The following is a 56,726-nucleotide window of genomic DNA, read 5'->3' as shown; positions in this document are numbered from 1 at the left end:
GGTGCCGTTGGAACGTGGTCCGCTGATCACTATGCCTTCTTCGTTGCGCTCCACCGCCTCGGCGAAGATCGTGTCGAATGTATCCGCTTCGAACACCGCCACGGTCAGGATGCATACGGCGAGATTCAACGGCTCCAGGGCCATACCCAGGCACCACACTCTCAACGAGCCGTCGGCCAAGGCAGCGTTGAGCAAGCTGTAAGGGGGCTGGTCATAATCCACTTCTGTGCCTGAGTCCCCTCGGGCCTCTGGTGCACCAAGTAATTCCTCGTTGTATTCGCGCATGACAGTGCGCCATAGGTCCAGGTCCTGGCGGTGCGCAAGAGGCGAGAACGACGCTGGCTGAACCATGCCGGCGGGGAGGGGTCCGTAAGTGCCCTCTCCCGTCGCAACATGTCCGGCTTCTCGATAGAGGAGAAAGAAGGTGCCCTGGCCATCGGGTGTACGACGTAAAGTCAGTGTGCCAACAGCGGGGAGCACGACACGTCCCTCAAGCAACAACGGATCGTCGGCCAGGAGTCTGCGCATGGGGACCGCTCGCCAAGGCGGCCTCCTTCTTGGTACGCGCCTCGTGGCCACGGCCAGTTCGTGAGCGACAGCCTCGTTCTGATCGACAAGGTCGAAGTACTGGCCATTGCTGAAGACCAGACGAGGCCCTCCCGGATCAGCCCAGTTGGCACGCGTAAGGCGAAAGGACGGGCGGTCTTCGAAGAGAGTAGGACGCGCCAGAGCCCCCATGGCCGAGGAATACCGCTCGTAACGGCGCGCCTTCGACTCCTTCGGCAAGCAGCGCCGTGCCGCCTGTAGCAACGCTGGGTTGACGGGGGGGCAGCACGTCCTGCCACTCCAGCATCACCGCCGACAAAGGAATCGGAGCCGGAGGGCGCATAGCTTCCTCCCACAGCAGGGAGCTACCACCGATCCGCTCCAACGAGGGGCGAGCAAGAACCTGCATGTCAGCGGCTGTCTCACACAACTGGCCAAACCGTTGGCGGAGATCTGTCCGTTCCCTGACGAAGGTGGCTCGGGACTGTTCGACGGCAGCGTGGTCCAGTGCACGCCACGCGTAGTACAACCCGCCAATAGCTGTCAGTGCGCCCAACAGCCCCAGCAGCAACTGCGCATCCACGTGCACCCCCGGCAAACGGCACATCCGGATAGAGCCATACCCTCGAGGCCAGACCGACACTCCAGGCCCTGCACATCACCGGCAGCGCTATAAACCGGCAGTCAGCGCGCCGAACCTGACGACAGGGTCAGATTTGAGAGATCCGCCCACGGTAAAGAGAGGACGTCAACATGGCTTGATGACCCATGTCAAGCCGTGTTCACAGACTTTCCCGCAACGAAGCGAAGCCCGTACACGGGGACTTTGCGGTGTCTGTCCAAGTCCGACAGGGCACGCGGCGTACGGGCGCATACGGGTGTTCGACTGGATCAGTACCAGCGGACTTGGCCAGCCGCCCCCTGCCCTGTACGGGCGGCGTGGCGGAGAACGCGCAGCGGGCCGTCAAGAAGCTCGTCCGCATCGTGGGCGGGATCGTCACCCAGCCCGGTCATCCACGTATGGATCCGCTCGATCGAGTCACGACGTGTGGCTCCGGTCAGGGTGAGAGTCTCCTCGGCCGCAGGCAGTTGAGTGCGGACTTGGTCGGCGTCGAGAAGGAACTCCCCGAACCAGCCAGGCAGTTGCAGCGTCGCGTCGGGACCCAGGGCGTAGGCGAGAGCGGAGAAGGGGCTTGCCTTGCGCGCCGTGGCCACGAACAAACTCTCTCCGATTTCGGTTGGGAACTGGTCCATGACAGCCTCGCGCATCGTCTCCATGCTGTCGGAGTCGTCGTGGCAGGTGTCGAAGAACGTGCTCAGCCGGAGTGCGTCCTCGTCGGCGCTCCAATCGCCGGGAGAGCTCGTCGACGTAGTGAACATGGACGCCTGCGCCTTGCGACGCCACCAAGCCAGCTCCCCAAGCTCGTCACGGTCCACCGCTGCCGGCGACGAGTTCTGAACCGATGCGCTCAGCAAATTCCGTACCTCTTGGTCAGGAACGGCGCCGACGATCCACACACCTGTGACGCTCAACTCCGCCTCCTTCTGCTCTTCCACCCGAACTCGGTCATGTCTCAGGCGTCGGCGTGACGGTCGTCCGTACTGCGGGTCCACAGGGTGAGGTCGCTGCTCGTCGCTACGGCGATCGTCAGGCCGGAGGGGGAGAAGCCGGCTGCACGGAATGTGGAGTAGGTCGAGTGGAAGATGTGCCACCACCCCTCTCCGTGCGGACCCGTGTGGGGGAGCCCGCCATCGCTGGACAGCAGGATCCGATCGTTCGGCCAGGCCGGGGTGACCACTTCCAGGGCCCAGCCGTCTTCGGTGGTGGTGTGCAGCCCGCCGCCGAAGAGCCCGGCGATGCGTACGCGGCTTCCGGTGATCGGCCCCAGCCCGGGGCAGGACAGATCGGCGACTGCGTCGGGGGTGCTGTCCTCGGGGGCGGGGTCGCGGTCCCTTGCGATCTTCTCGCCGGTGACGGCGTCGAAGAGACCGTGCCCGTCGCGCGAGACGACCATCACCAGATCGTGGCCGGTATCGGGGTCCGGCGCGAAGCCGATGCCGAGCAGTCCGCCGACAGGGACGCCGTACTCGTACTCGAAGACTGGTCGCCAGGGCTTGGGCGCGGGCACCACGGAGGCTGCGAGAAGCCGGTTGCGCATCTCCCTCTGGTAGGCCGAGAGTTCCGGTTCATGCTCGGACTGCCCGGCCGGAGGCGTCTCCTTCGTCCACTTCATCACGGGACCATGATCCTCGCCTCGACCGGCCACCCCGAGGGCGACCTCGGTCCACCGCGCGCACAGGTGGATGTGGTCTGTGAACGCGGCTTGATGACCCACGTCATACGCTCGCGCTTCCACGCGGCGGGGAAACGGCCCTCACGGACGGCGGTCAGACCGATCTCCGGGGCGTACGCCTGATAGACGGTGACCGTGGACTCCGAGTGGACCGCACAGATCTGGCGGTGCGGTTGTTCCATGGGGTTCAGGGTGGGGGTGGGCGGGCACGAGGGGCTACTGGTTTTCGGGCGCCGCACGCACTGATCGGGCGGGTTCCGCCTCAGCGGTCATGAACGCCGCTGCTCCCGGATGGCCGGGAGCGCGTACTCCGTCACCGCGGTGATGACACCGCGGGCAACGGGCCCGGGGTCGGTGGTGGCCGAGACGGTCCACCAAGTGTCGCGCTTCGCGGGGAGGAGCTGGCCTATGCGGCTGTGCCAGGCAGCGGGGCCGTACACCGCGTTCGGGCTGGGGCGGGCGGGCAGGTGCGGCTGACTCCTGCGGGCCCGGGCCCAGCCGAGTTTGTCGGCCACGGTCACGTTGAGCGTGAACTCGACCTGCCCCGCGGTGTTGTGCGCGGACTTCTGGAACCCGATGAGAGCCCAGCTCTCGAGATGGGGCAGCTCGTACGTCTGCCCCGACCCCTTGAAGCCCAGCGCGCGCAGACCGGGAGCGATCCGTGCGCGCATCAGCGTGGTGAACGCCTCCTGCGCCGTGGGCTCGGATCGGTCAGCCATCGGCCGACGCCACACCGATCGGGCAGGACACCCCGGTCCCGCCGATCCCGCAGTACCCCGCCGGATTCTTCGCCAGGTACTGCTGGTGGTATCCCTCGGCCGGGTAGAACACCCGTCCCTCCGCCGGAAGGATCTCCGTGGTGATCGTCCTGAAGCCAGAGCGCGTGAGGACCTGTTGGTAGGCCGTGCGGGAGGCTTCCGCCGCGGCTGACTGTGCCGGGGTGTGGGGGTGGATCGCGGAGCGGTACTGCGTGCCCACGTCGTTGCCCTGGCGGAAGCCCTGCGTCGGGTTGTGGGACTCCCAGAACGTCTTCAGCAGCTTCTCGTACGGGATCAGCGCCGGGTCGTAGACCACGCGGACCGCCTCCGTGTGGCCGGTCAGGCCCGAGCAGACCTCCTCGTAGTGCGGGTTCTCGGTGTAGCCGCCCTGATAGCCGACCAGGGTCGTCCACACCCCCACCGGGAGCTGCCAGAACTTCCGCTCCGCGCCCCAGAAGCAGCCCAGCCCGAAGTCGGCGATCTCCAGGTGCTCGGGGTAGGGGCCGAGCAACGGCGTACCGAGCACGATGTGGCGGTCGGGGACCGCGAACACCCGCTCCGGCCGGCCCTGCAGAGCCTGCTCGGGGGTCGGCAGCTGAGGCGTGCGACTGTGCAGGAACATGCGCTCTCCCAAGGGCCCCGGGGTGAGATCCGGGTCCGGAGTGTCAACGGGCGGGGCGCATGGAGAATTCCGGTCCAGTCTTCGTATACGGGGGCCTCTGCCCAACCTCGCTGCCCCTGCGGCCGCCGCCGTCAGTGCGGCAGGCTCGCCGGACTCCCGCCGTTCGCCTCGTACCCCGCCACCGCCAGCGCCCGGTACACCGCGAACTCCGCCGCCGGGTCGGGCGACAGCGTCCAGGGGAGGGCTCCGACATGGCCGTCGATGTGTATGAGCTGGTTCATCGCCTCGGACCAGCGTTCCGCGCGGACCAGGAAGAAGACCAGCAGATGGCGGACGTGCGCCAGCATCGGGTCGTCGGGGCGGGCCGCGTGCACGGCGAACAGCGCGCCGTGGATCGCCTTCTCCACGACCTCGCTCTGGTAGAAGCTGCTGACCAGATTCACCTCGGGGAGGTGCTCGAAGACCGCGAAGAGCGGCATCGCGGCGAGGAGGGAACCCTGCGGGGCCCGCGCGGCGGCCGCCTCTGCGAACGAGTTCGCCAGCTCGCGCGAGCCGTGCCACTTCTCGCACCAGTAGTGCAGCGCCGCCAGATGCGCCCCCATATGGGCGGGCGCACGGTCCAGGATCTTCAGCCACAGCTGCTCGAACTCCGGCTGCGGATACGCCAGTCCACGGGCCACGGACAGCTCGACGATGTACGGGACTGGGTCACCGGGGGAGAGCAGCGCGGCCTGCCCGCAGGCGTCCTTCGCCTCCTCCATGATGATCCGGAACTCGTCCGTGCCCCGCGTCGACGTGCGCCACGCCTGTTGCACCAGGAACTCCGCGTGCACGGCCGCGCCGCCCGCGTCCTTCGGGTGCTCGGCCCGCCACACCCGCAGCCACTGCCCGCCCGGCGTCTCGCTGACCCCGCCGGGCCGCTGCTGCAGCTCCAGCGAGGCGGCGCCCGCGAAGGCCTGCACCCGCTGCCAGCGCAGCTCGCCCGTGATCTCCGTGCCGGCCAGCAACTGCATCGCCGCGCGGTAGTCCTGCGTGCGCTGCACCAGGTCGAGGACGTCCAGCAGGTCCTGGTCGGGGCCGGGCATGCGGATGTCCAGCTCCTCCTCGCGCACGAAGCCGTAGGTCGCCGGGTCCGCGGCGTCCGGGTGGCCCGGCGAGACCTGCTCCATCATCCCGCGCCTGCGCCGCAGGAACGGGAGCAGCACGAAGCCCATCATGAGCAGCGCCATCAGGACCCAGAGAATCTCCATGCCTCAAGCGAACCAGACGCGTCCGACAATTGGCCAACCCGGTCCATCACCCTGTGGAAAACCCGCGTCGCTCCGCCTAGAGCGTCCGGATCGCCGTCCGCCCCGCGAGCGCACTACGCTCGGCCCCATGAGCGACAGGCACATCAGTCAGCACTTCGAGACCCTCGCGATCCACGCGGGCAACACCGCCGATCCCCTCACCGGCGCGGTCGTCCCGCCGATCTACCAGGTCTCGACCTACAAGCAGGACGGCGTCGGCGGGCTGCGCGGCGGCTACGAGTACAGCCGCAGCGCCAACCCCACCAGGACCGCCCTGGAAGAGAACCTCGCCGCCCTGGAGGGCGGACGCCGGGGTCTCGCGTTCGCGTCCGGACTGGCGGCCGAGGACTGCCTGTTGCGTACGCTGCTCAGCCCCGGCGACCACGTCGTCATCCCGAACGACGCGTACGGCGGCACGTTCCGACTCTTCGCGAAGGTCGTCTCCCGGTGGGGCGTCGAGTGGTCGGTCGCCGACACCAGCGACCCGGCCTCCGTACGGGCCGCCATCACCCCGAAGACCAAGGTCGTCTGGGTGGAGACCCCCTCCAACCCGCTGCTCGGCATCACCGACATCGCGGTCGTCGCGCAGATCGCCCGGGACGCGGGCGCGCGGCTCGTCGTCGACAACACCTTCGCCACGCCCTACCTCCAGCAGCCGCTGGCCCTCGGCGCGGACGTCGTCGTGCACTCCCTGACCAAGTACATGGGCGGCCACTCGGACGTGGTCGGCGGTGCGCTGATCGCGGCCGACGAGGCGCTCGGCGAGGAACTGGCTTACCACCAGAACGCGATGGGCGCCGTCGCCGGGCCCTTCGACTCCTGGCTGGTGCTGCGCGGCGCCAAGACGCTGTCGGTGCGCATGGACCGGCACAGCGAGAACGCCACCAAGGTCGCCGACATGCTCACCCGGCACGCGCGTGTGACGCGCGTTCTCTACCCGGGGCTCCCGGAGCACCCCGGTCACGAGATCGCCGCCAAGCAGATGCGGGCCTTCGGCGGCATGGTCTCCTTCCAGGTCGAGGGCGGCGAGGAGGCGGCCGTCGAGGTCTGCAACCGCGCCAAGGTGTTCACCCTCGGCGAGTCCCTGGGCGGCGTCGAGTCGCTGATCGAGCACCCGGGGCGCATGACGCACGCGTCCGTCGCCGGTTCGGCCCTGGAGGTCCCCGGCGACCTCGTCCGCCTCTCCGTGGGCATCGAGAACGTGCAGGACCTCCTGGAGGACCTGCAGCAGGCGCTGGGCTAGGGCCCGCTCTCACCAGTTCGTCAACGGTGGAGTCGTCTCCGACGGCGGCTCCACCCAGGGATGGACCATCAGGGCCCACACGGTGAACGCCACCACCGCCGCGCACATCAGCATCCACATCAGCCGCCGGGCGGCCCGGCGGCGGCGCAGCATCCGGCCGCCGCGGCGCAATACGTCCGCGTACAGCTCCGGCGGCACCTGCGGCGGAGTCCGCTCCATGATCCGCCGTACGGCCGCCTCTCGCTCGGGCCTGTTCACGCGCGCGTGCCCCCGTTCGGTGAGCTCATGACGGCGCCACCTTGGCCCCCGCCACCTTCGGCACCGGAGAGCGCGGCGGATGCAGCAGCCTCGCCGTAGCCCGCTCGCAGATCGTCCGGACCCGTTCGGTGGGCAGTCCGAGGAGTGCGGCGGCCTGTTCCTCGGCGACCCCCTCGTACAACCTGAGGACGACGATCAGCCGCTCCTGGGGGGCGAGGGCGCCCAGCGGGCTGTCGGGGTGGGGGCGGGCCCGGCCGAGGCCGCCGTACTGGTGCCAGGCCGTGCGGGCGAAGCGACTGGCCAGGTACTGCCGGGCGCGGTCGTACGGGTCCTCGCCGCGCAGCCGGTCCCAGCACGCGTACGTGTGGGCCAGGGACAGCGTCAGCAGGCGTCGCGCGCGCGGGTTGTCGTCCGTGTCCTCCGCGGTGAGCAGTGTGGCGGCATGCAGCAGCCGCCCTGCCGCGCCCGCGACGAACGCCTCGAACTCCCGGGCCCGGCGGGCGCCCTGGGACACCTGCCGTTCGCGCACCATGCCCTCCCCCCTGATGGCCCCGGTCTCATCTGAGGCCAGGGCCGTCGCGAGGTCAAGAGTTCGGTACGAAGGGGCGGGAGTCGGGCACCGCGCGTGTGTGCCCGGCTCGCCGAGGGATCAGGAAGCGTTCGACGGCTCGTTGCCCGGCATCGCCATCCGCGCGGAGAGGGCGCTGTTGAAGCGTGTGAGGAGCGTGCAGAACGCCTCGCGCTCCTCCGGCGCCCAGTCGTGTGTCAACTCGGCCATCAACTGACGCCTGGACGAACGGACTTCCTCCAGTCGCGACTGCCCGCGCGGGGACAGCTGCAGCACCACCGCGCGGCCGTCCTCGGGGTGCGAGGTCCGCTTGACGAGCCCGGTGTCGACGAGCGGTGCCACCTGCCGGGTGACCGTCGAGGAGTCGATCCCCATGCTCGCGGCGAGCGCCTTGACGCCCATCGGGCCTTCCTTGTCCAGGCGGTTGAGCAGCAGATACGCGGCGCGGTCCATGGAGTTGCGCACCTGTCCGACTCCACCGAGCCGGGTCTGTTCGGCACGGCGCGCGAAGACCGCCACCTCGTGCTGCAGCGTGTCGAGGAGACCGGGTTCACCGACGGTCGTCATGTCCATCGACATTTCAGGTGTTGTGGGCATGGCCGGGGGCTCGCTTCATGAAGGGGGTGCTGGGTTGGGGGACAGGGTACGCGGATGGAAGGCGGCCCGTACCGGCGCTGCGCAAACCAGTCTCGGTGCTTGGTCACAGCCGTGGCGCGCGCCTGTGAACTGCGATGCTTGAGTCATGAGCTACAGCACGGCTGACTCCTTGCGACCCGTCACCCTCGACGATGTGCGCGGCGCCCAGAAGATGCTCACGGGCGTGGCGCGGGTGACCGCGATGGAAGGCAGCAGGCACCTGACCCAGCTCGTCGGTTCACCGGTGCACTTCAAGTGCGAGAACCTCCAGCGCACGGGCTCCTTCAAACTGCGCGGCGCCTACGTCCGTATCGCCGGACTGCTCCCCGAGGAGCGCGCCGCCGGTGTCGTCGCCGCGAGTGCCGGCAACCACGCCCAGGGCGTCGCCCTCGCCTCCGCGCTCCTCGGCGTGCGCTCCACGGTCTTCATGCCCAAGGGCGCACCCCTGCCGAAGATCAGCGCCACCAAGGAGTACGGCGCCGAGGTGCGCCTGCACGGCCATGTGGTCGACGAGACGCTGGCCGCCGCGCAGGAGTACGCCCTTGAGACGGGCGCGGTGTTCATCCACCCCTTCGACCACCCGGACATCATCGCGGGCCAGGGCACGGTGGGCCTGGAGATCCTGGACCAGTGCCCCGAGGTGCGGACGATCGTCGTCGGGATCGGCGGCGGGGGACTCGCGGCCGGTGTCGCGGTCGCCGTGAAGGCACTGCGGCCCGATGTGCGGATCGTGGGCGTGCAGGCGGCCGGTGCCGCAGCGTTTCCGCCCTCGCTGGCGGCCGGGCGTCCGGTGTCGATCCGGCACCCGGCGACGATGGCCGACGGCATCAAGGTCGGCAGGCCCGGCGACGTGCCGTTCGGGATCGTCGCCGAGCTGGTGGACGAGGTCCGCACGGTCACCGAGAACGAACTGTCCACCGCGCTGCTGCTGTGCCTGGAGCGGGCCAAGCTGGTCGTCGAACCGGCCGGTGCCAGCCCGGTCGCGGCGCTGCTGAGCGATCCGCGCGCCTTCGAGGGACCGGTCGTCGCGCTGCTGTCCGGCGGGAACGTCGACCCGCTGCTGCTCCAGCGCATCCTGCGCCACGGCATGTCGGCGCAGGGCCGCTACCTGGCCGTGACGCTGCGGCTGACGGACCGGCCGGGGGCGCTCGCGACGCTGCTGGGGGTGTTGTCAGTGGTCGACGCTAACGTCCTCGATGTGAGCCACGTCCGGACCGACCCACGGCTCGGGCTCACCGAGGTGGAGGTCGAACTGCACCTGGAGACGAAGGGGCCGGTGCACTGTGCCGAGGTCGGCCAGGCCCTGCGCGACGCGGGGTACACGGTCATCGACTGAGGTCAGGGCCCGTTCGTCACCTGTTCCGTCACTCGTTCGAGAAAATCCGTTGAGAGACGCGATACATCGCGTTATGGTGTGTCTCGTGCGGCCGGTCCTGTGAGAAACGGGAGGCAGTGCATCATGCGCAAACCTAGGCTTTTCGAAGAATCCCCGACGACGTGGAGACTGATATGCCAGGCGCCATCTATGCCGAAGGCCTGGTGAAAACCTTCGGCGATGTGAAAGCTCTGGACGGCGTCGACCTCGATGTCCCCGAGGGCACCGTGCTGGGCCTGCTGGGGCCCAACGGCGCGGGCAAGACGACCGCCGTCCGCTGTCTGACCACCCTCCTGCGACCCGACAGCGGCAAGCTGACCGTGGCCGGCCTCGACGTGCTCAAGCAGCCCAACGAGGTACGGCGTTCCATCGGTCTCTCCGGCCAGTTCGCCGCGGTCGACGAGTACCTGACCGGCAGGGAGAACCTGCAGATGGTCGGCCAGCTCTACCAGATGAAGGCCAAGGCCGCGAAGGCCCGGGCCGACGAGCTGCTCGACCAGTTCAACCTCGTCGACGCCGCCGACCGCACCGCCAAGACCTACTCCGGAGGCATGCGCCGCCGGCTCGACCTCGCGGCGGCCCTGGTCGTCTCGCCGCCCGTGATGTTCATGGACGAGCCGACCACCGGCCTCGACCCGCGCAACCGCCAGATGCTGTGGGAGGTCATCAAGCAGCTCGTCTCCGGCGGTACGACACTGCTGCTGACCACGCAGTACCTAGAAGAGGCCGACCATCTCGCACACGACATCGCGGTCGTCGACCACGGCAAGGTCATCGCCCGCGGCACCTCCGACCAGCTCAAGGCCCGCACCGGCGGGGAGCGAGTGGAGGTCGTCGTGCACGAGCGCGACCACATCGAGATCGCCTCAGAGGTGCTGCGCGGCTTCGGGAAGGGCGACACCACCGTCGAGGATCACACCCGCAAGCTCACCGTCCCCGTCACCGGCGGCGCGAAGCTCCTCGCCGAGGTCATCCGCGAACTCGACACCCGCGGCATCGAGATCGACGACATCGGCCTGCGCCGCCCCACCCTCGACGACGTGTTCCTCTCCCTGACGGGCCACCTGGCCGAGGAGAAGACCGAGGACAACGGCGCGGACACCACCCCGGACACCAAGGACCGCAAGCACAAGAAGGAGGCCGCGAAGTGAGTGCCGTCACCGACGCCGTGCCGGTCGCGGCACCGAGCAGCGCGCTGGGCCAGTCCGTGCACGACTCCCTGGTCGTCGCCAAACGGAATCTGATCCGCATGAGCCGGATTCCCGAGATGGTGATCTTCGGGCTCATCCAGCCCATCATGTTCGTGGTGCTGTTCACCTACGTCTTCGGCGGTTCCATGCAGATCGGCGGCAGCACCAGCGCCACCGACTACAAGAACTTCCTGATGGCGGGCATCTTCGCGCAGACCGTCACGTTCGCCACCGCCAGCTCTGGCGCGGGCATCGCCGACGACATGCACAAGGGCCTCATCGACCGCTTCCGCTCGCTGCCCATGGCGCGCGGAGCGGTGCTCACCGGGCGGACGCTCGCCGATCTCGTACAGACCGCGCTGACCCTCCTGGTCCTCGCGATAGTCGCCCTGCTGGTGGGCTGGCGGGTCGGCTCGGACGGGAGCACCAACGCCGGCAAGGTCCTCGGCGCCTTCGGCCTGCTGCTCCTGCTCGGGTACGCGTTCACCTGGATCGGCGCCCTGATCGGCCTCACCGTCCGGACACCCGAGGCGGCCACCTCCGGCGGACTGATCTGGCTCTTCCCGGTGACCTTCATCTCGAACGCGTTCGTGGACACCAGTCACATGACCCCGTGGCTGCGCCACATCGCCGAGTGGAACCCGTTCAGCGCCACCGTGCAGGCCTGCCGGGTGCTCTTCGCCAACCCGGGACAGTCGCCCTCGGACGCCTGGCCCATGGTGCACCCGGTGTGGGCCTCACTGATCTACTCGCTCCTGATCATCCTCATATTCCGGACGCTGGCGGTACGGAAGTACCGTTCGGCGACGGCCTGAGGAGACACGGGACACCGCAATCCGCGGGGGCATGGCGAAACCCCCGGCGCCGCAAGGCCGCCGGGGGCTCGTCGAAGGCGAAGGCCCGGAATCCCGAGGGTCAGGTCCCGCGGGTGACGTCCCGCAGGTCAACCGTTGTACGGCTCGGCCTTGAGGATCGTCACCGAGGCCTTCTTGCCGTTGGGCAGCTCGTACTGCGCTTCCTGGCCGACCTTGTGGCCGAGCACGCCGGAGCCCAGCGGGGACTGCGGCGAGTAGGTCTCGATGTCGGCGCTCGCGTACTCGCGCGAGGCGAGCAGGAAGGTCATCGTGTCGTCCTCGTCGCCGTCGAAGGCGATCGTGACGACCATGCCGGGCGCGACCGCGCCGTCCGCCGACGCCGGAGCCTCCCCGACCTTGGCCTTCTCCAAGAGCTGGACCAGCTGGCGGATGCGGAGCTCCTGCTTGCCCTGCTCCTCCTTGGCCGCGTGGTACCCGCCGTTCTCGCGCAGGTCGCCCTCCTCGCGCGCAGCCGCGATCTTCGCGGTGACTTCCTCGCGCGCGGGACCAGACAGGTACGCCAGCTCTTCCTTGAGCTTGGTGTACGCCTCCTGCGTAAGCCAGGTGACGTCTTCGCTGGTCTGGGTCACAGGTGCTCCTCGTAGGTACTGGGAATACAAAGCATCGCCCTACCCAGAAGAATGTTCCTTCATGGAAGGGCGAAACCACGAGCCTAACAATTCAACGGCGCCAGGGGGAGGACATAAGGCACCAGAAATACGTCAACGCAGGTCAAGACCTACACAACGAGGGTGATGTCAGTCGGTGTGGCAGCCCAGCAGCTCGGCCGTGGTGCCCCTGGCCGTCGTACGCAGGGTGACGACCTTGTCGATGCGGGTCGCGGAGCCGCCGAAGTGGAAGTCGGCGCGGCCCACCTCGGACTGGTCGGCGGCCTGCGAGCGCAGGGTGCAGTAGCCGCTGGTGCCGGCGTCCTTGTGGACCTCCAGATGCACCTTGACCTCGTTGTCCGAGGCCTGGAAAGTGATCACTTCGGCGCTGATCTTGGCCTCGACGACATAGTGGTAGGCGAAGTACCCGACGAGGGCGACGAGGACCGCCGCGAGGACGGCGCCGGCGATCCTGAGCTTGTGGTCGGCACGCTCGTCCGACGAGCGGCCGTAGCGGCCCTCGGGCAGTCGCGTACTCGCCGTACTCATGATCGTCCTCCCGGCAAGGGGCTCTAGAGGCCTCCGAAACCGGCCCCCGGAATTATTCGCCTCCCGATTCGGTCACTATAGAAGCCCCCGCCCGCCGCCCGACCACCGCCCCTCAACGACGTCCCTGCGGGACGGCACCTGTTGAATTGCACCCCAGGACACCGGGGCGCCGACTTACTGAGGATTGAGTCTTGACTGACCAGCTGCGACTGATGGCCGTTCACGCGCACCCCGACGACGAGTCGAGCAAGGGCGCGGCCACCATGGCGAAGTACGTGTCCGAGGGGGTGGACGTGCTGGTCGTGACCTGCACGGGCGGGGAGCGCGGCTCCATCCTCAACCCGAAGCTCCAGGGCGACAAGTACATCGAGGAGCACATCCACGAGGTACGCAAGAAGGAGATGGACGAGGCCCGCGAGATCCTCGGCATCAAGCAGGAGTGGCTCGGCTTCGTCGACTCTGGGCTGCCCGAGGGCGACCCGCTGCCGCCGCTGCCCGAGGGCTGCTTCGCGCTGGAGGACGTCGACAAGGCGGCCGGCGAGCTGGTGAAGCAGATCCGCTCCTTCCGTCCGCAGGTGATCACCACCTACGACGAGAACGGCGGCTACCCGCACCCCGACCACATCATGACGCACAAGATCTCGATGGTGGCGTTCGAGGGCGCGACGGACACCGAGAAGTACCCGGAGTCGGAGTACGGCCCGGCGTACCGGCCGCAGAAGCTGTACTACAACCAGGGCTTCAACCGGCAGCGCACCGAGGCACTGCACAAGGCGCTCCTCGACCGGGGCCTGGAGTCGCCGTACGGGGACTGGCTCAAGCGCTGGGACGAGTCCGGGCAGATGCGGGACCGCACGCTCACCACGCACATCCCGTGCGCCGAGTTCTTCGAGATCCGCGACAAGGCGCTGCTCGCGCACGCCACGCAGATCGACCCCGACGGCGGCTGGTTCCGGGTCCCGATGGAGATCCAGAAGGGGGTCTGGCCGACCGAGGAGTACGAGCTCGCGAAGTCTCTGGTCGATACCTCCCTCCCCGAGGACGACCTCTTCGCGGGCATCCGCGACAATGCCTGATATGAGCTCAAGCGCAGCCCTGGCAATGACGCACCTGGTCCCCCTCGCCGAGGTCGACGAGAACAAGGTCACCCCCGGCGTCCTCGGTTTCATCGTCTTCGCGGTGATGGCCCTGGCCGTATGGGGACTGATGAAGTCCATGAGCAAGCAGATGAACAAGGTCGACTTCAAGGAGGCCCCGGACCCGCAGGCGGAGTCCGAGGCCGCCCCGGCCGCACCCAAGGCCAAGCAGGGCTGACCGGGCGGGCCCGCGCGGGGGTGCTCAGGGCCGGTCCGGCACCGCCACCCCCATTACCTCACGGGCGTGCCGGCTCGGCACCATGCCAAGCCGCCACGCCTGCCAGCCCGCCTCCAGGTTCACGCCCCGCTCCAGCAGCAGCTGGTACGCCTCCACGTAGTCGTCGAGTTTCTCGTCGCGGTAGGGGTGCCGGGTGCGGGCGAGCTGCGCCAGCTCCTCCTGGGCGACCGCCGTGCCGACCTCGACGCCGCCGGGGGCCGCGTACGGCAGGAGCGTGGAGCGCAGGAAGCGGGCCCAGTCCTCGCCGCGGTGGTCGCCGTACGAGGTGAACAGGCCGAGCGCCTCGTCGCACAGGGTCAGTGCCTGGGCGGTACGGGCGTTGCCCGCGTCGACCACGGCGAGTTCCAGGCAGGTCCACGCCTCGCCGTGGGCGACGCCGATGCGCTGGAAGTCGGCGCGGGCGTCGACGAGGAGCTGGCGGGCGAACCCGGAGTTGCGCAGCGAACCCGTCTGGGCCGCGCGCTGGTCGCGGGTGACGCGGGCCGAGTGGTGCCGGGCGCAGGCCAGGCCGTAGACGTCCCGCATGCGGGAGAACATGGTGCGGGACCGTTCGAGTTCCCGTACCGCCAGGTCCAGGTTGCCGGTCTCCTCCAGGGCCTGGCCGAGGTAGTAGACCGTCCAGGCCTCGCCGCGCGCGTCCTCGTTGTCGCGGTGCCGGGAGGCCGCCGTGCGCAGGCCGTCGACCGCCGGGGACGGGTCGCCGGCGACCAGCCGGGCCCGGGCCAGCTGGGTCAGCGCCCAGGCCTCGCCGCGGGCGTCGCGGGTACGGCCGTAGAGGCCGAGGGCGGTGGTCAGTTCGGACTCGGCGCGCGGGATGTCGCCCATGCGCAGGCCGAGTTGGCCGAGCTGGAAGTGCGCCCAGGCCTCGCCGTGCACGGACTCGCCCGCGCGGTGCAGGACCAGGGACTCGGTCAACAGCCGCATGGCTTCGGGGAGTCGGGCGCGGTCGCGCTCCACGGCGGCGAGGGCGTGCATGGTCCAGGCGCGGTCCGTGGCCAGTTGGGGCGGGGCTTGCAGGTCGAGGGCCTCGCGGAGTCTCGCCGCCGCCTCGGTGAGGTTGCCCTGGTGGTGGAGGGTGATGCCGAGGGAGCACAGGGCGCGCGCGGCGCCGGCGTCGTGGTGGGCCTCCATGTAGAGGTCGACCACGGAGGTGAGGGTGGTGCGTGCCTTGTCGAGTTCGCCGAGCTGCCGGGCCGCGATGCCGGTGCGCCACTGCACCGAGCGGACGAGCAGTCCCTGGTCGACGGCCTGCGCCAACTCGCTGATCTCGCCCAGCCGGTAGAGGTCGCCGCGCAGCAGGCAGTAGTCGCACAGCGCGCCGAGCAGATTGAGTACGGCGCCCTGGTCGACGCCCTCCGCGTGCCGCAGCGTCGAGGTGATGAAGCTCGACTCGTCGTCCAGCCAGCGCAGCGCCTCGTCGAGCGAGGTGAAGCCGTGCGGGCCGAAGCGGTCCGAGCGCGTCGACATGTTGCCGTCGACCAACCGCAGTACGGAGTCGGCGAGTTCGGCGTAGTTGACGATCAGCCGCTCCTGCGCCGCCGTACGTTCCGAGGACTCCTCCTCGTCGAGGAGGCGGGCCTGGGCGAAGGCGCGGACCAGGTCGTGCAGGCGGTAGCGGGTGCCGCGGACGTGGTCGATGAGGCCCGCGCGGGAGAGGGCGACCAGATGGCGGGTGGCCTCCGTCTCGTCCGTGGCCAGCAGGGCGGCGGCCGCCGCGGCGCCGAGCGAGGCCCGGCCGGCGAGGGCCAGTCGGCGCAGCAGGGCGCGGGCCGGGTCGGACTGGTCGGTGTAGCGCAGCCACAGCGCCCGTTCGACCGGCTCGACCGGGCCGTACGCGCCGAGATCTGTGGCGAGTTGGCGGGGCGAGCGAGGGCCGAGGGACGAGCCGGCGATCCGCAGCGCCAGCGGCAGCCCGCCGCACAACTCCCTGATCCGGTCCTCGGATTCGGCGTCGTAGGGCCCCGAACCGTCCTGCGCCGCAGCTCCCAACAGCTCCTCCGCGCCCGCCGCGTCCAGCGCGTCCACCGGCAACTGGTGCACCCAGGCGGCCAGTTCGCCCGGCAGGTCGAGAGGCTTGCGAGCGGTGACCACGACCAGACTGTCGGACCGCTCGGGGACCAGGGTGGCCACCTGCCCGGGGTCGGAGGCATCGTCCAGGACGATCGTCACCGGGAGGCCGGTCAGGTGCTGGTGGTACAACTCGCCCAGCCGCTTGACCTGTTGGTCGGGTGAGGAGCGTTCACGGAAGAGCAGTTGCTCGCGGGGCGCGCCGAGCCGGTTCAGCAGATGCAGCAGGGCGTCACGGGTGGGCAGCGGGGACTCGCCCGGGCTGTCGCCGCGCAGATCCACCACGCAGGCACCGCGGAACTGGTCCCGCAGCTCGTGCGCGGCACGCACCGCGAGGGTCGTGCGTCCCGAACCCGGCGCACCGTGCAGCACGACCACGGTCGGCCGGGTCTCCGTACTCGCCCGGGCCGCCTGCACCAGTTGCCGGATGCGGGCCAGCTCCGCCCGCCGCCCGGCGAACGCGCCCACCGCGTCCGGGAGTTGACCGAACGACTGCTCCAGCACACTCCGTCTGCGGGCCGCCGCGCTCTTGTCCGTACCGCGCAGCTGCGGCCCCGGCTTCTTCGTCGGCCCGGTGGAGGCGGCGAGCACCCGCTGCTGGTCCAGGAACGGCCGGATGCCCCGCACCTCCAGCGCCGTCAGCCACTGCAACCGCAACTGCTCCGGACCACCGGGCTGACTCGCGGCACCGGCGCGGTGATGCGCGGCCGGCAGATGCGAGGCGGTCACCTTCACGACGGTCGCCGCCGCACCGACGACACCGACGGTCACACCCGCGCCGAGCGCGGCACCGGCGCCGGTACCGAGCGCCAGGTCGGCCACGATCGCCGCGACGGCGCCAACACCCGCCACCAGCAAGGGAGTTCCGCTCCCCTCCCTGGCGTACCGCTGCCCGAAGGTGAGCTGCCCGGCCGCCGCCTCGTCGAGCGCGCCCGTATAGGCCGCGTACTCATCGGCCGCCGTCTCCGCCATGGCGTCCAGCGCGGCCCGGGACCGCGCCAGCAGCACCGGCCCCTCGACGCGCCCGCCGGAACGCCGCACCTCCTCCTCCACGGCCCGAGCCAACAGCCGCTCGGCATCGCTCCGATGGCTGTCCCGCATGTCGCGTCCCCCTCCGACGGCAACTCCCTGGCCTATGAGTGTCCTTCGGGGGAGGCGGGAGCGCGAGAGGGCGACGATCACCCGTTCGCTGCGCGGAAGCTGCGGGCCGTTCTGCGACCTGTGCCGCCCGTCGGGCACGATGGGTCCATGCCGAACCGACTGGCCGATGAGACGTCCCCGTACCTCCTCCAGCACGCCGACAACCCCGTCGACTGGTGGCCCTGGTCGGAAGAGGCATTCGACGAGGCCAGGAGGGCGAACAAACCGGTCCTGCTGAGCGTCGGGTACAGCAGCTGCCACTGGTGTCACGTGATGGCGCACGAATCCTTCGAGGACCAGCCCACCGCCGACTACCTCAACGAGCACTTCGTCAGCATCAAGGTCGACCGGGAAGAGCGCCCCGACGTCGACGCCGTCTACATGGAGGCCGTGCAGGCGGCCACCGGGCAGGGCGGCTGGCCGATGACCGTGTTTCTCACCCCGGACGCCGAGCCCTTCTACTTCGGCACCTACTTCCCGCCCGCGCCCCGCCACGGCATGCCCTCCTTCCGGCAGGTGCTCGAAGGGGTGCGCAGCGCTTGGACCGACCGGCGGGACGAGGTCGCCGAGGTCGCCGGGAAGATCACTCGGGACCTGTCCCAGCGGCAGATCGACTACGGCGGCACCGAGGCCCCCGGCAAGGAGGAGCTGTCGCAGGCGCTGCTGGGGCTCACCCGTGAGTACGACCCGCAGCGCGGGGGATTCGGGGGCGCGCCCAAGTTCCCGCCGTCCATGGTCGTCGAGTTCCTGCTGCGGCACCACGCCCGTACCGGTTCCGAGGGTGCGCTGGAGATGGCGCAGGACACCTGTGAGCGGATGGCGCGCGGTGGTATCTACGACCAGCTCGGTGGCGGCTTCGCGCGGTACTCCGTCGACCGGGAGTGGGTGGTGCCGCACTTCGAGAAGATGCTCTACGACAACGCCCTGCTCTGCCGTGTGTACGCCCATCTGTGGCGCAGCACCGGGTCCGAGCTGGCCCGCCGTGTCGCCGTGGAGACCGCCGACTTCATGGTGCGTGAACTCCGCACCAACGAGGGCGGGTTCGCCTCCGCGCTCGACGCCGACAGCGACGACGGGACCGGGACCGGCCGGCATGTCGAGGGGGCCCACTACGTCTGGACGCCCGAGCAGCTCGTAGAAGTGCTGGGTGAGGCGGACGCGGAACTCGCCGCCCAGTACTTCGGTGTGACGGACGACGGGACCTTCGAGGAAGGGCAGTCCGTCCTTCAACTCCCGCAGAGTGAAGGGGTCTTCGACGCCGAGAGGGTCGCGTCGGTCAAGAGCCGCCTCCTCGCCGCCCGTTCGCGGCGTCCCGCCCCCGGACGTGACGACAAGGTGGTCGCCGCCTGGAACGGGCTCGCGATCGCCGCGCTCGCCGAGACCGGTGCCTACTTCGACCGGCCCGACCTGGTCGAGGCCGCCGTCTCCGCCGCCGATCTCCTCGTACGGCTGCATCTGGACGAGCACGCCAAGCTGGCCCGCACCAGCAAGGACGGTCAAGTCGGCACGAACGCCGGGGTGTTGGAGGACTACGCCGATGTCGCGGAGGGCTTCCTCGCGCTGGCGTCGGTCACGGGGGAGGGGGTGTGGCTGGAGTTCGCGGGGTTCCTGCTGGACCATGTGCTCGCCGGGTTCGTGGACGAGTCGGGGGCGCTCTACGACACCGCCGCCGACGCCGAGCGGCTCATCCGCCGGCCCCAGGATCCGACCGACAACGCCACCCCGTCCGGGTGGACCGCGGCCGCCGGTGCGCTGCTCGGCTACGCGGCCCAGACCGGCGCCGAGCCCCATCGCAGCGCCGCCGAGCGGGCGTTGGGGGTCGTGAAGGCGCTCGGGCCACGTGTGCCGCGGTTCATCGGGTGGGGACTCGCGGTCGCCGAGGCGTATCTCGACGGGCCGCGCGAGGTGGCCGTCGTAGGACCTTCGCTCTCTGACGAAGGGACAAAAGCCTTGCACCGTGAGGCGCTTCTGGGTACCGCGCCCGGTGCGGTGGTCGCCTTCGGGGTCGCGGAGAGTGAGGAACTGCCGTTGCTCGCCGACCGGCCGTTGGTGGGTGGTGAACCGGCGGCGTATGTCTGCCGTAACTTCACCTGTGACGCGCCGACGACCGATCCCGAGCAGTTGCGTACCGCGCTGAGCAGGTGAAACGGCAGGGTCGTAACCATCCCAAACGCGACCAGTGCGGGAAATGGTCATGTGTGGGACCCATTGTGAAGAAACATGCTCTTCACCGAAATCACCTGTCCACTTCACAGGTCGCCCATAGTCTCGGCCCCGTGACGCGACGGACGTAACTCACCGTCGCGCAGGGGGGATTGGGATCTGGGGGGATCTGCTGTGCTGACGTCCGTATTCGTCGCCGCCGTTTCGCTTGCCCTGTTCTGGATGGCGGCCTTCACCCTGTGGTGGCAGATGCACGCGTGGCGTACGCCCGAAGTGCTCGCCTCCACCCGCTTCAGCAGCCCGGACGGGGACGAGCACGTCTCGTTCTCGTTGCTGCTGCCGGCCCGGCACGAACAGGCCGTGCTGGACCACACCATCCAGCGCCTGCTGGAGTCCACGCACACCGACTTCGAGATCATCGTGATCGTGGGGCACGACGACCCCGACACCGCGGCGGTGGCGAACAGCGCCGCCGAGCGCGACCCGCGCGTCCGCGTCGTCGTCGACACGCACGAGAAGAAGAACAAGCCGAAGGCCATGAACACGGCGCTGCCGCACTGCCGCGGCGACGTCGTCGGAGTCTTCGACGCCGAGGACCAGGTCCATCCGGAGCTGCTCGCCCATGTCGACCACGCCTTCCGGACGACGGGAGCGGACGTCGTCCAAGGGGGCGTCCAGCTCATCAACTTCCACTCCAGCTGGTACAGCCTGCGCAACTGCCTGGAGTACTTCTTCTGGTTCCGCTCCCGGCTGCATCTGCACGCGCAGAAGGGGTTCATCCCGCTGGGCGGCAACACCGTCTTCGTGCGGACCGACACCCTGCGCGAAGCCGACGGCTGGGACCCCAACTGCCTTGCCGAGGACTGCGACCTGGGCGTCCGGCTGTCCAGTGTCGGCAAGAAGGTCGTCGTCGCCTACGACTCCGACATGGTGACCCGGGAGGAGACCCCGGGCTCGCTGATGTCGTTGCTGAAGCAGCGAACTCGCTGGAACCAGGGCTTCCTTCAGGTCTACCGGAAGAAGGACTGGAAGCAACTCCCGGGCTTCGGGCAGCGGTTGCTCGCCCGCTACACGCTGATGACGCCGTTCCTCCAGGCCTTCTCCGGGGTCATCATCCCGCTCAACGCGGCGGTCGCGCTCTTCCTGGACGTGCCGGTCGGCATCGCCTTCCTCACCTTCCTGCCGCTGGTCACCGCCGCGGTCACCTTCGTCTTCGAGGTCGTCGGACTGCACGACTTCGGCAAGCAGTACGGACTCCGCGTCCGCGCCGTCCACTACCTGAAGCTCGTCGTGGGCGGCCCCTTCTACCAGGTCCTCCTGGCCGGAGCCGCGATCCGCGCAGTGTGGCGTGAGCAACGTGGCCGAAACGACTGGGAGTTGACCTCCCATGTCGGCGCGCACCTCACCGAACCCGCAGTGATCCGAGAGGACGTTCCTGCGTGACCTCCACCCTTCCCGCGGCGACCACCACGGTCCCCGCGCAGCGGCAGCCTGCGCCTGAAACCGGTTCGACGGGTCGAACGACACCGCCGGGCAGACTCCGTTCCTCCCGCCCCGACCTCCTCCTCTGCGGCCTGCTCCTCACCGCGATCCTGGTCGTGCAGGGCTGGAACATCGCCGACTATCCGACCCTCAGCGACGACGAGGGCACCTACCTCGCCCAGGCCTGGTCCGTCCAGCAGGGCACGGGCCTCGCCCACTACACCTACTGGTACGACCACCCGCCCCTCGGCTGGATCCAGATCGCCCTGCTCACCTGGATCCCCGCGCACTTCAGCCCCGACTCGATGACCGTCGGCACCATGCGCCTCGCGATGCTGGTGATCAGCGCGATCAGCGCGGTCCTCGTCTACGTCCTGGCCCGCCGCCTGTCCCTGCCTCGTTGGGCGGCGGGGCTCGCCATGCTGCTCTTCGGTCTCTCGCCGCTGTCCGTCATCCTCCAGCGGGAGATCTTCCTCGACAACATCGCCGTGATGTGGATGCTGCTCGCGTTCTGCCTGGCCGCGTCCCCAAGTCGCCATCTCTGGCACCACTTCGGGGCCGGGCTCGCAGCCGCCGCCTCGGTCCTCACCAAGGAGACGATGGTCGTCGTCCTGCCCGCGCTGGTGGTCACCATGTGGCGCCACGGACACCGCGACACACGCAAGTTCGCGCTCACCGGCGCCATCACCGCCTGCGTCCTGATCGGCGGCGCGTACCCTCTCTTCGCCCTGCTCAAGGGCGAGTTGCTGCCCGGCGGCGGCCATGTCTCCCTCTGGGACGGCCTCAAGTACCAGATGACCAGGCCGGGTTCGGGTTTCATCCTCGACCGGGGGAGCGGCTCCTACGGCGTCCTCCACTCGTGGCTGTACTACGACCGTGTCCTGCCCCTGGGCGGCCTCGCCGGGGCGCTGCTCCTGCTGGTCACCTGGCGCTGGTCGGTCACCGCCCGCTCGCTCGCCGGACCGGCGCTGACCGTGGCGATCCTCGCCGCCGTCGCCCTGCGCCCGGGCGGCTATCTGCCCGCGATGTACGTGATCGGCGCGCTGCCCTTCCTCGCCCTGGTGCTCGCCGGAGGCACCGCCTCGGTCGCCCACGCGGTGCTGCGCAGATGGCGCGGCGAAGGGGAGAAACGATACGTCACCGGAGGCCGGTACGCGCTCGCCGCCGTACTGGCCGTCGCCGCCGGCGCCTATGTCGTACCGCCGTGGTACGACGGCGACCGCACCGCCGTGACCGCGGATGCCAACGCCCCCTACCGGGCAGCCTCCAAGTGGCTGTCCACCGAGGTGAAGGACCCGAAGGACACCCGGGTCCTCGTCGACGACGCGCTCTGGCTGGACCTGGTGCACGCCGGGTACCGGCCCGGGCTCGGGGTCATCTGGTTCTACAAGGCCGACCTCGACCCGGCCGTCACCAAGACACTGCCCCACGGCTGGCGGGACATCGACTACGTGGTGGCCTCCCCGACGGTACGGCGCGACGCGGTCGACCTGCCCAACGTCAAGGCGGCGATCGAGCACTCCGCACCGGTCGCCACCTTCGGTACCGGCGACGACCGTATCGAGATCCGGCAGATCCAGTCCGAGACCGTGGGAGCCCAGTGATGAGCCAAGAGTCCACAGCCCCCGGGGAGTTGGGCGAACCGGCCCTAAAGGGGCCGGAGTTGGCCGAGCCCGGCGCCGTCACCATCGTCGTACCGACCTTCAACGAGTCCGGAAACGTAAGGGAGTTGCTGCGCCGGATCACCGAGTCCGTGCCGACCCGGCTGCCCTGCGAGGTCGTCTTCGTCGACGACTCCACCGACGACACCCCCGAGGTGATCTCCGAGGCCGCGCGGGACTGTCCGTTCCCGGTGGTCGTGCTGCACCGGGAGGAGCCGGTCGGCGGGCTCGGGGGCGCGGTCGTCGCGGGGATGCGGAGGGCGTCGTCGGACTGGATCGTCGTCATGGACGGAGATCTGCAGCATCCGCCGTCCCTGGTACCGGAGTTGGTGGGTACGGGCGAGCGGGCGCACGCCGGGCTCGTCGTCGCCTCCCGGTACATCAAGGGCGGCAGCCGCGAGGGACTGGCCGGCGGTTACCGCATCGCCGTTTCCCGTGGGGCGACCTGGCTCACCAAGGGCCTCTTCCCGCGCAGACTGCGAGGCATCAGCGACCCGATGAGCGGGTTCTTCGCGATCCGCCGTAGCGCGGTGACGGCGGAGGCGCTCAAGCCGCTCGGCTACAAGATCCTGCTCGAACTCGCCGTCCGCAGCCGTCCGCGCACGGTCACCGAGGTGCCGTTCGTCTTCCAGGACCGCTTCGCCGGCGAGTCCAAGTCGACCGCGAAGGAAGGCTTCCGCTTCCTGCGCCATCTGCTCGGCCTGCGCACCGCCTCGCCGGTCGCCCGCATGCTGGTCTTCGGCCTGATCGGCGCAACCGGCTTTCTCCCCAACCTGGTCGGCCTGTGGGCGCTCACCAAGGCGGGCATGCACTACGTCCCCGCCGAGATCCTCGCCAACCAGCTCGGCGTGGCCTGGAACTTCCTGCTCATCGAGCACCTGTTGTTCCGCGACCGCCGGATGCACCGCAACTGGTGGGACCGGGCGGGCCGGTTCGTGCTGCTCGCCAACGCCGACCTGGTGCTGCGCATCCCGCTGATCGCCCTGTTCGTGCACCGGTTCGGGATGAGCGCCGTGTCGGCGACCGCGCTCGCGCTGGTCACCACGTTCGTCCTGCGCTTCGTCGGCACCGAAGCCCTGGTCTATCTCCCGCGGCGCAAAGGGAGTGGTACGGAACCAAGGAGAGGCGCGTGAACAAGTACCGCAGAAGAACCGCGTTCGTCGGGGTGGGAACGCTGACCGCCGGACTGCTGCTCACCTCGCCACAGTCCGCCGAGGCCGCGAACCTCGTGCTCAACCCGGGCTTCGAGACGGCGGGCGGTGACGGGATGCCGTACTGCTGGGAGAAGTCCGGCTGGGGCGACAACGACTTCGATTTCAGTACGACTTCGGACGCGCACTCCGGTTCCAAGGCGATGAAGGTCACCGTGACGCGGCGGGTCGACGGTGACCGGAAGGCGCTGATCACCGAGTCGACGACCTGCGCGCCGGTGGTGACGGCGGGCAAGCAGTACGACCTCGGGCTCTGGTACAAGACGACCACGCCCGACGCGAACATCACCCTCTTCCGGCACGACACCACCGCCGGCTGGCAGTACTGGACGGACCTCAAGACCCTGGAGATGCAGGGGAGTTGGACCCAGGCAAGCGTCCGTACGCCAGAAGTCCCGGCCGGTACCGACCGGATCACCTGGGGTGTCTCGGTCTACGGCACCGGGTCCGCGACCACCGACGACTACACGATGGACCAGGTCCCCGACACGCTCCCGCCCGCGACCTGCACGGCGACCGCCGAGCAGTGCGCGAACGGGCGTTGGGACGTGCTCCCGACGCAGAACCCCGTCCGTTCGATGCACTCCGTCGTCCTCAACAACGGCAAGGTGCTGCTGATCGCGGGCTCCGGGAACAGCCAGGAGCAGTTCGACGCGGGGACGTTCACGAGCGCGGTGTACGACCCGGTCGCGGGGACGTACAAGGTGATTCCGACGCCGAAGGACATGTTCTGCTCGGGCCACATCCAGTTGCAGGACGGCCGGGTGCTGGTGCTGAGCGGCAACAAGGCGTTCCCGGCGGCGGACGGTTCGCACGGCTACGAGGGCTACAAGGACTCGTACATCTTCGACCCCGTGACCGAGACCTACAGCAAGACGAACGACCTCAACGACGGCCACTGGTACCCGTCGGCGACCGAGCTCGGCAACGGTGACGTCGTCTCCTTCGGCGGGCTGCGCGAGGACTCGACGGGGTCGGTGACGGCCGAGTACTGGTCGGACGCGCAGCAGAAGTGGCTGCCGTTGTGGCAGGTCAACCAGACCTGGTCGTACTGGGGTCTGTACCCGTCGATGGTCCTGATGCAGGACGGCCGGCTCTTCTACACGGGCAGCCATGTCTTCGGGAACAACATCCCGGGCACGGGCAGCGCGATCTACGACTACGGCGCCAACACCGTCACTTCGGTCTCGGGGCTCCAGAACAAGGACCAACGCGACCAGTCGGCAAGTGTGTTGCTGCCTCCGGCGCAGGACCAGAAGGTCCTCACCATCGGCGGCGGCAACATCGACTCCAACCCGGACGCCAACCGGCTGACGGACATCATCGACCTCAAGGCGGCCAACCCGGTGTACACGGTCGGTCCCCAAATCCCGCAGGGGACGGTCGACTTGGGGAACGGTCCGGTGGCCGAGACCGGCGCGCAGGGGAAGATGTACGTGTCCGCCGTACTGCTGCCGGACGGCACGGTGCTGGAGACGGGCGGCGCGCTGCACAACCGGGCCAACCCGGTGTACGAGGCGTCGATCTTCGACCCGGCGACGACGACGTTCGACCCGGTGGCCGCGGATCCCGAAGCCCGCGGCTACCACTCGTCCTCGTTCCTGCTGCCGGACGGCCGGGTGATGTCGACCGGTGACAACCCCGGCAACGGCACCTGGAACCACAACGTCTCGATCTACACCCCGCCGTATCTCCTCAAGGGCACGCGGCCGACGATCACTTCGGTGATCGACAACGAGTGGGAGTACGGCGAAACCCAGACGATCACCGTCGACCGCCCCATCGCCAAGGCGGAGTTGATCCGCCCGGCGGCGGTCACCCACTCCTCGGACCCGAACCAGCGGTTCGTGGACCTGCCGCTCTCGGTGAACGGCAACACGGTCGACCTGAACGTGACGAGCAACCCCAACCTGGCGCCGCCCGGCTGGTACATGCTCTTCGCGGTCGATGCCAACGGCGTCCCTTCGGTCGCCAAGTGGGTTCATCTGCAAGGCCCTTCGGCCCTGACGACCGACACGGCCTCGGCCCACGTCCACTCCTTCGCCGACGCCCTGACCGGCAAGGTCACCGAGCCCGGCAAGAAGCGCACCTCGCAGAAGGTCCCGGTGACCATCTCCGGCTGCGACCGCCACTACGGCACGATCAACGTCTGCGTACCCACGGTCTTCCCGGCCGAGGTCAAGTCGACTACTGCGGCCCGCTGTTCATGGCTGCGGCAGAACGACTACGGCCGCCTGAAGGTCAACGGCAAGGACGATCCGCTGCGGCTCGACCCGAACAAGGACGGGGTGGCTTGCGGGAAGGGTGACGTGAAGAAGCGCTAGCGCGTGAACTCAGTGAGGGCACACCCCTGTTGGGAGCGTGCCCTCATCGAGCTCACAGGTTTCGGTAGACGTCGCGGCGATTGCCGGCAGCCAGTGCCCATACGACCAATTGGCCGTCCTCGACGGTGTGCACGACGCGGAAGTCTCCGACGCGCCGGCGCCAGCGGGCGTTGTGCCCCTGGAGGGCCTTGTTGTCGAGGGCTGAGGTGTCGTTCGCGTCGAGGGCTCTTTGCAACTCGGTGAGCCGGTGGAGGATGGGCAGGTTGCGCTCGGCGTGCGGTGCGCACCGGGTGACGTACCCCGGCAGAATCAGGTGCTGTGGGAGCGGAGCGCGGCGGCCATCTCCTCAAGGGAGACGGAGCCGTCGAGCCCCTCGGCTTCCGCCTTGTCCGCCAGGCCGTTCAGCCAGGCGTCCTCGGCCTGCTCTTCGAGTTCACGCAGGCGTTCGTACCCGTCGATGACGGCCTCCTTCTCGATCGCCGGCTCGCTCAGGTCACGAACGTGCCGGACATCCAGCGGGGCTCAGTCGGAAAGCCCGTGCTCCAGTACATCCAGCGTGCGATCCACCAGGACCTTGAAATCGTCCCGGTGGCCGTTCTCCGCCCAGTACAGGGACGTCTCCATCAGGCCGCCGATGAGCGACATGGCGTAGACCCGTACCTCCAGGCTGTCCTGGTCCCGGCCGGTGCGCTCGGCGATGGCCTCGCAGAGCATGGCGCCGGTGACCGACATGCTCTCCATCATGCGGGAGCGCACCGCCGGGACCTGGACCATCAGATGGGTCCGCAGCCGGGAGACCTCCTCGTCCTCCTTCATGCCGAGGCTGACGGCCTTCTGCATGACATGGCGGAGGGTGTCCATCCATGGTTCGTCGGCGGGGCGGGCCCGGAGTTCCTCCATGATGAGCGGGTCGAACTCGTCCGTGAGGACGATGTCCTCCTTGGTCGGGAAGTAGCGGAAGACGGTCGACGGCGACACCTCGGCGCGCTCGGCGATCTGCTCGATCGTGGTCGCGTCGTAGCCCTGCTCCTTGACGAGCGCGTACGTCGCGGTGCGGATCGCTTCGCGGGTCTTGATCTTCTTGCGCTCGCGCAGGCCCAGTTGAGGGCGGTCGGCGGGGCTGAAGGGGGAGGGTGCGGCCGTCATGCTGTTCATTGTCCGGCATCCGCCAGAGCGGTGGCCACGGCTGTGGCGGGGTCTTCCTCCTCCTTGGCCGCGGGCGCGGCCGGGGTGTTGGGCAGGAACGCCGCCGCCAGCAGGGCGGTGACGAGGGCCGCGGCGCCGCACACGAGCAGGACCAGGCCCATGCCGTGGACGTAGGCACTGTTCGCTGACGCGATCAGGTCCGCCGAGCCGGTCCGCCGGCCGACGATGTGGGCCGCTACCACCGACTCCCCGGCCGTGTCGGCCGCCTTCGCGGGCAGGCCGGTCACGTCGAGGCGGTCCCGGAACGTGCTCGCCAGCAGGCTGCCGAGCAGGGCGATGCCGATCGCCGCGCCGACCTGGCGCATGGTCATCAGGAGCCCGGAACCGCTGCCGGCCCGGTCGCGGGGGAGCGCGCCGAGGGCGCCGTCCATCGCGGGGACGATCGAGAAGCCGAAACCGAAGCCGGTGACGGACAGCCACAGCGCGGTGAAGCCGTAACCGGAGTCGACCGTCGTACGGCTGCCGAGCACGGCGGCGAAGGCGAGGACCACCAGGCCCGCGGTGACGACCGCACGGGAGCCGAACTTGGCGACGAGCGGTTGTGCGGCGCGGGCCGCGACGATCAGGCCGCCCATCATGGGCAGCAGGCGGACGCCGGTGCCGAGCGCGTCGTTGCCGAGGACGGCCTGGAGGTACTGCGGCAGCACGAACAGCAGGCCGGACAGGACGAACATCACGAGGGTCGCGGCGAGTGTGTTGAAGAGGAAGCCGCGGTGGCGGAGCAGGGTCATGTCGAGCATGGGGCGTTCCATGCGGCGCTCGCGCAGCACCAGCGCGGCGATCAGGATCGCGGCGCCGATGAGCATGCTCACGATCAGCGGGTCGCCCCAACCGCGGCTGGGCGCCTCGATGATGGCGTAGATGAGGGCGCCGAGGCCGGCCGCGGTGAACGCGGTGGAGAGGATGTCGACCTTGGGGGAGGCGGGGTCGCGGGTCTCGGGGAGCAGGAAGACGCAGGCGGCGATGCCGATCGCGGCCATCGGGATGTTGACCAGGAAGACCGAGCCCCACCAGAAGTGGTTGAGCAGCCAGCCGCCGATGATCGGGCCGAGCGGCAGTCCGAGCGAGGAGGCCGCGGAGATGATGCCGACGGCCTTGGTGCGCTCGTCGGGGCCGAAGAGCGAGGGCAGGACGGAGAGGGCGAGCGGGGTGATCAGGGCCGCGCCCACTCCCATCACCGTGCGGGCGGCGATGACCCAGTTCACATCGTTGGCCAGGACGCCGGCCACGGAGCCGGCGAGGAAGATCCCCAGCCCCACGACCAGCATCCGGCGCCGTCCGAAGCGGTCGCCGAGGAGTCCGGCGGGGAGCATGAGGGCCGCGAAGACGATGACGTAGGAGTCCGCCATCCACTGCTGCTGGCCGGTGGTGGCGCCGAGGTCGCCGGCCATGGTGGGCAGGGCGACGTTGAGGATCGTGGTGTCGAAGCCGAGCGTGAGCATGCTCGCAACCAGGGCCGCGAGGGCCCACCAGCGGCGCGGATCGCGTCGCACCTCATGGGATTGAGTGACAGTAGCCATGAATTGAGAGTAGCTGTCAAAAGGTGGTCGATGTCAATGGGGATCGACTTTCAGTGCATGAGAAATGGCCACGGCTCGAGAGCCGTGGCCATGATCGAGAGGTGTCTCAGGTGCTACCCGTGCTGGTACGCCACCAGGGAGATCCCCACGTAGTGCACGAGGAAGGCCGCCACCGTCAGGGAGTGGAAGACCTCGTGGAAGCCGAACCAGCGCGGTGACGGGTTCGGGCGCTTGATGCCGTAGATCACGCCGCCCGCGCTGTAGAGCAGTCCGCCGACGATGACCAGGACCAGGACGGCGATGCCGCCGGTGCGCATGAAGTCCGGCAGGAAGAAGACGGCCGCCCAGCCCATCGCGATGTAGCAGGGGGTGTAGAGCCAGCGCGGGGCGCCGACCCAGAAGACCCGGAAGGCGATACCGGCCAGCGCCGCGCCCCAGATGCCCCACAGCAGCCACTGGCCCTTGGCGCCCGGGAGCAGCAGCATCGTCAGGGGTGTGTAGGTGCCCGCGATGATCAGGAAGATGTTGGCGTGATCGAGTCTGCGCAGGATGCCGTCCATGCGCGGGCTCCAGTTGCCCCGGTGGTACAGCGCGCTGACCCCGAAGAGCAGGCAGGCCGTCAGGGCGAAGATCCCGCAGGCGATACGGCCACGGGGCGAGTCGGCGAGAGCGGTGAGCACCAGGCCCGAGACGAGTACGGCCGGGAACATGCCGAGGTGCAGCCAGCCGCGCAGCTTCGGCTTGACATGGTCGGGGATTGAGCGCGCGGAGGGACCATGGCCGGCGATCGGCGTGTCCGTGTGCGCGTCGGGGACGGACGCAGTCATACGCGCAAGCGTACCTACGGAACCGTAAGTTACGTGTCAGTGCGGCGAGATGGGGGTCCAGAAGTGGCCACTCTCTCATGGCCGGCAGACGTGCGGGTACCCGGGGTGAAGCGACGGTGACGCACGGAAAACATCTCGATACGTGGCGATCCTCACGTCGCTCGTCTGTGAGGCCCTCTGGACATATGGGCGGACGAGTCGGATGATCAAATGAGTGCGGTCGGCACCGGATGAGCGCCAAGATCGACCATCGTGAAGCATCCGGGTCGCGGCCCCCACGGGGCAACTAGGACAAAATCCCTCACCATAGGAGCAATCGTGGCGCGCGACATCGCGGCTCCCCCCGTCATCCCAACCGAGCACAAAGAACTGGTCTCGTGGGTGAACGAGATCGCAGAACTGACCCAGCCGGACAGCGTGGTCTGGTGTGACGGATCCGAAGCGGAGTACGACCGGCTGAGCGAGGAGCTCGTCCGAAAGGGCACCTTCAAGAAGCTGGACCCGATCAAGCGCCCCAACTCCTACTACGCCGCCTCCGACCCGACCGATGTCGCCCGGGTCGAGGACAGGACGTTCATCTGCTCCGAACGGGAGCAGGACGCGGGACCGACCAACCACTGGAAGGCTCCCGCGGAAATGCGGGACATCTTCGCGGGAGAAAAGGGCATCTTCCGCGGCTCCATGAAGGGCCGGACGATGTACGTCGTCCCGTTCTGCATGGGTCCCCTCGGTTCGGACCTCTCCGCGATCGGCGTCGAGATCACCGACTCTGCCTACGTCGCCGTCTCCATGCGCACCATGACCCGCATGGGACAGCCCGTCCTCGACGAACTCGGTACCGACGGATTCTTCGTGCGTGCTGTGCACACGCTCGGAGCGCCGCTGGCCGAGGGCGAGCAGGACGTGCCGTGGCCGTGCAACTCCACCAAGTACATCTCGCACTTCCCCGAGAGCCGCGAGATCTGGTCCTACGGCTCCGGCTACGGCGGCAACGCGCTGCTCGGCAAGAAGTGCTACGCCCTGCGCATCGCCTCCGTGATGGCGCGGGACGAGGGCTGGCTCGCCGAGCACATGCTGATCCTCAAACTCACCCCTCCGCAGGGCGAGTCGAAGTACGTCGCCGCCGCCTTCCCGAGCGCCTGCGGCAAGACCAACCTCGCGATGCTGGAGCCCACCGTCTCCGGCTGGACCGTGGAGACCATCGGTGACGACATCGCCTGGATGCGGTTCGGCGAGGACGGCCGGCTCTACGCGATCAACCCCGAGGCCGGTTTCTTCGGCGTCGCGCCCGGCACCGGCGAGCACACCAACGCCAACGCGATGAAGACGCTGTGGGGCAACTCCGTCTTCACCAACGTGGCGTTGACCGACGACAACGACATCTGGTGGGAGGGCATGACGGAGGAGACTCCGGCCCACCTCACGGACTGGAAGGGCAACTCCTGGACGCCGGAGTCCACTTCGCCCGCCGCACACCCCAACGCCCGCTTCACCGTGCCCGCTTCGCAGTGCCCGATCATCGCGCCCGAGTGGGAGGACCCCAAGGGTGTGCCGATCTCGGCGATCCTCTTCGGCGGCCGGCGCGCCACCGCCGTACCGCTGGTGACGGAGTCCTTCGACTGGAACCACGGCGTCTTCCTCGGCGCCAACGTGGCCTCCGAGAAGACCGCCGCCGCCGAGGGCAAGGTCGGCGAGCTGCGCCGCGACCCCTTCGCCATGCTGCCGTTCTGCGGCTACAACATGGGTGACTACATGGGCCACTGGATCGACGTGGCCAAGGGCAAGGACCAGGCGAAGCTGCCGAAGATCTACTACGTGAACTGGTTCCGCAAGAACGACGCGGGCAAGTTCGTGTGGCCCGGCTTCGGTGAGAACAGCCGTGTCCTGAAGTGGATCGTGGACCGCCTCGACGGCCGCGCCGAGGGCGTCGAGACCCCGATCGGCGTGCTGCCGGCCAAGGGTGCCCTCGACACCAAGGGCCTCGACCTGTCCGAGGCCGACCTCGACTTCCTGCTCACCGTCGACAAGGACGTGTGGCGCGAGGAGGCGGCCCTGGTCCCCGACCACCTCAACACCTTCGGCGACCACACCCCGAAGGAACTGTGGGACGAGTACCGGGCGTTGGTGCAGCGCCTGGGCTGAAACGGCGCAGCGAAATCGTGAGGGCCCGCACAACGGCGTGCGGGCCCTTACCCGTTGGTCTCTATTTCTCGCATCGCCTCTGCCCCGACCGGCATTTCGGGGGACACTCGGGACAACTCGCAACGAACCCGAACCCCGAAGTGAGGTGAGCGGGGTGCGCACTCCGGTCAGCGATCCGCTGAGCGTGGGGCCGTACCGGATCGCCGGGCGGCTCGGCTCCGGCGGTATGGGATGGGTGTATCTCGGCCGCTCCCCGGCCGGCCGCGAGGTGGCGGTGAAGGTCGTACGGCCCGAACTCGCCGCCGAGCAGGAGTTCCGCGAGCGCTTCGCCCGCGAGGTCGCCGCCGCCCGGCTGGTCAGCGGCGCCTACACGGCCGCTGTAGTGGATGCGGACACCGAGGCCGAACTCCCGTGGCTGGCAACGATGTACGTGCCAGGGCCCTCCCTCGCCGAGGCCGTCCGCAGCGACGGACCGCTGCCCGAGGCCCAGGTCCGCAGGCTCGGCGCGTTCCTCGTCGAGGCGCTCCAGGCGATCCACGCGGCCAACCTGGTCCACCGCGACCTCAAGCCGGCCAACGTGCTGCTCGCCTCCGACGGCCCCCGCGTCATCGACTTCGGCATCTCCCGCGTCGAGGGCGCCCCGAGCCTCACCCAGGCCGGAATCGTGGTCGGCACCCCGCCGTTCATGTCGCCGGAGCAGATGACGGCGGCGCCGGTCGGCCCGCCCACGGACGTGTTCTCCCTCGGCGGTGTCCTGGTGTACGCGCTGACCGGCCGCCCGCCGTTCGGCTCGGGCGAGGCGGTGAGCCTGCGGGTGGTGCACCGCGAACCCGACCTGGACGGCGTACCGGCGGGTCTACGGCCGCTGCTCGCCCGGTGCTTGGCGAAGCGGCCCGGTGACCGGCCCCGACTGGACGTCCTGCTGGGGGAGTTGCTGGCACCGGCGCGCACCGCGGTCTGGCCGCCGCCCGCCGTGGCCCGCACGATCGAGGTCCGGCGAAGCGAGTTGGTCGCCCGGCGGGGTGGCGGTACGAGTCTGCCGGTGCCGTCCTGTCTGCTGCTGCACGCGCAGGCCCTGCTGGACGCGGGCCTCACCGACGACATGGTCACGCGGGCGGTGGTCCGTGGCGACGCCTGAGGCCTCGATCCCGCCCGGCCGGGACTACGACATCGCCTCCTCCTGGCGCCAGTTGACGCACACCTGGGGCGCCCGCCGGAATTACCACGTCGAGAGCGAGGTCGATTCCCTCTCCCTGCAATTCGATCTAGAAGAGTCGGGGCGCACGCTCACCGTGCGTTTCATGACCACGAAAAGACTTCTCGTCGCCTTTGTCACCGACGGTCATTCTCTGCGCAAGGATCAATTGGCGATCGCCGCCGCCGCGTCCAACGCGTGGAACACCGAACAGCTGAATCCCATGCTCTCGGTGTGGGACGTGCGCGGACCCGGACCGTGCCTCGCCGGGGTCTGCGACCTCCCGCTGACCTGCCGGATCTCGCAGGCCGACTTCGATGCTCTGGCCAGTGATTGGGTGGAACGGGCGCGACAGATGTTCACCCGTTGTCATCAGGTTTTCCAGCTGTAGAAACGAATTGAGCATTCTCACTCAACCCCTTTCGGCCACGGCCCTGTTGCCTCCACTATGGGCGCCAACGGGGGGTCGTCATGAGACGTACGTTGTGCACTGCCTTGCTGTTCGGTTTGTTGATCGCGGTGATTCCGGCGGGACCGGTGGCCGCCGCCGGCGCGGACTGCGGCAAGGACTTTCCGGCGCGCCTCGGCTGTTGGCAGGACGCGCTCGACGACGGGGCCGAGGTCACGGTCACGCTGGACAGGCCCCTGGTCTTCGACGTCGGTCGGAAGGTCGACCAGGCCGCCTTCCGTCGCGACCTCAAGAACCTCCGGGTACAGGTACCGGCCGGCGTCCGCACCGGCCAGGGCGGCACCGTGCTGCTCCTCCTGGCCGGCCACGCACTCGTCCACCGGGACGCCCGGATCGACCGGCTGGAAACCAGGACGCTGAACCAACTCGGCGCCTGCGCGAGCGACTTGTGCACGGCGCTCAAGAACTCCTCGCTCACCGGCGGCCAACTGATCGACAAGAAGCTGGGCGTCACCGAACTCGGCGGGCACAAGTCCACGGACCGGACGCGACTCCTGCTCTACGCCCTGACCGCCGTACTCGTCCTCCTGCTCCTCGGCCTCTTCCTCGCCGTACGCCGCTCCCGCAACCCGGCCGCGGCCGCAGTCGCAGCGAACCCCGGCCCGGAACCCGCGGAGACCACCGCCAGACTCCGCCCCGTCCCGCCGGCCCCCGCACCGCCCCCGTCCCCCGGCCGCAGGGTCGGCCCCCGCACCGGTCCGTCCCGAACGGCCGTCGTCCGTACGGCACTTCACCCGCAGGGCTACGTCGAACTCGACCACGTCCTCTACCGCGCGGTGTGGGCCGAACCGGACCGCACCCCGCCCGAGCCCGGCGCGTACGTCGAGGTCACCGACGCCCGCGAACCCGACTCCGACGTCCTGTACGCCTTCCCACCCGCCGCCCGGCACCACGCCCGCGGCAGCTCGTGAACCCCGACTACCGCCCGGTCGACCAGGAGTAGCCATGCACAGCGAATACCCGCCCACGCTGCCGGCGGAGTACGCCGACATCGAGTTCGAGAACAACGCGCAGCGGCTGCCGCTGGTGCTGTGTCTCGACACGTCGAGTTCCATGGCGGGGGCGCCGATCCAGACGCTCAACGACGCGCTCGCCGACTGGACCCGTGAACTGCACGACGACGTGTCCCTCAGCTACAGCGTCGAGGTCGCCGTGATCACCTTCGGCGGCCGGGGCGTCGGCGCCTGGCGCGGGCCCCAACTCCTCGACCCGCGCACCCCGATGAGCCCCTTCGTGCCCGCGCACGCCTTCCAGGCACCCCGCTTCACCGCGTCCGGCGTGACGCTGATGACGGAGGCGCTGGAGCTGGCCATGCAGGTCGTCGCGGCCCGCAAGGCTGAGCTGCGCGCCTCCGGACTCCAGTACTACCGCCCGCAGATCTGCCTGGTCACCGACGGCCTCCCCACCGACGGCACCGGCCATATGACCGACTCCTGGCACCGGCTGCTGCCCGTCCTCGCCGAGGAGCAGCAGGCCCGCCGCTTCCGGCTCTACGCCATCGGCGTCGGCGGCATCACCGACCGCGGGGAGCAGGTCCTCCAGGCCTTCGCGCCGAAGTTCAACGCCCGCATCCAGGGCTTCCCGTTCCGCGAGCTGCTCCAGATGATGTCGGCCAGCGCCAACGCCGAGCAGAAGGGCGCGGGCGACGAGGTCTTCGAGAAGATCTTCAGCCAGTTCAAGACCCAGCGCCCGGCCTGGGAGAGCTGAGCGGTGGCCGCGTCGCCCTGGCGCATCCACGGCCTCAGCGTCGAGGGCTACCGCCACCGCCGCACCGGCACCCCCTGCCAGGACGCCTGCACCTATGTGGCGTCCGCGCCGGTGACCGTGCTGGCCGTCGCGGACGGCGCGGGCAGCCGCCCGCACTCCGACCAAGGGGCCCTGCACGCCGTCGAGTTGGCGGCCGAGCACTTCCGGCGCCGGGCCGCCGCCGCGTCCGGCTGCCCGCCCGGTACCGAGGTCCACGACCTGCTCGCCGACGCCTTCCACGACGTCGCGAAGATCTTCCTGGACACCTACGGCGCCGCCGCCCCCGACTACGCCACCACCCTCACCGTCGTCGTCCTCACCCCCGGCTGGCTCGGCCATCTCAGCGTCGGCGACGGCTTCGTCGTCGTACGCGCCGGAACCGAGGACGGGCAACGGCAGTTCCACCTCCTGCCGCAGCCGCCCGCCGTCAGCGAGTACAGCAACGAGACCGTCTTCCTCACCTCGCCCGACGCACCCCGCCGACTGCACACAGACTGTGTGGCGGACCCGCGCGTCGACGGGGTGCTGCTGTCCACCGACGGTCTCGCGCAGGCCGCACTCTCCGCCCCCGGCGGCGGCCCGCCGCAGCCCAACACCTCTTTCGTGGAAGCCGTGTTGCGCTCCCTGGACACCCCGGGTCCGGTGACCGACAGCGCGAGCGAGAACATCGCCGCGCTCCTCCGTTCCGACCGGCTGACCAGTCTCAACGGCGACGACAAGACCCTGCTGCGGGCCGTGCGCGCGGTGACCCCGTGACCGGCCGCACCGTCCACCTGGACGGCAAACCGGTCACGCTCGCCGAACTCCCGCTCAAGGGCGGCGGCCAGGCGGCCGTCTTCCCCGTCGAGGGCGACGACACGATCGTCGTCAAGCTCTACCGCGACCGCCCGGGACCGGACCTGGAGCGCCGTCTGGCCCGCATGCTGACCATGTCACCGCTGGCCGCCCGCCCCACCGACGCCAACCAGCCCCCCGAACTCGCCTGGCCCACCGCCATCGCCCGCGGCCCCGACGACACCTTCCTCGGCTACGCCATGCGCCGCTTCGGCGAACCCCAACACGTCCAGCTGGTGGGCCTGTTCACCCGCGCCCAACGCCTGCGCCTCTTCCCGGACCGCGCGGACTGGCGCTTCCTGCTCGGCGTCTCCTGGAACCTCGCGTTCATGACGGCCCGCATGCACTACGACGGCCTCGTCATCGGCGACTTCTCGTCGAGCAACGTCGTCGTCGACGCCAACGGCTTCGTCACGTTCCTCGACTGCGACTCCATCGCCTTCACCGACCCGGCCACCGGCGAGCACTTCCCGTGCCTGATGCACACCACCGACTACTCCTCACCGGAACGCCAGTCGGGCGCGGCGGCCACCCCGGAGAGCGACAACTTCGCGCTGGCGGTGCTCATCTACCAGCTCCTCACGGCCGGCAACCACCCCTTCGGCGGTGTCCCGCACGAGAGCACCTCCGAGTCGACGGTCAAGGACAACATCGCCGCGAGCGTCTCCTACGTCGTCCGCCCCGAGGCGGTCGTCATCCCACGCGGCACCGTCGACCCCTCGGTCCTCCCGCCCGGCCTCCTCACCCTGGCCCACACGGCCTTCGGCCCGGGCGTCCACGCCCCCGCCGCCCGGCCCACCCCCGAGGTCTGGCTGCGCGCCCTCGACCAGGAACGCTCCCGCGTCCAGTCCTGCCCGACCCGCCCCCTGCACACCTACGGCTCCCACCTCCCGACCTGCCCGTGGTGCACGCGAGCCGCGGTGACGGGACACGACGTGTTCAACCCGCCGGTACGACAGCCGGTGCCGGTCCCGGTGCCGCCGGTGGACGTACCGGAGAGCCACCGGTTCGGCCCGCTTAAGGTGGCGGGCGCGCTGTTCGCCGTCGTCCTGGTGCTCATCGTGCTCATCGTGCTGGGCAACCGTTGATCCACGTCAGGTGGAACGCCCCCGGTCCTCCAGATACCGCGTGTGCGACTCCTGCCGCCGCGCCTCCACCTCACGCAGGTTCGCCGCCAGCCCCTGCGCCTCCTCCTGAAGAACCGTCAACTGCCGTTCCAGATGCCGTTCCGGCGGCTCGGCGCCGGGCGCCAGCCGCGTCCACCACCGCGTCCGTACGAACGTGTCGACCGCCTCCGGTACGTCCTGCCGGATCGCCCTCGACAGGATGTGCACGCCCTCCGGATCCTGCGCGAGATCCTGTGTGACCTGCGGATCGAGCAGCCCGGCGAGGAGTTGGTTCAGCTCGGTGAGCCGGCCGTCGGCGGCGGGCGGCAGCTCGATCGCGCTGAGATAGCCGCCCAGCTTCTCGAAGTCGTCGCGCAGTTCCGCGAGTTGGGCCGACGGATCCGGGAAGTCGGGCAGCGGCGGCCGTTCCGGCGGCGCGATCAGCGCACCCGCGCCGTACAGCCCGACGACCACGACCGGCCAGTACGGCCCCGCCACCCCCACGAACGTCAGCACCAGCCCGACGAGCCCGCACGCGCTGCCGGTGAGGTTCTTGCGGGACTCCAGGTAGCCGAGGAACTTACTGGTAGCCACGGATCTCCTCGAAAGCGCCGTCCAGCGAGCCCTTCTGGGCGTCGAAGAGACGGCCGCCGGTCAGGTCGGCGATGTGCTGGAGCTCCGTCTTGTCCGAGTCGCCGAAGAGGATGGGAAAGACGGGGATCTCCCGCTGGGCGGCGGGCAGTTGGCCGTAGAAGCCGTCGAACTCCTTGGCCTTCGCGCCGGTCGTGTTCTCGCCGTCCGTCATCAGCACGATCGACGTGAACGTGTCGCCGCCGGTCCCGAGATGCTCGTACGCCTTCTCCAGGGAGGTGTAGATCGCGGTGTTCCCTTCGGCGCTGAGCGCCTTGGTGTTCTTGCGGATGGCGTTCAGCCCGGCCTGCGGATCACCCGGGCTCACCACATGGGTCTTCACGCTCTTCACGCCCGACCCGAACGGCATCAGCGTGACCTCCTCGCGCTGCCGGAAGTCGCCGGTCAGATCGGTGAGGGCCTTCTTCAGCCGGGACAGCCGGTCGCCCGCCATCGACCCTGAGGTGTCCAGGACGTACACGGTCCGCGAGGGCCGGCGCAGCTTGTTCTCGTACGAGTCGAGGAGCCCGTCGGCGACGGACCGGCTGCCGGGGAACGGGAGTTCACGCCGTCGGCTGGTGTCCAGGCCGGACGCGGGCGGTACGGAGGTGACGACCGGGCGGCGGTGCGTGCGGGTGGTGATCAGCTTCTGCAGGGCGTCGGTGCGCAGGTCGGTCGTCACCCGGCGGACGTTGTCCCGGGTCGTGGTGTCCGTCGAGGCGAGGGAGGTCAGCGGATAGTCGGCGGTGACGACCCCGTCGCTCGGCCGGATCACGGTCAGCCCCGGGATGCCCTTGAGGACGGACTCGTAGTTGAGCAACGCGTCCACATTCCCCCGGCGTTGGTAGGCCTCCGCGAGCCAGCCCGACGAACCCGACGTCAGCTTCTGCCCCTTGAAGAACTCCTTCAGCCGGGGAGTCGCCTTGGTGACGTCCGCGTCGGTGAGCGCCGACTGGGCGCCGGAGAGCGCGGAGGCCACCGAGACGAGTGTGGAGAAACCGGAGTTGGAACGCGCCGGGTCCGTCATGCCGTAGGTCAACTTGCCGTCCTGGACGGCCTGTTCGATCCCCGACCAGGTCACCTTGTCCGGCTGCCAGCCCAATGCCGTGACGGTGGCCGTCTTCACCCCGATCGCGACCGGGCTCGACATGATCGACGTCTCCGAGACGACCTTCTTCGCCGCGTCGGGCCGCAGGCGCAGATAGTCGTCGGACGACAGCCACAGCGCGTCGTACTGCCCGTCGACCTTGCCCTTCGCCAGCAGGTCCACCGCGTCCAGGGTGCCCATGTAGGTGGGGCGGATCGTGATGCCGGTGTCCTTGCGGACCCGGTCGAACACCGGGGTCATGTCGCTGAGTTCGCTGGAGGCGAGGACGCGGAGGGTGCCGGGTTCGGGGGCGTTGCCCTGGGGCCTTGTGTCCTTCTGTGCCGTGCACGCGGTGAGCAGCGCGACCGTGCCGAGCGCGAGGGCGAGGAGGCGTCTCATCCGAGACCCCCTTCCAGCGCGCTCTGCGAACGGCTCCGCTCCAAGTAGCTGCTGGCGTTCTGGAGTTCGGACGTCAGGGACTCCACGGTCGCGGCCATCACCTCGGTCGCCTGCACCTTGTAGGTGTCGATGGCGTCGAGGGTGCGGTAGATCTGCTGGAAGGCGGTGCGCAGTGTCTCCGCGCCCACCGCGGGGTCGGCCGCGATGCGCTGGATCTCGCCGCTCTGGGTGGAGAGCATCTCGGCGTTGCCCCGGATGAGGTCCTCGGTCGTGCCCCGCAGCGCGTTGACCTGGTCGACGACCTTGCGCTGGTTCTCTAGGGCGGAGGCGAGCATGACCGAGATCCGGAGCGCCGAGACGGTCGTGGTCGCCGCCCGGTCCACGCCCTTGATCAGCTCGTCGTTGTTGCGCCGTACGACGTCCATCGCCAAGTAGCCCTGCGCGCACACCGCGAGCTGGGTCAGCAGGTCCTGGTGCTTCTGCCGGACCGGGAAGAGGACGTCCGCGCGCAGGGTGTCGGCCTGGCTCGGGTCGGAGGCCTCGACGCCGGCGATGTGCTGCTCGACGGCCGAGTCGAGGGCCTGGGTGAGGACCACGTACTCCTGGAGCTTGCCCATGGTCTCCCAGAGGCGGACCCGCTCGGTCTGCAACGCCGCGTTGTCGCGCCGGAGTTCGTCCTGGCCGCCGCGCAGCGAGCCCACGATCTTGTTCAACGTGCCCTGCGCGGAGGCGTACTTGGCGACATGGTCGCGCAGCTTGTTGCCGCCGGGCAGCCGGGACAGGAACTTCCGCCCCTTGGATGCGGGCAGATCACGCGGGTCCAAGTCCTCGACCACGCGCCGGAGTTCGACGAGCGAGCCCGCCACCTGCGACTGGGCGTCCCCGCCCTTCGAGGGCAGGCTGCGCACCGTCCGCTCCAGCATCCGGTTGGACTGCGCGGTCGCGCTGCGCATCTCCCCGGCACCGAGCGCGGTGATCTCGCCGACCTTGCCCGCGAACTCGGGCGACCGGGCGTCCAGCGCGGCAAGCCCCTCGATATAGGCGCTCGCCTTGCGTTCCATGTCCGTACGGACGGAGTCGTCGACGGGCACGAGCCCGCCCGCCTTCTCTCTCGGCACGGGCTTCACGGCCTCCGGCGGAGTGAGCGTGAAGACGTCGTCCCCGCTGAGCGTGTTCTCACTGCTGTTCTGGCTGGTGTTGAAGCTGCTGCTCATGTGGTCCCCCCGGTCAACCGCGCGCCCGGCGCGCCATGTCGTGCAACACCGTGGAGGTGGGCACGGGCGCCTGCCGGACACCGGTCAGCGTCTGGTTGAGATAGCTGGAGTGGGCGGCGGTCGCCGCGACGAACTCGGCGGTGTCGCCCTGCGGCCGGAACCCGTGCCGTACGGCGAGCTTCCGCAACGTCGGGTCGGAGCTGAGGAGTTCACCCAGCGCCCGGCCCTCCGGAGTGAGCGGCACGACGGTGTGGTCGCTGTTGGCCGTGGTGTCCGGGTAGAGCACGACGAGATCGCCGACCGGCTGCTTCTCGATGAGCAGCGAGGCCACCTGCGACTCGTACACCAGGACCAGCGGATTGCCGGCGCCACTGATGAAGTCCCTGAACGGCCCGTCCGAGCTGGACTGTTGGGCGCCCTGAACACTGATCAGCTTGTGCATCAGCGGCGCGGTACGACCGACATCGGCGCTACTGGCCGCGACCCGCCCGCCGCTGGCGACGTAGGAAGCGGCGGCGAGGTACAGGGCACCGGAGTTGGAGGTCTCCGGATCGGTGGTGGCGATATAGAGGGTGCCGGTCAACTCCCCGTGCTTTTCGGCCCCCTTGAGCTGCTGCCAGGTCCGGTCGGCCTTTGCCGCGTCCAGATACGCACCCATCTTCAGGGTGCCGCGGTCCTGGCTCCTGTCCAGCGTGGCGAGCCCGTTGGCCGCGAGGACCTGGGCGGCGCTGCGATGGGCCACGACGACGAGCGGCGAGTAGAAAGGCCGCGGCAGGGGCTGCTGCACCTTGTACTTGGCGGCGAGCGCGTCGGCCGGCGCCTGGCTGGAGGGGAAGGCGAAGTCGTACCCCTTGAGGTCGCGCCCCTCCATGGCCCAGGACCCGGAGGTCTCCGTCTTCACGGTGAAGCCCTTGGCGGCGAGGGCCTTCACCACATCGGGATCGGCGAAGAAGTCCGCCTTCTCCGAACCGATCACTCCACGCACGGTCTTCGTTGCCGTGCCCTTGTCCCCGTTGTCCCGGCCCGCTACGACGGCTGCCACCACTCCGCCGATCAGCAACACCGCGAGGACGATTCCCGCGATACGTCTCACGAGGGGCAGCGTGCTCGCGGAACCCAACATTCCCCGAGGAATGGGATGAACGGAAGGTGTCGGACGGGTCCCGGATCAACACGCCTGTCTTTCGGGGGCGCGGGGAACCGCGCGATCAGCCACAACGGGCGCGCACTCGCAGGAAGTCGGAACCCCTACGGCGACTAGACGACCGCAGTCACCGCATGCGCATCCATCCGCTCGGCCGAGAGAATCGCCGCAGCCGTGTCCGCCCGGGACGCCGCGACAACCAACGCCCGCCCGGCAAGCGCGTGCGCCCGCTGATGCAGGGCGTCAAGACGGGACGTAGAAGACGCGGCCGCAGTCGTACGAATCGGCGAGGCCCCGCCCCGCAACCGCGTCAGCTGCCCCGCAAGCCGCTCCGCGGCGACATCCAGCTCGGCCGAAGGCTCCAGCGCCCGCAGCTCATCAGTCACCGCAAGCAGCGCGGCGAGGTGCCCCGCCAGCTGAATGTCCAGTTCCTCCTCGCGCGACCGATGCGGAAAGTCGGCGGAGGGGCGGGCCACCGTGCTGTGGACCGACTTCGTGCGGATCGGTTCGTACATGGCATGGTCTCCTGTGCTCAGACAGGAAACCATCCTAGCTTAGATTGCGTCTAAAGTTGTGCTGGCCGAAAAATTGGCCGGAAGAAACCAGGTCCACGAGGTTTACGGCTGGCTGTACCCGTCCAGGAAGTTCCCGATCCGGGTCACCGCGTCCCGCAGATCCCCGACCGTCGGCAGTGTCACGACCCGGAAGTGGTCGGGCTCGGACCAGTTGAACCCGGTGCCGTGGACGACCATGATCTTCTCGCGGCGCAGCAGGTCGAGGACCATCTGCCGGTCGTCCTTGACCTTGAAGACCTGCGGATCGAGCCGTGGGAACAGATACAGCGCGCCCTTCGGCTTCACACAGGTCACACCCGGGATCTGGGTCAGCAGGTCGTAGGCGACATCCCGCTGCTCCTTCAGGCGACCGCCCGGCAGTACCAGGTCGTTGATGGTCTGCCGCCCGCTGAGCGCGGCGACCACCCCGTGCTGGCCGGGCATGTTGGCGCAGAGTCGCATGTTGGCCAGGATCGTCAGGCCCTCGATGTACGACTCGGCGTGCGCCCGCGGCCCGGAGATCGACATCCAGCCGACACGGTAACCGGCCACCCGGTACGCCTTCGACATCCCGTTGAAGGTGAGCGTCAGCAGATCCGGGGCGATCTTCGCGGTCGGGGTGTGCGTGGCGCCGTCGTAGAGGATCTTGTCGTAGATCTCGTCGGAGCAGACGAGGAGGTTGTGGCGGCGGGCGATGTCGGTCAGGCCGCGCAGGATCGCCTCGTCGTAGACGGCGCCGGTCGGGTTGTTCGGGTTGATGATGACGAGCGCCTTGGTGCGGTCGGTGATCTTCCGCTCCACGTCGGCGAGGTCTGGCATCCAGTCGGACTGCTCGTCGCAGCGGTAGTGGACGGCGGTGCCGCCGGAGAGCGAGACGGCCGCGGTCCACAGGGGGTAGTCCGGGGACGGTACGAGGACCTCGTCGCCGTCGTCGAGCAGGCCCTGCATCGCCATGACGATCAGCTCGGAGACGCCGTTGCCGATGAAGACGTGCTCGACGTCCGTCTCGATGCCGAGGGTCTGGTTGTGCATGACGACCGCGCGGCGGGCGGCCAGCAGGCCCTTCGCGTCGCCGTACCCGTGTGCCGACGACACGTTCCGGAGGATGTCCTCCAGGATCTCGGGCGGGCACTCGAACCCGAACGCGGCCGGGTTGCCCGTGTTCAGCTTCAGGATGCGGTGGCCGGCCGCTTCCAGACGCATCGCCTCTTCGAGAACCGGGCCCCGGATCTCGTAACAGACGTTGGAGAGCTTGGTCGACTGGATCACCTGCATGTCGGTGAGCTTACGGCCCGGTAACGCCTCTCGCGCCGTGTTTTGCACCACGTGGGCTTCTTGCGGCGGCACCCTCTTGTCGTGAGAATGTGCATGACAATGACGTGAGGGCGACCGGAAGATCTCCGGTCGCTCGCGTCTGTAAGAGGGGACCCCCACATGAACAAGCCTCTCCTTGCCGCACTCTCGGGCCTGGCCATCGCCGGGGCGGGCGTGGCACCCGCCGTCGCCGCACCGCAGGCGGCACCGAAGGCGGCGGCGGTGACCGTCGACTTCGCCGGCACCGTCTCGCTCAGCAACTGCTCCGGCTCGGTCATCCGCTTCCCGAACTCGACCGACACCTCCCCGGCGCTCGTGCTGACCAACGGCCACTGCCTGGAGACCGGCTTCCCGGCGGCCGGCCAGGTCATCACCGGCCAGTCCTCCAGCCGTACCTTCGGGCTGCTGAACTCGGCCGGCACCAAGGTCGCCACGCTCCGCGCCAACCAGGTCGTCTACTCGACGATGACCGACACGGACGTGACGATCTACCGCACCACCACCACGTATGCGGCCATCAAGAGCGCGTACGGCATCAGCCCGCTCACCGTGAGCGCCACGCACCCGACCGCCGGTACCGCCATCAAGGTGGTCTCCGGCTACTGGAAGACGATCTACAGCTGCAACATCGACGGGTTCGTGTACCGGCTGAAGGAGGGTTCCTGGACCTGGAAGGACTCGGTCCGCTACACCTCCGCGTGCAACACCATCGGCGGTACGTCCGGCTCCCCGGTCATCGACACCAGCACCGGGCAGGTCGTCGCCGTCAACAACACGGGCAACGAGGACGGGGAGACCTGCACGGTCGACAACCCGTGCGAGGTCGACGAGAACGGCACGGTGACTGTTCGCGAGGGCATCAACTACGCCGAGGAGACCTACAACATCCCGGCGTGCTTCACCTCGGCGAACGTGCTGAACCTGAGCGCGAGCGCTTGCACTCTGCCCAAGCCGTAAGTCAGGTAAGGGGGTTGGCGTTCCGTCGCACGGGACTGCGACGGACCGACCGGCCCGCCAGTACGTCCGTCCGCCGGCCGTCCTCGATCACGAAACGGCCGTCGATCAGGACGTGGGGGATGCCCGTCGGCAGCTTGCGCGGTTCCTCGAAGGTCGAACCCGCCGCCACCGTCCCGGGGTTGAACAGCACCAGGTCCGCGCGGTAGCCCTCCTTGACCAGACCCCGGTCCGGCAGGCGCAGGCGGGCCGCCGGGCGGGACGTCAGATGGGCCACGCACTCCTCCAGGGACAGCACGCCCAACTCCCTTGTATACCGGCCCAGATACTCCGGGAACGTGCCGTACGCCCGCGGATGCGGCTTGGCGCCCTGGAGGATGCCGTCCGAGCCGCCGGTGTGGACGCGGTGCCGCATGATCTGCCGGACGTTCTCCTCGTGGCCCACGTGCTGGAGGATCGAGGGCGCCAGCCGGTCGGCCAGCAGGAGATGGCGGGCCGTGGCCCAACTGTCGACGCGGCGGCCCACGTACTCCGCCAGCGCGGGGTCCGCGACCCCCGAGATCTCGATCGTGTCCCACTCCATCGGCACCCCGTGACAGCCGTCCGAGCCGGTCACCTCAAGGTGGTGGCGGATGCGGTCGGCCGTCGCGTCGTCCGCGAGCCGTTCGAGGATCTTCTCCGGTCCGCCCTCGCTCGCCCAACTCGGCAGCATCGCCACGAGAGTTGTGCAGCCGGGGGTGTAGGGGTAGGTGTCCAGGCTGATGTCCGCGCCGGTGGCCAGGGCCTCGTCCAGGAGGGTCAGCAGTTCCGGTGCCCGGCCCTCGTTCACACCGAAGTTCATGGTGGCGTGGGCGAGATGGAGGGAGCAGTCGGCCTCCCTCGTCAGCTCCACCATCTCCGCGTAGGCCTCCAGCGCGCCCGCGCCGTAGGAGCGGTGGTGCGGGCAGTAGTAGCCGTCGTACGACGCCACCACCCGGCAGAGTTCGGTGAGTTCGGCGTCCTTGGCGTACATGCCGGGCGTGTAGGTGAGCCCGGACGACATGCCGACCGCGCCCTGCTCCATGCCCTCGGCGACCAACTGCCGCATCCGGTCCAGCTCCTGGGGTGTGGCCTCCCGGTCCTCCCAGCCGACGGCGAGCATCCGGACCGTGCCCTGGGGGATCAGGTAGGCCGCGTTGACGGCGATTCCACGGCCGTCGAAAGCAGAGTCCAGGCGGTCCAGGTACTCGCCCACCGAACGCCAGTCGAAGTCGATGTCGTCGCCGTACCCGTTCCACCCGGCGATCGCCCGGCGCACCTCCGCGAGGGTGCGGTCGTCGACGGGGGCGTACGACAGCCCGTCCTGGCCGATGACTTCGAGGGTCACCCCCTGCGCGGCCTTGGCGCTGTGGTCCGGGTCGCGGAGCAGGGCGAGGTCGCTGTGGGCGTGCATGTCGATGAAGCCGGGGGAGAGGACCAGCCCCTCCGCGTCCAACTCCCGCCGAGCCTTGGGCCGTTGACAGCCGGCTTGGGCCGCCTCCCGCACGATCGAGACGATCCGGCCGCCGTCGATCACCACATCGGCGCGGTACGAGGGGTCCCCGCTGCCGTCGACGACGTCCGCGTCCCGGATGACGAGCTCTTCCATGCGCTCTTCCACGCGATGCCTCCCGGGGTCTTCTAGAAGAACGTACGGACGTAGTCGACGACCGTCCCGTCCGCCTCCGCCACCGGGATCAGCTGCCACTTGTCGAAGGACGTGCAGGGGTGGGACAGGCCCATCCCGATCCAGTCGCCCACCTCCAGGTCCGCGTCGGGCGTCGTCCGCAGCCAGGCGTGCTGGTCGGACAGGCCGGTGATCTCGATGCCGGTCGCCGGGCGCTCGGTGCCGTCGCGGCGGACGACCTGGGCGAGGGGGAGGTCGAGGTCGTGGGCCGCGTCCCGCTTGCCCGCGTTGGCGAAGGCCTGCCCGGGGGAGGGGCGGGAGACGATCTGCGCCCAGAGCCTGAACGCGGGCTCCAGCGCGCCCTCTTCGGGGACCCGGGTGAAGGGCGTCAGCTTGCGGTAATGGCCGTCGTCGTGCGAGACGTAGGCGCCCGAGCGCAGCAACTTCAGTGCGGGCAGCGAGAGTTCGGGCAGCTCGGCGAAGACGTCGGCCACCGCGTCGAACCACGCGCTGCCGCCCGCGCTGACCACGATCTCGTCAACTCCCTGAAAACGCCCGTCCTTGTCGAACTCCACGGCCAGGGAGACCAGTCGCCGCAACCACGCGTGCACCCGCTCCGGATCCGCCTCCGGTACCTCCCCCTCGTACCCGGCGACCCCCACCAACCGCAGTGTCCCCACGGCGGCCACCGCGTCCGCGACCGCCGCGCACTCCGCCTCCGTGCGGGCGCCGGTGCGGGCGCCCTCGCCGGCGGCCAGTTCCACGACGACGTCCAGCGGGCGGGCGGCGCCGCGCAGGGCCGCGTCCATCAACTCGACCCCGCGCACGGAGTCGACGTAGCAGATGAAACGGAAGTCGCTGTCTGCGTCCAGTTGCGCGGAGATCCACTTCAGGGCGGCGGGGTCGACGAGCTCGTTCGCCAGGAAGATCCGGTCGATCCCGAACTCCCTTGCCACGCGCACCTGGTGGGGGACGGCGAGGGTGATGCCCCAGGCGCCGTGGGCCAGTTGGCGGTGGAAGAGCTGGGGGGCCATGGAGGTCTTGCCGTGCGGGGCGAAGGCGAGGCCGTGGCGGGTCGCGTAGGTCTCCATGAGGCGGAGGTTGTGCTCCAGGCGCTCGGCGGAGAGGGCGAGGACGGGGGTGGTGAAGCCGCCGGTGAAGAGGTTGCGGCGCTGGGCGGACAGCTCGGCGACGGTGAGGCCGTCGGCGTCCGGGGGGAGGCCCTTGAAACGGTGGTCGACGCGTTCCCCGGCGAGCCGGGCGAGCGCTTCGGTACCGGTGTCGCGGACCATGAGGCCTCCCTGAGCTGGAGTGTTGCAATCTCTGCAACCTTCATTGCGTATATCGCTTACCGCTGTCTAACATCTCGCCCAACACCGGGTCAACGGAGCCGCCGCAAACCGGTGCACCGACGAGGAGCCATCACCATCGTGACCGCCGACGGACCGTCCACCGCCGCCCGTGACGTCGTCGACGTCGTAGCGCTGGGCGAGTCCATGGTCACCTTCCTACCCAGTCGCCCCGGCCGCCTCGCCGACGTACCGTCCTTCGACCGCGCCATCGGCGGTGCCGAGTCGAACGTCGCCTGTGTGCTGGCGGCGGCCGGGCACACCGTCCGGTGGGTCGGCCGGGTGGGGGCGGACGGCTTCGGGGACCATCTCGTCGAGACCATCGGCGGGTACGGGGTGGACGTGTCCGCCGTGGAACGTGATCCCGTTCGCCCCACCGGCATCTACTTCCGCACCGCCGGGGACCGGGCCACCGACGCGCACGAGGTGGCGTACTACCGGGCCGGATCCGCCGCCTCCGCGATGGCCGCGACGAACGTGGACCTGGCCGCCGTACGGGCTGGGCGGGTGCTGCACCTGTCGGGGATCACCCCGATGCTCTCCGAGGACTGCCTCGGCCTGGTCCGTGAGCTGACCGCGCTCCGCGCGCACCGTCCGCTGATCTCCTTCGACGTCAACCACCGCCCCGCGCTGGGGCGTTCGGCCGACGGGCCGGGCGTGCTGCTGGAGCTGGCGCGCGGCGCGGACCTCGTCTTCGTCGGCGAGGACGAGGCCGCCGAGGTCTGGGGGCTGATCGGGGCCGATGCCGTACGGGCCGCCTTCCCCGACCCCGAGACGCTCGTCGTCAAGCAGGGCGGGCGCGGGGCCACCGTCTTCCACAAGAAGCACGCCACCTTCGTGCCCGCGCCGCACGTCGACGTCGTCGCCGAGGTGGGTGCAGGGGACGCCTTCGCCGCCGGCTTCCTCTCCGCGACCCTGCGGGGACTTCCCGTACGGGACCGGCTGCGGCACGGCCACCTCACGGCCGCCGCCGCCCTCACCGTCCCCGGCGACCTCGCCGCCCCGCCCGTCCGCGACCACGCCGACCGCCTGGTCGCCCTCGACGACCGGGCGTGGGGGAGACTTCGTCTCGGCCCCGGCTGGACCGACGCCGCCGACTGGGCCGACGAGGAGGTATGTACGCCATGAGTCAGACCGTCGACCGCGCGCTCAGCATCCTGCCGCTGCTCGCCGAGGGCCCCGCCGACCTCGGCCAGGTCGCCGAGCGCCTCGACGTCCACAAGTCGACGGCCCTGCGCCTGCTGCGCACCCTGCACGAACACGGCCTTGTCTACCGGCAGTCCGACCAGCGCTACCGCCTCGGCGCCCGCCTCATCGCCCTCGCCCAGGAGGCGATGGAGAACCTCGACATCCGCGAGATCGCCCACCCCCATCTCGTACGACTCAACGAGCAGTGCGGTCATACCGTCCACCTCGCGGTGTACGAGGAGAACGAGGTCCTCTACATCGACAAGGTGGAGAGCCGCTACCCGGTGCGCATGTACTCGCGGATCGGCAAGCCGGTCGCGATCACCGTCGCGGGGGTCGCAAAACTGCTCCTCGCCGACCTCCCGGAGGCCGAACGGCGAGTCCTCGCCGACAAGCTCGACTACCCCATGTACACCGCCCGCTCCACCCCCAACGCCCCCGCATTCCTGCGGGAGTTGGAGAAGGTGCGGGAACAGGGCTGGGCCACCGACCTCGGCGGCCACGAAGAGTCCATCAACTGCGTCGCCGCGCCCATCCGGGGCGCCGACGGACGCGTGGTCGCCGCGATGTCGGTCTCCGCGCCCAACGTCGTCGTCACCGCCGACGAACTCCTCACCCTGCTCCCGCTGGTCCGTCGTACGGCGGACGCCATCAGTGGGGAGTACTCCGGCAGAACCCCAGTGACTTCAGCAAAGGACCCGAATGACTGACAAGATCGCGCTCACGCCCAAGACCCACACCACCCCGCCCGCCAAGTTCTCGCACGGCGTCCGCAAGGGGAACATCCTCCAGGTCGCCGGGCAGGTCGGCTTCCTCCCCGCCGAGGAGGGCAGGCCGCCCACACCGGCCGGCCCGACCCTGCGCGAGCAGACCCTCCAGACCCTCGCCAACGTCCGGGCCATCCTGGAGGAGGGCGGGGCCGGTTGGGAGGACGTGATGATGATCCGCGTCTATCTGACGGACGTTGACCACTTCGCCGAGATGAACGCGATCTACAACGAGTACTTCGAGGGCCTGGTCGAGGTCCCCGCCGCGCGCACGACGGTCTACGTCGGTCTCCCCGCCGGCCTGCTCATCGAGATCGACGCGCTGGCCGTACTGGGCTAGCGCCCCCGCAACTCCCGCACACCGTACGACGGTTCGGCGCCCCACGGGGTGCCGCGCCGCGATGCCCCCTGCCCGAAAGCCCCATGTTCTTACGACGATCAAGAGGACCCCCACCATGTCCCTGCCGCTCGCCGCCACCGCCCCCGCGACCCCACCCCACACAGGAGGACTGCTCCTCCTTCTCGACGGCACGGCAGGCCTGCTCACGGTCGCCGCCATCGGTATCGCGCTGCTGCTCTTCCTGATCATCAAGGTCAGACTCCAGCCCTTCGTGGCCCTCCTCGCCGTCTCCATAACCGTCGGCCTGCTGGCCGGTCTGTCCGTCACCGAACTCTTCGGCACGGTCCAGCGCTCCGACGCCGTCTCCACCATCGAGTCCGGCATGGGCGGCATCCTCGGCCATGTCGCGATCATCATCGGCCTCGGCACGATGCTCGGCGCGATCCTCGAAGTCAGCGGCGGCGCCGAGGTGTTGGCGTCGAGGCTGCTCGGGTTGTTCGGCGAGAGACGAGCCCCCCTCGCCATGGGCCTCACGGGCCTCATCTTCGGCATCCCGGTCTTCTTCGACGTCGGCATCTTCGTCCTCGCGCCGATCGTGTACGCGGCCGCCAAGCGCGGCGGCAAGTCGATCCTGCTCTACTGCCTGCCGCTGCTCGCGGGCCTGTCGATGACCCACGCGTTCCTGCCGCCGCACCCCGGCCCGGTGGCGGCCGCGGGCCTCCTCCACGTCCAGCTCGGCTGGGTCATCCTCATGGGCATCGTCTGCGGCATCCCCGCCGTGCTCGCCGCGTGGGCCTACGCGGCCTGGATCGGCAAGCGGATCTTCGTCGCCGTACCGCAGGACATGGTGGAGGCCGCGGCCGAGGCGAAGCAGGCGGTCATCGACGAACAGCGCGCGTCCGGTGTCGTACCGCAGGAGAAGCCGGTGGCGCTGGGCACGGTCCTCGCGATCATCGGTACGCCCCTGGTCCTCATCCTCGCGGCCACGTTCTCGTCGATCGCCTTCGACCCGTCCACCGGCCGCTCGGTGGTCGAGTTCTTCGGCAGCCCGTTCGTCGCCCTGACCATCGCGCTCCTCCTCGCGTACTACCTCCTGGGCATAAGGCGAGGCTGGTCCCGCAAGTCCCTGGAGACCGTCTCCACCGCTTCCCTCAAGCCGGTCGGCAACATCATCCTGGTCGTCGGCGCGGGCGGGGTCTTCGGCGCCGTCCTCAAGGCGAGCGGCGTCGCCCAGGCCCTCTCGGACACCTTCCACGACGTGGGCCTGCCGGTGGTCGTCCTGGCGTACCTGATCTCGCTGGTACTACGGGTCGCACAGGGCTCGGCGACGGTCGCGATCGTGACCACGGCAGGCATCGTGGCCCCCCTCCTCGCCGAGGGCGACCACTCCCAGGCCTTCGTCGCGCTCGTCATCATGGCCATCTCGGCCGGCTCCATCTTCGCCTCGCACGTCAACGACGGAGGCTTCTGGATGGTGGCCAAGTACTTCGGGATCACCGAGCGGGACACGTTGAGGACGTGGACGGTGCTGGAGTCGGTGCTGTCGGTCGCGGGGTTCGCCGTGGCGGCGGTGCTGAGTCTCTTCGTGTAGGTGCTGGGCAGTGGTGATCGTCGCGGTCGGCCGGTTCGGCCTCTGGTCGGCCGTCGGCCGTCGGCGGTCGCACGTCAACGACGGTGCCCGCGCGTGGAGCGCGCTGAAGACGTGGAACGTGCCGGAGTCGGCGGGTCGGTCGCGGGGTTCGCGGTGGCCGCTGTGCTCAGTGTGTTCGTGTAAGCCGCTTGTAGGCGTCTGATAACAAAGTTGGGGCTGGCTGTGTGCGACACAGGATCGTCGACCATACTGCCCGCTGTGGAGCAGCGCATAGGTTCGAGCAGCCAGCCCCTGAAGGGCGAGCCCGTGACGGGCGCCGGATTCGACCCGGCTTTCATTCCCGGGCTCACCGCACCCGCCGTGTCCTCCGACGAACCGGAGGACAAGAAGGCGGGGGACGTGGAGACCGAGGCGGAGAAGCCGGAGGCCGAGGACTCGTCGGCCGCGGAGTCGACCGTCGAGGAGTCGCCGGTCGAGGAGGCGGAGGCCGAGAAGGCAGCAGTCGCCGAGGCCGATGACTCCGACGACGCCGACGGGGACGCGGGTGACGCCGACTCCGACGACGAGTCCGAAGGACCCGTCTTCGAGGCCTCCGACCGCCGTGCCGCGATCGTCGCGGACGAGAAGGGCGTACGACTGCGCCTGGACGACCAGAGCTGCGAGTTCCGCTGGGACGAGATCGGGGCCGTCGAGACCGAGACCCCGCGCTTCGGGAAGCGGTTCACCATCACGGTGCACACCCCTGACCGCCGCTGGTACCCGATCGAGATCGAGGCGGCGGCCAGGAGCCGGTTCGCCGAGTGGGAGACACAGCTCGACGCCGTCCTCGACGCGTACTTCGAGGACGGCGACGAGGACGCGGACGACGAGTCCGCCGAGGTGGACGAGGCGGCGCTCGCCGAGGCGGAGGCCGAGGTCCGCAAGGACTAGCCAGTAGCTGTCCCTAGCCGCAGTACTGGGCCTCTTTGCCGATGGACCGGTACATGCAGTCCGCGTTCTCCAGCAGTTGGAACACCGCGTCCCGGTTCCGGGAGGTCTCCCGCTCGATGACCTCGTCGGGCGGGTAGAAACCGCCCGCGGAACTGGACGTCGGGTACATCTCGAAGGTGTAGTCGAAGATCTTCTGGGTGCCCCAGAGGTAGTCGTCGATCGAACCGTCCGTGATGTACAGGTCGCTGGACTGCTCGGCCGTGTAGCCGTTGCTCGCGGCCATCTTCTGGCCGACCGCCTTGAACGCGGCGGCGTCGTCCGCGGTCATTCCGGTGGCCGTGTCGGAGTACGTGTAGCCGAAGGGCCACAGCACCAGTTCGCTGTACGTGTGGAAGTCGATGCCCGCGGTGATCTGCTGCTTCCCGCCGACGACCCGGCTCCGCACGAAGTCCGCGACCACCTTCACCTCGGGCGCCGACTCGGCGGACGCGCCCCGGTAGGTCTCGGACGAGGTCGAGCCCGAAGAGCCGCCGCAGCAGCCCCACTTGTAGTTCCAGTTCCGGTTGAGGTCCGTACCGACGTAACTGGAGCCGGAGTTGGGCTGCCGGTTCTTGCGCCACGACCGGTAGGCGCCGGTCGCGATGTCGTACTCGCCGCCGTCCGGGTTGAGATCGGGCACGATCCAGATCTCGCGGCTGTTGACGATGTTCGTGACGCGGGAGTCGGTGCCGTAGCCCGCGCCCAGCTCGCGCAGCAGGTACAACGCCATCTCCACCGTGAGGTGTTCGCGCGCGTGCTGGTGGAAGGTGAGGAGGACCTCGGGCTCGTTCTCGTCGGTGGCCACGTTGTCGCTGACCTTGATGGCGACGATGTCCCGGCCCTGGTACGACTTGCCGATCACCTTCTTGCTCATGATGCCCGGGTAGGCGGCGAGCCGCTGGTCGATCTCCGTGCTCGCCTCGGCGTAGTTGTGGTACTTCGAGTCGGCCGTGGGGAAGTCGAGGAGCCGTGCGCCGTCCGCCGCCGAGGAGCGGTCGGGTGCCGAGCCCAACAGCGAGACGGAGTAGCCCTGTTGGCGCAGCCGCTTGATCTGGGCGGCGCGGCCGGAGACGACCACGGTCTCCTCGTCGGCCTCGTCCACGGTGACGCCGGCCGCCGCGATGGCCGTACGGGTGACCGGGGTGTTGTGGTCGACGTGGATCTCGTACTGGCGGATGTCGTCCGCGGCCGGGGAGGCCTGGTGCGCGCTGTCGGCGGTGGCCTTCGCCGCGGTGGCCGTCTCCGCGACGGGGGCGGCGAGGGCGAGGGCCATCAGGGCGGCGAGCGCGGCGGTACGTCTGCCGCTTCGGGCGCCTGAGCCGCGTATGCGAAGTCGCATGAAATCTCCTTGCTGGAGTTGGGGGTGTTTCAGTGCGACGTGCGTGAAGTACGGCGTGCGGGTGGGGGGTTCCTGCGCGGGATCCTCCGGGCTTTCCTGTGTGGCGCCTATGTTGATGTGTTGGCATGGTCAGGTCAAGGGTGTCCAAAGTCGGTGGCCGGATTACCGCCACTTCGGGCTCAGGGCGATCTCCCGGAGCTGCTTCATCGTCAGGGCCGGGGCCGTACGGGTCGAAGGGGTGTCCTGGGCACCGGAGTTGAAGGCGCTGATCACCACGCGCGACCCGTCGGTGCGGATGGTGTCGACGGTCCACATCACGACACCCGTACCGCCCTTCTCGCCGGGACCCTGATGGGTGGCGACCTTCGTGCCGTCCGACAGGACCTCGGCGTCCGAGCCGAAGAGGTCGCCCTCGACGTCCGACATGTTCGCCTGGACGTTGACCTGGACCAGGCTCTTGCCCTTGCCGTCGTCGACGACGAGATAGCCGAACCCGGTGTCGTCATCGCTGCTGTCGGAGACCGTAAGTCCCTTCGGCAGCAGGCTCTTGAGGGTCGGGGCGACGGGAGCGCCGAAAGCGGTGTCGCTCGGCGCCGGGGCCGCCGTCGGCGTCTCCTCGGGAGTCGCGTCGATGGCCTGCCGCCACGCTTTCGAAGCCACGAGTTTCGTCAACCGGGCGGGCGACAGCGGCGGTTGGGGCCTGGTGATCGGTGAGTCCTTCTCGGCGGCGGCGTTCCACTCGCGCACGCTCACTTGCTGCCCTTGCGGGGTGACGAGTTCGGCCCTCCACAACTTGGTGTCCACCCTGCGGTCGGGATACTCGTACCCCTGAAGGATCATGACCACCGACCCGTCCGCCAGCCGGCTCGTGCGGCACGCGTCGTATTGCGTGAACACCTTCGCCGGGCACGTGGTGGCCTGCCGCGCCTGGTCGCTCCCCGGCTCCACCCGGCCCAGGTCGAGCTCTACGGCCGACTTGCCCTTGCCGTCGTCGTAGACGACATGGACGTACGGCGCCGGTCCCTCGTCCGTGCCGCGGGCCTCGACCTTGGTGTACGCGCCGTCGCCCACCAGGCGTGTGAGCAGGCTGATCAGGGTCTGGCGGGGGACGGGAGCGGGGGCGGAGGAAGAGGCGGAGGCGGCCGGGGAAGCTTGTGTGCCGGAGCCGCTCGGCAGGAGCAGCGCCGTGCCGACGCCGACGACGGCGATACCGGCCGCGCCGCTCATGACGGCCGCGTTCCGGCGTCGTAGCAGGCGCCGCCGTCCCTTCAGGGCACCCGCGGTGACGAGCGCGGCCCGGTCGGTCTCGAAGGCGTCGCCCGCCTCCCGGAGACCGGCCGCGAGCCGTGTCTCGAAGGGGTCGGCGCTGTCGCTGGAGTGTGCGTCGGGCATGGCGAACCACCGTTTCGCATAGGGGGTGTTGGCGGGACGGATGTGCGGGGCGGTCAGGGGCGGGCGTACTCGTCGAGGTTCTCGCCGAGGAGTTCCCGCAGCCGGCCCAGCGCGCGGACGCAACGGGTGCGGACGGCGGCGGAGCTGACGTGCATGACGTCGGCGGTCTCCTCCACGGACCGGTCCTCCCAGTAGCGCAGGACGACCACGGCACGGTCCTTGGCGGGCAGCCGGGACAGGGCCTGGAGCAGGGTCAGCCGCAGGGGGGTGTCACCGCCGGAGCCGCCGGGGTCGGGACGGTCGGGCAGGACGTCGGTGGCGCGTTCGGTACTGCTGCGGCGGCGCTGGTGCGCGAGGAACGTACGGGTGAGAACGGTCTGCGCGTACCCGGCGGGGTTCCCGATCCGGGACATCCGCCCCCACCCGACGTACAGCTTGCCCAGCGTCTCCTGCACCAGGTCCTCCGCCAGATGCGTGTCCCCGGCGGTCAGCAGACAGGCGGACCGATAGAGATGCCCGGCGCGCGCGGCGGCGAACTCCGCGTACTCGTCGGCGCGTCCCTGTCGTCTCATACCGTCTCCCCCTGCCCCCGGCGGGCTGCTGCCCGCACCGCCCTCACTTCATTGATGCGGTGGGTACACAGAAATGTTTCAGGCGGGGCCGATCAGCGCAGGGAGAGTCGTACGGCATCGGTGGCCGGCAGGGCGGTTGGCATCCCGTCGGTGACCCAGGAGTACTCCAGGGCCGCCAGGGTGGCGCCCCCGTCGGTCCACACCAGCAGCTCGCCGATGTACTGGCCCGACGGGTCGTGGACATGCGCGTCGACGGGGACGAGGCCGGACGCCATCGCCGCGTGCCGCGCGGGCTCGCGGACCCGCAGGTCGACGCTCACCGACCCTGGCCCCCAGACGGCTACCACCTCCGTCCGCGCCAGCTGGCTGCGCAGTGCGGGGGCGCCGGCGAAGTCGGCGGAGAGGATCCACTCCAGCACGGCTCGCTCGGGGGCGTTCAGCGGACGGGGTTCGACGGGCACGGGCGGCATGGGCCCATCATCCCTGCTCCGGGCCGGGGCCGGCTGAGCCCGAGCCCCGTGCGGAGGGCCCCGGCGATGCGACTGCGCCCCGAACACGCCCGCCCCGCGCCTCCGACCGCCGGGGCGGTTGCGCCGGGGCCACCTTGTTCTGCGGGGGCTGCCGTGAGGACCATGTCCCTGACCGCGTACGGCTGTTGCAGCGAGGGGGATCTGCCGTGTTCGACAACCTGGGGGACCTGGGGAAGCTCAAGGACAAGGCCGAGGAGATCGCCGAGGAGCACGGGGAGGCGATCTCCGGCGGGCTGGAGAAGGCCGGTGAGCTCGTCGACGAGAAGACCGGCGGCAAGCACAGCGAGCAGATCGACACCGCGGTCGACAAGGCGCAGGCATTGCTGGACAGGCTCGCCGAGGGCGCGGGGAACGCCGACGGCAAGGAGCGGCCGGCGGAGTAGGCACGGCGAACACGGAGGGGTGGGGGGGGGCGGGGCCCGGCGGGGCGCACCCCCGCGCGGCGGCTGGTGATGTCGGCGGGACGCGAACACACGCCCCCCCCCTCAGGA

The 56,726-nt window shown here is 69.5% G+C and carries 53 protein-coding genes and 2 pseudogenes (1 of these 55 cut by a window edge); 25 read left to right on the top strand and 30 right to left on the bottom strand.

Features of this window, described 5'->3' with window-relative positions:
* The 7 genes and pseudogenes from ACFXC1_RS17160 to ACFXC1_RS17130 all read right to left on the bottom strand — a co-directional run.
* Positions 1–528, bottom strand: partial view of a hypothetical protein gene (locus ACFXC1_RS17160; RefSeq protein ID WP_381243465.1) — the 5' portion only. 141 nt of this gene lie to the left of the window's left edge; the window shows 528 of its 669 coding nt (coding positions 1–528); it begins with the start codon at positions 526–528; its stop codon lies off the left edge, out of view.
* A gap of 909 nt (positions 529–1,437) precedes the next feature.
* A complete protein-coding gene (locus tag ACFXC1_RS17155; protein ID WP_381243464.1) occupies positions 1,438–2,103 on the bottom strand; it encodes a hypothetical protein in 666 nt (221 codons plus the stop codon).
* A 17-nt stretch (positions 2,104–2,120) separates the two neighbouring features.
* On the bottom strand, positions 2,121–2,780 hold the full coding sequence (locus ACFXC1_RS17150) for a hypothetical protein (RefSeq protein ID WP_381243462.1): 660 nt from the start codon (positions 2,778–2,780) through the stop codon (positions 2,121–2,123).
* A gap of 86 nt (positions 2,781–2,866) precedes the next feature.
* A pseudogene (locus ACFXC1_RS17145) lies at positions 2,867–3,022 on the bottom strand (DUF4291 family protein); the annotation flags it as partial.
* Positions 3,023–3,109: 87 nt separating this feature from the next.
* A complete protein-coding gene (locus ACFXC1_RS17140; protein ID WP_381243460.1) occupies positions 3,110–3,559 on the bottom strand; it encodes a DUF4304 domain-containing protein in 450 nt (149 codons plus the stop codon).
* A complete protein-coding gene (gene msrA, locus ACFXC1_RS17135; RefSeq protein WP_381243458.1) occupies positions 3,552–4,220 on the bottom strand; it encodes a peptide-methionine (S)-S-oxide reductase MsrA in 669 nt (222 codons plus the stop codon). The genes ACFXC1_RS17140 and msrA overlap by 8 nt, the downstream gene beginning before the upstream one ends.
* 131 nt (positions 4,221–4,351) lie before the next feature.
* Entirely contained in the window at positions 4,352–5,470 is a 1,119-nt protein-coding gene (locus tag ACFXC1_RS17130; protein ID WP_381243456.1) for a hypothetical protein, read from the bottom strand.
* A gap of 127 nt (positions 5,471–5,597) precedes the next feature.
* Here ACFXC1_RS17130 and ACFXC1_RS17125 point away from each other — a divergent pair, with 127 nt between their 5' ends.
* Positions 5,598–6,752, top strand: coding sequence for a cystathionine gamma-synthase (locus ACFXC1_RS17125; protein WP_381243454.1), 1,155 nt, complete (start codon positions 5,598–5,600; stop codon positions 6,750–6,752).
* Between the two features lie 9 nt (positions 6,753–6,761).
* Here ACFXC1_RS17125 and ACFXC1_RS17120 read toward each other — a convergent pair whose 3' ends face one another.
* The 3 genes from ACFXC1_RS17120 to ACFXC1_RS17110 form a co-directional block, all read right to left on the bottom strand.
* The gene (locus ACFXC1_RS17120; protein ID WP_381243452.1) at positions 6,762–7,010 is read right to left on the bottom strand and encodes a hypothetical protein; all 249 of its coding nucleotides are present in this window, start codon (positions 7,008–7,010) and stop codon (positions 6,762–6,764) included.
* A 25-nt stretch (positions 7,011–7,035) separates the two neighbouring features.
* Positions 7,036–7,539, bottom strand: coding sequence for a sigma factor-like helix-turn-helix DNA-binding protein (locus tag ACFXC1_RS17115; RefSeq protein ID WP_381243559.1), 504 nt, complete (start codon positions 7,537–7,539; stop codon positions 7,036–7,038).
* Between the two features lie 120 nt (positions 7,540–7,659).
* Positions 7,660–8,157, bottom strand: a complete 498-nt coding sequence (locus ACFXC1_RS17110; RefSeq protein ID WP_381243557.1) for a MarR family winged helix-turn-helix transcriptional regulator — start codon at positions 8,155–8,157, stop codon at positions 7,660–7,662.
* Between the two features lie 163 nt (positions 8,158–8,320).
* Here ACFXC1_RS17110 and ilvA point away from each other — a divergent pair, with 163 nt between their 5' ends.
* From ilvA to ACFXC1_RS17095, 3 genes are all read left to right on the top strand, one after another.
* Positions 8,321–9,550, top strand: a complete 1,230-nt coding sequence (gene ilvA, locus ACFXC1_RS17105; protein WP_381243450.1) for a threonine ammonia-lyase — start codon at positions 8,321–8,323, stop codon at positions 9,548–9,550.
* Positions 9,551–9,723: 173 nt separating this feature from the next.
* Positions 9,724–10,740 (top strand): ATP-binding cassette domain-containing protein, encoded by a 1,017-nt coding sequence (locus ACFXC1_RS17100; RefSeq protein ID WP_381243448.1) that lies wholly within the window; start codon positions 9,724–9,726, stop codon positions 10,738–10,740.
* Positions 10,737–11,594, top strand: coding sequence for an ABC transporter permease (locus ACFXC1_RS17095; RefSeq protein ID WP_381243446.1), 858 nt, complete (start codon positions 10,737–10,739; stop codon positions 11,592–11,594). The genes ACFXC1_RS17100 and ACFXC1_RS17095 overlap by 4 nt, the downstream gene beginning before the upstream one ends.
* 128 nt (positions 11,595–11,722) lie before the next feature.
* On the opposite strand, the gene greA is transcribed toward ACFXC1_RS17095, so the two are convergent.
* Both greA and ACFXC1_RS17085 read right to left on the bottom strand, forming a co-directional pair.
* Positions 11,723–12,223 (bottom strand): transcription elongation factor GreA, encoded by a 501-nt coding sequence (gene greA / locus ACFXC1_RS17090; protein ID WP_381243444.1) that lies wholly within the window; start codon positions 12,221–12,223, stop codon positions 11,723–11,725.
* A 168-nt stretch (positions 12,224–12,391) separates the two neighbouring features.
* Positions 12,392–12,790, bottom strand: a complete 399-nt coding sequence (locus tag ACFXC1_RS17085) for a DUF4307 domain-containing protein (protein ID WP_381243443.1) — start codon at positions 12,788–12,790, stop codon at positions 12,392–12,394.
* A 212-nt stretch (positions 12,791–13,002) separates the two neighbouring features.
* Between ACFXC1_RS17085 and mca the strand changes: the two genes are divergently transcribed.
* Complete coding sequence (mca, locus tag ACFXC1_RS17080) at positions 13,003–13,866, top strand: mycothiol conjugate amidase Mca (RefSeq protein WP_381243556.1); 864 nt, start codon at positions 13,003–13,005, stop codon at positions 13,864–13,866.
* The gene (locus tag ACFXC1_RS17075) at positions 13,859–14,104 is read left to right on the top strand and encodes a hypothetical protein (protein WP_381243442.1); all 246 of its coding nucleotides are present in this window, start codon (positions 13,859–13,861) and stop codon (positions 14,102–14,104) included. The genes mca and ACFXC1_RS17075 overlap by 8 nt, the downstream gene beginning before the upstream one ends.
* Before the next feature lie 24 nt (positions 14,105–14,128).
* Here the strand turns inward: ACFXC1_RS17075 and ACFXC1_RS17070 are convergent, their stop codons facing one another.
* Complete coding sequence (locus ACFXC1_RS17070) at positions 14,129–17,332, bottom strand: tetratricopeptide repeat protein (protein WP_381243440.1); 3,204 nt, start codon at positions 17,330–17,332, stop codon at positions 14,129–14,131.
* A 147-nt stretch (positions 17,333–17,479) separates the two neighbouring features.
* On the opposite strand from ACFXC1_RS17070, the gene ACFXC1_RS17065 reads away from it, so the two are divergent.
* The 5 genes from ACFXC1_RS17065 (at position 17,480) to ACFXC1_RS17045 (ending at position 26,212) form a co-directional block, all read left to right on the top strand.
* Positions 17,480–19,516, top strand: coding sequence for a thioredoxin domain-containing protein (locus tag ACFXC1_RS17065; protein WP_381243438.1), 2,037 nt, complete (start codon positions 17,480–17,482; stop codon positions 19,514–19,516).
* Between the two features lie 192 nt (positions 19,517–19,708).
* Positions 19,709–20,977 carry a glycosyltransferase gene (locus ACFXC1_RS17060; RefSeq protein WP_381243436.1) on the top strand — a complete coding sequence of 423 codons (1,269 nt, stop codon included), beginning with the start codon at positions 19,709–19,711 and terminating at the stop codon, positions 20,975–20,977.
* The gene (locus ACFXC1_RS17055) at positions 20,974–22,620 is read left to right on the top strand and encodes an ArnT family glycosyltransferase (RefSeq protein WP_381243434.1); all 1,647 of its coding nucleotides are present in this window, start codon (positions 20,974–20,976) and stop codon (positions 22,618–22,620) included. The genes ACFXC1_RS17060 and ACFXC1_RS17055 overlap by 4 nt, the downstream gene beginning before the upstream one ends.
* Complete coding sequence (locus ACFXC1_RS17050) at positions 22,620–23,810, top strand: glycosyltransferase (protein WP_381243432.1); 1,191 nt, start codon at positions 22,620–22,622, stop codon at positions 23,808–23,810. The genes ACFXC1_RS17055 and ACFXC1_RS17050 overlap by 1 nt, the downstream gene beginning before the upstream one ends.
* Positions 23,807–26,212: a galactose oxidase-like domain-containing protein gene (locus ACFXC1_RS17045; protein ID WP_381243431.1), complete on the top strand. Its 2,406-nt coding sequence runs from the start codon at positions 23,807–23,809 to the stop codon at positions 26,210–26,212. The genes ACFXC1_RS17050 and ACFXC1_RS17045 overlap by 4 nt, the downstream gene beginning before the upstream one ends.
* Before the next feature lie 52 nt (positions 26,213–26,264).
* Here ACFXC1_RS17045 and ACFXC1_RS17040 read toward each other — a convergent pair whose 3' ends face one another.
* The 5 genes and pseudogenes from ACFXC1_RS17040 to trhA form a co-directional block, all read right to left on the bottom strand.
* On the bottom strand, positions 26,265–26,447 hold the full coding sequence (locus ACFXC1_RS17040; protein WP_381243429.1) for a type II toxin-antitoxin system RelE family toxin: 183 nt from the start codon (positions 26,445–26,447) through the stop codon (positions 26,265–26,267).
* A 74-nt stretch (positions 26,448–26,521) separates the two neighbouring features.
* Positions 26,522–26,671: pseudogene (locus ACFXC1_RS17035) on the bottom strand (prevent-host-death family protein); the annotation flags it as partial.
* Positions 26,672–26,734: 63 nt separating this feature from the next.
* The gene (locus ACFXC1_RS17030) at positions 26,735–27,358 is read right to left on the bottom strand and encodes a TetR/AcrR family transcriptional regulator (protein ID WP_463293582.1); all 624 of its coding nucleotides are present in this window, start codon (positions 27,356–27,358) and stop codon (positions 26,735–26,737) included.
* Between the two features lie 5 nt (positions 27,359–27,363).
* Entirely contained in the window at positions 27,364–28,938 is a 1,575-nt protein-coding gene (locus ACFXC1_RS17025) for a DHA2 family efflux MFS transporter permease subunit (protein ID WP_381243426.1), read from the bottom strand.
* Between the two features lie 113 nt (positions 28,939–29,051).
* Positions 29,052–29,765 carry a PAQR family membrane homeostasis protein TrhA gene (trhA, locus tag ACFXC1_RS17020; protein WP_381243424.1) on the bottom strand — a complete coding sequence of 238 codons (714 nt, stop codon included), beginning with the start codon at positions 29,763–29,765 and terminating at the stop codon, positions 29,052–29,054.
* A gap of 318 nt (positions 29,766–30,083) precedes the next feature.
* Between trhA and ACFXC1_RS17015 the strand changes: the two genes are divergently transcribed.
* The 7 genes from ACFXC1_RS17015 (at position 30,084) to ACFXC1_RS16985 (ending at position 37,239) form a co-directional block, all read left to right on the top strand.
* Positions 30,084–31,907, top strand: coding sequence for a phosphoenolpyruvate carboxykinase (GTP) (locus tag ACFXC1_RS17015; RefSeq protein WP_381243422.1), 1,824 nt, complete (start codon positions 30,084–30,086; stop codon positions 31,905–31,907).
* A gap of 154 nt (positions 31,908–32,061) precedes the next feature.
* Positions 32,062–33,045 (top strand): serine/threonine-protein kinase, encoded by a 984-nt coding sequence (locus ACFXC1_RS17010; RefSeq protein ID WP_381243420.1) that lies wholly within the window; start codon positions 32,062–32,064, stop codon positions 33,043–33,045.
* Positions 33,032–33,493 (top strand): hypothetical protein, encoded by a 462-nt coding sequence (locus ACFXC1_RS17005; protein ID WP_381243418.1) that lies wholly within the window; start codon positions 33,032–33,034, stop codon positions 33,491–33,493. The genes ACFXC1_RS17010 and ACFXC1_RS17005 overlap by 14 nt, the downstream gene beginning before the upstream one ends.
* 80 nt (positions 33,494–33,573) lie before the next feature.
* The gene (locus ACFXC1_RS17000; protein ID WP_381243416.1) at positions 33,574–34,482 is read left to right on the top strand and encodes a hypothetical protein; all 909 of its coding nucleotides are present in this window, start codon (positions 33,574–33,576) and stop codon (positions 34,480–34,482) included.
* A 34-nt stretch (positions 34,483–34,516) separates the two neighbouring features.
* Positions 34,517–35,278: a vWA domain-containing protein gene (locus ACFXC1_RS16995; RefSeq protein WP_019072805.1), complete on the top strand. Its 762-nt coding sequence runs from the start codon at positions 34,517–34,519 to the stop codon at positions 35,276–35,278.
* Between the two features lie 3 nt (positions 35,279–35,281).
* Positions 35,282–36,073 carry a PP2C family serine/threonine-protein phosphatase gene (locus tag ACFXC1_RS16990; RefSeq protein WP_381243414.1) on the top strand — a complete coding sequence of 264 codons (792 nt, stop codon included), beginning with the start codon at positions 35,282–35,284 and terminating at the stop codon, positions 36,071–36,073.
* On the top strand, positions 36,070–37,239 hold the full coding sequence (locus ACFXC1_RS16985) for a hypothetical protein (RefSeq protein ID WP_381243412.1): 1,170 nt from the start codon (positions 36,070–36,072) through the stop codon (positions 37,237–37,239). The genes ACFXC1_RS16990 and ACFXC1_RS16985 overlap by 4 nt, the downstream gene beginning before the upstream one ends.
* 6 nt (positions 37,240–37,245) lie before the next feature.
* Here ACFXC1_RS16985 and ACFXC1_RS16980 read toward each other — a convergent pair whose 3' ends face one another.
* The 6 genes from ACFXC1_RS16980 to ACFXC1_RS16955 form a co-directional block, all read right to left on the bottom strand.
* A complete protein-coding gene (locus ACFXC1_RS16980; protein ID WP_381243410.1) occupies positions 37,246–37,851 on the bottom strand; it encodes a hypothetical protein in 606 nt (201 codons plus the stop codon).
* Complete coding sequence (locus ACFXC1_RS16975; protein ID WP_381243408.1) at positions 37,838–39,373, bottom strand: vWA domain-containing protein; 1,536 nt, start codon at positions 39,371–39,373, stop codon at positions 37,838–37,840. The genes ACFXC1_RS16980 and ACFXC1_RS16975 overlap by 14 nt, the downstream gene beginning before the upstream one ends.
* Positions 39,370–40,587, bottom strand: a complete 1,218-nt coding sequence (locus tag ACFXC1_RS16970) for a toxic anion resistance protein (RefSeq protein WP_381243406.1) — start codon at positions 40,585–40,587, stop codon at positions 39,370–39,372. Before ACFXC1_RS16970 ends, ACFXC1_RS16975 begins: the two co-directional genes overlap by 4 nt.
* Before the next feature lie 13 nt (positions 40,588–40,600).
* On the bottom strand, positions 40,601–41,680 hold the full coding sequence (locus tag ACFXC1_RS16965; RefSeq protein WP_381243404.1) for a substrate-binding domain-containing protein: 1,080 nt from the start codon (positions 41,678–41,680) through the stop codon (positions 40,601–40,603).
* 164 nt (positions 41,681–41,844) lie between these two features.
* Positions 41,845–42,246, bottom strand: coding sequence for an SCO4983 family protein (locus ACFXC1_RS16960; RefSeq protein ID WP_381243402.1), 402 nt, complete (start codon positions 42,244–42,246; stop codon positions 41,845–41,847).
* A gap of 102 nt (positions 42,247–42,348) precedes the next feature.
* Positions 42,349–43,560, bottom strand: a complete 1,212-nt coding sequence (locus tag ACFXC1_RS16955; protein WP_381243401.1) for a pyridoxal phosphate-dependent aminotransferase — start codon at positions 43,558–43,560, stop codon at positions 42,349–42,351.
* A 159-nt stretch (positions 43,561–43,719) separates the two neighbouring features.
* Between ACFXC1_RS16955 and ACFXC1_RS16950 the strand changes: the two genes are divergently transcribed.
* On the top strand, positions 43,720–44,556 hold the full coding sequence (locus ACFXC1_RS16950; protein ID WP_381243400.1) for a trypsin-like serine peptidase: 837 nt from the start codon (positions 43,720–43,722) through the stop codon (positions 44,554–44,556).
* A gap of 1 nt (position 44,557) precedes the next feature.
* Here the strand turns inward: ACFXC1_RS16950 and ACFXC1_RS16945 are convergent, their stop codons facing one another.
* Complete coding sequence (locus ACFXC1_RS16945; RefSeq protein ID WP_381243398.1) at positions 44,558–46,180, bottom strand: N-acyl-D-amino-acid deacylase family protein; 1,623 nt, start codon at positions 46,178–46,180, stop codon at positions 44,558–44,560.
* A gap of 32 nt (positions 46,181–46,212) precedes the next feature.
* Complete coding sequence (locus tag ACFXC1_RS16940) at positions 46,213–47,490, bottom strand: amino acid deaminase (protein ID WP_381243396.1); 1,278 nt, start codon at positions 47,488–47,490, stop codon at positions 46,213–46,215.
* A gap of 138 nt (positions 47,491–47,628) precedes the next feature.
* Between ACFXC1_RS16940 and ACFXC1_RS16935 the strand changes: the two genes are divergently transcribed.
* The 5 genes from ACFXC1_RS16935 (at position 47,629) to ACFXC1_RS16915 (ending at position 52,363) form a co-directional block, all read left to right on the top strand.
* A complete protein-coding gene (locus ACFXC1_RS16935) occupies positions 47,629–48,675 on the top strand; it encodes a sugar kinase (protein WP_381243394.1) in 1,047 nt (348 codons plus the stop codon).
* The gene (locus ACFXC1_RS16930; protein ID WP_381243392.1) at positions 48,672–49,445 is read left to right on the top strand and encodes an IclR family transcriptional regulator; all 774 of its coding nucleotides are present in this window, start codon (positions 48,672–48,674) and stop codon (positions 49,443–49,445) included. Before ACFXC1_RS16935 ends, ACFXC1_RS16930 begins: the two co-directional genes overlap by 4 nt.
* Positions 49,438–49,842, top strand: coding sequence for a RidA family protein (locus ACFXC1_RS16925; protein WP_381243391.1), 405 nt, complete (start codon positions 49,438–49,440; stop codon positions 49,840–49,842). Before ACFXC1_RS16930 ends, ACFXC1_RS16925 begins: the two co-directional genes overlap by 8 nt.
* A 115-nt stretch (positions 49,843–49,957) precedes the next feature.
* Entirely contained in the window at positions 49,958–51,433 is a 1,476-nt protein-coding gene (locus tag ACFXC1_RS16920; RefSeq protein WP_381243389.1) for a GntP family permease, read from the top strand.
* 258 nt (positions 51,434–51,691) lie between these two features.
* Positions 51,692–52,363: a hypothetical protein gene (locus ACFXC1_RS16915; protein ID WP_381243388.1), complete on the top strand. Its 672-nt coding sequence runs from the start codon at positions 51,692–51,694 to the stop codon at positions 52,361–52,363.
* Between the two features lie 13 nt (positions 52,364–52,376).
* Here the strand turns inward: ACFXC1_RS16915 and ACFXC1_RS16910 are convergent, their stop codons facing one another.
* From ACFXC1_RS16910 to ACFXC1_RS16895, 4 genes are all read right to left on the bottom strand, one after another.
* Positions 52,377–53,741, bottom strand: a complete 1,365-nt coding sequence (locus tag ACFXC1_RS16910) for a M14 family metallopeptidase (RefSeq protein WP_381243386.1) — start codon at positions 53,739–53,741, stop codon at positions 52,377–52,379.
* A 162-nt stretch (positions 53,742–53,903) separates the two neighbouring features.
* Positions 53,904–55,133, bottom strand: a complete 1,230-nt coding sequence (locus ACFXC1_RS16905; RefSeq protein WP_381243384.1) for a hypothetical protein — start codon at positions 55,131–55,133, stop codon at positions 53,904–53,906.
* Between the two features lie 53 nt (positions 55,134–55,186).
* The gene (locus ACFXC1_RS16900) at positions 55,187–55,705 is read right to left on the bottom strand and encodes a SigE family RNA polymerase sigma factor (protein ID WP_019072785.1); all 519 of its coding nucleotides are present in this window, start codon (positions 55,703–55,705) and stop codon (positions 55,187–55,189) included.
* A 92-nt stretch (positions 55,706–55,797) separates the two neighbouring features.
* A complete protein-coding gene (locus ACFXC1_RS16895; RefSeq protein WP_381243383.1) occupies positions 55,798–56,175 on the bottom strand; it encodes a hypothetical protein in 378 nt (125 codons plus the stop codon).
* Between the two features lie 206 nt (positions 56,176–56,381).
* Between ACFXC1_RS16895 and ACFXC1_RS16890 the strand changes: the two genes are divergently transcribed.
* Positions 56,382–56,618 (top strand): antitoxin, encoded by a 237-nt coding sequence (locus ACFXC1_RS16890; protein ID WP_381243382.1) that lies wholly within the window; start codon positions 56,382–56,384, stop codon positions 56,616–56,618.
* The last annotated feature ends 108 nt before the right edge of the window (positions 56,619–56,726 follow it).

It is taken from the genome of Streptomyces hokutonensis, assembly GCF_042751305.1.
Lineage (GTDB): Bacteria > Actinomycetota > Actinomycetes > Streptomycetales > Streptomycetaceae > Streptomyces > Streptomyces hokutonensis_A.
Note: the sequence above shows the minus strand (reverse complement) of the source record. Positions and strands in the feature narration are given on the sequence as shown.

Coding starts and splice junctions, on each gene's coding strand:
- ACFXC1_RS17150 (WP_381243462.1), bottom strand. CDS start 2,780: ATGAAGTGGACGAAGGAGACGCCTCCGGCCGGGCAGTCCGAGCATGAA.
- ACFXC1_RS17140 (WP_381243460.1), bottom strand. CDS start 3,559: ATGGCTGACCGATCCGAGCCCACGGCGCAGGAGGCGTTCACCACGCTG.
- msrA (WP_381243458.1), bottom strand. CDS start 4,220: ATGTTCCTGCACAGTCGCACGCCTCAGCTGCCGACCCCCGAGCAGGCT.
- ACFXC1_RS17130 (WP_381243456.1), bottom strand. CDS start 5,470: ATGGAGATTCTCTGGGTCCTGATGGCGCTGCTCATGATGGGCTTCGTG.
- ACFXC1_RS17125 (WP_381243454.1), top strand. CDS start 5,598: ATGAGCGACAGGCACATCAGTCAGCACTTCGAGACCCTCGCGATCCAC.
- ACFXC1_RS17110 (WP_381243557.1), bottom strand. CDS start 8,157: ATGTCGATGGACATGACGACCGTCGGTGAACCCGGTCTCCTCGACACG.
- ilvA (WP_381243450.1), top strand. CDS start 8,321: ATGAGCTACAGCACGGCTGACTCCTTGCGACCCGTCACCCTCGACGAT.
- ACFXC1_RS17100 (WP_381243448.1), top strand. CDS start 9,724: ATGCCAGGCGCCATCTATGCCGAAGGCCTGGTGAAAACCTTCGGCGAT.
- ACFXC1_RS17085 (WP_381243443.1), bottom strand. CDS start 12,790: ATGAGTACGGCGAGTACGCGACTGCCCGAGGGCCGCTACGGCCGCTCG.
- mca (WP_381243556.1), top strand. CDS start 13,003: ATGGCCGTTCACGCGCACCCCGACGACGAGTCGAGCAAGGGCGCGGCC.
- ACFXC1_RS17075 (WP_381243442.1), top strand. CDS start 13,859: ATGCCTGATATGAGCTCAAGCGCAGCCCTGGCAATGACGCACCTGGTC.
- ACFXC1_RS17070 (WP_381243440.1), bottom strand. CDS start 17,332: ATGCGGGACAGCCATCGGAGCGATGCCGAGCGGCTGTTGGCTCGGGCC.
- ACFXC1_RS17065 (WP_381243438.1), top strand. CDS start 17,480: ATGCCGAACCGACTGGCCGATGAGACGTCCCCGTACCTCCTCCAGCAC.
- ACFXC1_RS17050 (WP_381243432.1), top strand. CDS start 22,620: ATGAGCCAAGAGTCCACAGCCCCCGGGGAGTTGGGCGAACCGGCCCTA.
- ACFXC1_RS17030 (WP_463293582.1), bottom strand. CDS start 27,358: ATGACGGCCGCACCCTCCCCCTTCAGCCCCGCCGACCGCCCTCAACTG.
- ACFXC1_RS17025 (WP_381243426.1), bottom strand. CDS start 28,938: ATGGCTACTGTCACTCAATCCCATGAGGTGCGACGCGATCCGCGCCGC.
- trhA (WP_381243424.1), bottom strand. CDS start 29,765: ATGACTGCGTCCGTCCCCGACGCGCACACGGACACGCCGATCGCCGGC.
- ACFXC1_RS17000 (WP_381243416.1), top strand. CDS start 33,574: ATGAGACGTACGTTGTGCACTGCCTTGCTGTTCGGTTTGTTGATCGCG.
- ACFXC1_RS16995 (WP_019072805.1), top strand. CDS start 34,517: ATGCACAGCGAATACCCGCCCACGCTGCCGGCGGAGTACGCCGACATC.
- ACFXC1_RS16975 (WP_381243408.1), bottom strand. CDS start 39,373: ATGAGACGCCTCCTCGCCCTCGCGCTCGGCACGGTCGCGCTGCTCACC.
- ACFXC1_RS16970 (WP_381243406.1), bottom strand. CDS start 40,587: ATGAGCAGCAGCTTCAACACCAGCCAGAACAGCAGTGAGAACACGCTC.
- ACFXC1_RS16960 (WP_381243402.1), bottom strand. CDS start 42,246: ATGTACGAACCGATCCGCACGAAGTCGGTCCACAGCACGGTGGCCCGC.
- ACFXC1_RS16955 (WP_381243401.1), bottom strand. CDS start 43,560: ATGCAGGTGATCCAGTCGACCAAGCTCTCCAACGTCTGTTACGAGATC.
- ACFXC1_RS16950 (WP_381243400.1), top strand. CDS start 43,720: ATGAACAAGCCTCTCCTTGCCGCACTCTCGGGCCTGGCCATCGCCGGG.
- ACFXC1_RS16945 (WP_381243398.1), bottom strand. CDS start 46,180: ATGGAAGAGCTCGTCATCCGGGACGCGGACGTCGTCGACGGCAGCGGG.
- ACFXC1_RS16940 (WP_381243396.1), bottom strand. CDS start 47,490: ATGGTCCGCGACACCGGTACCGAAGCGCTCGCCCGGCTCGCCGGGGAA.
- ACFXC1_RS16930 (WP_381243392.1), top strand. CDS start 48,672: ATGAGTCAGACCGTCGACCGCGCGCTCAGCATCCTGCCGCTGCTCGCC.
- ACFXC1_RS16925 (WP_381243391.1), top strand. CDS start 49,438: ATGACTGACAAGATCGCGCTCACGCCCAAGACCCACACCACCCCGCCC.
- ACFXC1_RS16920 (WP_381243389.1), top strand. CDS start 49,958: ATGTCCCTGCCGCTCGCCGCCACCGCCCCCGCGACCCCACCCCACACA.
- ACFXC1_RS16910 (WP_381243386.1), bottom strand. CDS start 53,741: ATGCGACTTCGCATACGCGGCTCAGGCGCCCGAAGCGGCAGACGTACC.
- ACFXC1_RS16905 (WP_381243384.1), bottom strand. CDS start 55,133: ATGCCCGACGCACACTCCAGCGACAGCGCCGACCCCTTCGAGACACGG.
- ACFXC1_RS16900 (WP_019072785.1), bottom strand. CDS start 55,705: ATGAGACGACAGGGACGCGCCGACGAGTACGCGGAGTTCGCCGCCGCG.
- ACFXC1_RS16895 (WP_381243383.1), bottom strand. CDS start 56,175: ATGCCGCCCGTGCCCGTCGAACCCCGTCCGCTGAACGCCCCCGAGCGA.